The 40,398-nt window shown below is 36.3% G+C and carries 43 protein-coding genes, 1 tRNA gene and 1 pseudogene; 24 read left to right on the plus strand and 21 right to left on the minus strand.

The genetic code is table 11. The features are described from left to right. Window position 1: 1 nt before the first annotated feature. Window positions 2-253, minus strand: a complete 252-nt coding sequence (locus ACQKN4_RS17845) for a hypothetical protein (RefSeq protein ID WP_427484380.1) — start codon at window positions 251-253, stop codon at window positions 2-4. A gap of 248 nt (window positions 254-501) precedes the next feature. Between ACQKN4_RS17845 and ACQKN4_RS17850 the strand changes: the two genes are divergently transcribed. Beyond that, complete coding sequence (locus tag ACQKN4_RS17850) at window positions 502-765, plus strand: DUF7309 domain-containing protein (protein ID WP_427484403.1); 264 nt, start codon at window positions 502-504, stop codon at window positions 763-765. Between the two features lie 183 nt (window positions 766-948). On the opposite strand, the gene ACQKN4_RS17855 is transcribed toward ACQKN4_RS17850, so the two are convergent. The 7 genes from ACQKN4_RS17855 to ACQKN4_RS17885 all read right to left on the minus strand — a co-directional run bounded on the left by ACQKN4_RS17855 (window position 949) and on the right by ACQKN4_RS17885 (window position 6,004). Further along, the gene (locus tag ACQKN4_RS17855; RefSeq protein ID WP_427484381.1) at window positions 949-1,317 is read right to left on the minus strand and encodes a hypothetical protein; all 369 of its coding nucleotides are present in this window, start codon (window positions 1,315-1,317) and stop codon (window positions 949-951) included. Between the two features lie 8 nt (window positions 1,318-1,325). Next, complete coding sequence (locus ACQKN4_RS17860) at window positions 1,326-1,448, minus strand: hypothetical protein (RefSeq protein WP_276207753.1); 123 nt, start codon at window positions 1,446-1,448, stop codon at window positions 1,326-1,328. A gap of 474 nt (window positions 1,449-1,922) precedes the next feature. Further along, complete coding sequence (locus ACQKN4_RS17865; RefSeq protein ID WP_427484382.1) at window positions 1,923-2,861, minus strand: hypothetical protein; 939 nt, start codon at window positions 2,859-2,861, stop codon at window positions 1,923-1,925. 2 nt (window positions 2,862-2,863) lie between these two features. Beyond that, on the minus strand, window positions 2,864-3,496 hold the full coding sequence (locus ACQKN4_RS17870; RefSeq protein ID WP_427484383.1) for an ATP-binding cassette domain-containing protein: 633 nt from the start codon (window positions 3,494-3,496) through the stop codon (window positions 2,864-2,866). A 21-nt stretch (window positions 3,497-3,517) separates the two neighbouring features. Continuing rightward, window positions 3,518-4,048: a hypothetical protein gene (locus tag ACQKN4_RS17875; RefSeq protein ID WP_427484384.1), complete on the minus strand. Its 531-nt coding sequence runs from the start codon at window positions 4,046-4,048 to the stop codon at window positions 3,518-3,520. 828 nt (window positions 4,049-4,876) lie between these two features. Then, window positions 4,877-5,317 (minus strand): cell wall hydrolase, encoded by a 441-nt coding sequence (locus ACQKN4_RS17880; protein WP_079561429.1) that lies wholly within the window; start codon window positions 5,315-5,317, stop codon window positions 4,877-4,879. Window positions 5,318-5,452: 135 nt separating this feature from the next. Beyond that, a complete protein-coding gene (locus ACQKN4_RS17885; protein WP_427484385.1) occupies window positions 5,453-6,004 on the minus strand; it encodes an ECF transporter S component in 552 nt (183 codons plus the stop codon). 190 nt (window positions 6,005-6,194) lie between these two features. On the opposite strand from ACQKN4_RS17885, the gene ACQKN4_RS17890 reads away from it, so the two are divergent. Then, window positions 6,195-7,043, plus strand: coding sequence for a pyridoxamine kinase (locus tag ACQKN4_RS17890; RefSeq protein ID WP_427484404.1), 849 nt, complete (start codon window positions 6,195-6,197; stop codon window positions 7,041-7,043). A gap of 117 nt (window positions 7,044-7,160) precedes the next feature. Then, window positions 7,161-7,454 carry a hypothetical protein gene (locus ACQKN4_RS17895; RefSeq protein ID WP_427484386.1) on the plus strand — a complete coding sequence of 98 codons (294 nt, stop codon included), beginning with the start codon at window positions 7,161-7,163 and terminating at the stop codon, window positions 7,452-7,454. Between the two features lie 213 nt (window positions 7,455-7,667). On the opposite strand, the gene ACQKN4_RS17900 is transcribed toward ACQKN4_RS17895, so the two are convergent. After that, on the minus strand, window positions 7,668-8,003 hold the full coding sequence (locus ACQKN4_RS17900) for a CHY zinc finger protein (RefSeq protein WP_079561433.1): 336 nt from the start codon (window positions 8,001-8,003) through the stop codon (window positions 7,668-7,670). A gap of 41 nt (window positions 8,004-8,044) precedes the next feature. After that, entirely contained in the window at window positions 8,045-8,617 is a 573-nt protein-coding gene (locus tag ACQKN4_RS17905) for a DinB family protein (protein WP_427484387.1), read from the minus strand. A gap of 114 nt (window positions 8,618-8,731) precedes the next feature. Here ACQKN4_RS17905 and ACQKN4_RS17910 point away from each other — a divergent pair, with 114 nt between their 5' ends. Further along, window positions 8,732-9,229 (plus strand): GNAT family N-acetyltransferase, encoded by a 498-nt coding sequence (locus ACQKN4_RS17910; RefSeq protein WP_079561435.1) that lies wholly within the window; start codon window positions 8,732-8,734, stop codon window positions 9,227-9,229. Between the two features lie 43 nt (window positions 9,230-9,272). Here the strand turns inward: ACQKN4_RS17910 and ACQKN4_RS17915 are convergent, their stop codons facing one another. The 4 genes from ACQKN4_RS17915 to ACQKN4_RS17930 all read right to left on the minus strand — a co-directional run bounded on the left by ACQKN4_RS17915 (window position 9,273) and on the right by ACQKN4_RS17930 (window position 11,113). Beyond that, the gene (locus ACQKN4_RS17915; protein WP_079561436.1) at window positions 9,273-9,557 is read right to left on the minus strand and encodes a hypothetical protein; all 285 of its coding nucleotides are present in this window, start codon (window positions 9,555-9,557) and stop codon (window positions 9,273-9,275) included. 532 nt (window positions 9,558-10,089) lie between these two features. Then, the gene (locus ACQKN4_RS17920) at window positions 10,090-10,341 is read right to left on the minus strand and encodes a hypothetical protein (protein WP_079561438.1); all 252 of its coding nucleotides are present in this window, start codon (window positions 10,339-10,341) and stop codon (window positions 10,090-10,092) included. 488 nt (window positions 10,342-10,829) lie between these two features. Continuing rightward, window positions 10,830-11,003, minus strand: a complete 174-nt coding sequence (locus ACQKN4_RS17925; protein WP_016993736.1) for a YvrJ family protein — start codon at window positions 11,001-11,003, stop codon at window positions 10,830-10,832. Window positions 11,004-11,044: 41 nt separating this feature from the next. After that, window positions 11,045-11,113: transfer RNA gene (locus ACQKN4_RS17930), tRNA-Cys, on the minus strand. Window positions 11,114-11,247: 134 nt separating this feature from the next. Between ACQKN4_RS17930 and ACQKN4_RS17935 the strand changes: the two genes are divergently transcribed. The 3 genes from ACQKN4_RS17935 to ACQKN4_RS17945 all read left to right on the plus strand — a co-directional run bounded on the left by ACQKN4_RS17935 (window position 11,248) and on the right by ACQKN4_RS17945 (window position 12,422). Then, window positions 11,248-11,493: a glutaredoxin family protein gene (locus tag ACQKN4_RS17935; protein WP_079561439.1), complete on the plus strand. Its 246-nt coding sequence runs from the start codon at window positions 11,248-11,250 to the stop codon at window positions 11,491-11,493. Window positions 11,494-11,633: 140 nt separating this feature from the next. Next, window positions 11,634-12,218 carry a sigma-70 family RNA polymerase sigma factor gene (locus ACQKN4_RS17940; protein WP_079561440.1) on the plus strand — a complete coding sequence of 195 codons (585 nt, stop codon included), beginning with the start codon at window positions 11,634-11,636 and terminating at the stop codon, window positions 12,216-12,218. Window positions 12,219-12,221: 3 nt separating this feature from the next. Then, the gene (locus ACQKN4_RS17945; RefSeq protein ID WP_079561441.1) at window positions 12,222-12,422 is read left to right on the plus strand and encodes a hypothetical protein; all 201 of its coding nucleotides are present in this window, start codon (window positions 12,222-12,224) and stop codon (window positions 12,420-12,422) included. Between the two features lie 109 nt (window positions 12,423-12,531). On the opposite strand, the gene ACQKN4_RS17950 is transcribed toward ACQKN4_RS17945, so the two are convergent. The 3 genes and pseudogenes from ACQKN4_RS17950 to ACQKN4_RS17960 form a co-directional block, all read right to left on the minus strand. Next, on the minus strand, window positions 12,532-13,431 hold the full coding sequence (locus tag ACQKN4_RS17950; RefSeq protein ID WP_427484388.1) for a 3-hydroxyacyl-CoA dehydrogenase: 900 nt from the start codon (window positions 13,429-13,431) through the stop codon (window positions 12,532-12,534). Window positions 13,432-13,587: 156 nt separating this feature from the next. Beyond that, entirely contained in the window at window positions 13,588-14,073 is a 486-nt protein-coding gene (locus tag ACQKN4_RS17955) for a hypothetical protein (RefSeq protein WP_427484389.1), read from the minus strand. A gap of 323 nt (window positions 14,074-14,396) precedes the next feature. Further along, window positions 14,397-14,627: pseudogene (locus ACQKN4_RS17960) on the minus strand (LexA family protein); the annotation flags it as partial. Between ACQKN4_RS17960 and ACQKN4_RS17965 the strand changes: the two are divergent. Together ACQKN4_RS17965 and ACQKN4_RS17970 are read left to right on the plus strand one after the other, a co-directional pair. Further along, on the plus strand, window positions 14,592-15,176 hold the full coding sequence (locus tag ACQKN4_RS17965) for a M15 family metallopeptidase (RefSeq protein ID WP_427484390.1): 585 nt from the start codon (window positions 14,592-14,594) through the stop codon (window positions 15,174-15,176). The pseudogene ACQKN4_RS17960 and the gene ACQKN4_RS17965 sit on opposite strands and share 36 nt — an antisense overlap. A 496-nt stretch (window positions 15,177-15,672) precedes the next feature. Beyond that, complete coding sequence (locus tag ACQKN4_RS17970) at window positions 15,673-16,695, plus strand: S-layer homology domain-containing protein (protein ID WP_427484391.1); 1,023 nt, start codon at window positions 15,673-15,675, stop codon at window positions 16,693-16,695. Window positions 16,696-16,734: 39 nt separating this feature from the next. Here the strand turns inward: ACQKN4_RS17970 and ACQKN4_RS17975 are convergent, their stop codons facing one another. Beyond that, window positions 16,735-17,421 (minus strand): ZIP family metal transporter, encoded by a 687-nt coding sequence (locus tag ACQKN4_RS17975; RefSeq protein WP_240518274.1) that lies wholly within the window; start codon window positions 17,419-17,421, stop codon window positions 16,735-16,737. 298 nt (window positions 17,422-17,719) lie between these two features. Here ACQKN4_RS17975 and ACQKN4_RS17980 point away from each other — a divergent pair, with 298 nt between their 5' ends. Together ACQKN4_RS17980 and ACQKN4_RS17985 are read left to right on the plus strand one after the other, a co-directional pair. After that, entirely contained in the window at window positions 17,720-19,408 is a 1,689-nt protein-coding gene (locus ACQKN4_RS17980) for an FAD-binding protein (protein WP_427484392.1), read from the plus strand. Window positions 19,409-19,689: 281 nt separating this feature from the next. Continuing rightward, a complete protein-coding gene (locus tag ACQKN4_RS17985; RefSeq protein WP_427484393.1) occupies window positions 19,690-21,387 on the plus strand; it encodes a GNAT family N-acetyltransferase in 1,698 nt (565 codons plus the stop codon). A gap of 393 nt (window positions 21,388-21,780) precedes the next feature. Here ACQKN4_RS17985 and ACQKN4_RS17990 read toward each other — a convergent pair whose 3' ends face one another. Then, window positions 21,781-22,470: an NUMOD4 domain-containing protein gene (locus tag ACQKN4_RS17990; protein ID WP_427484394.1), complete on the minus strand. Its 690-nt coding sequence runs from the start codon at window positions 22,468-22,470 to the stop codon at window positions 21,781-21,783. Between the two features lie 301 nt (window positions 22,471-22,771). Between ACQKN4_RS17990 and ACQKN4_RS17995 the strand changes: the two genes are divergently transcribed. The 10 genes from ACQKN4_RS17995 (at window position 22,772) to spoIIP (ending at window position 33,422) form a co-directional block, all read left to right on the plus strand. Beyond that, entirely contained in the window at window positions 22,772-23,215 is a 444-nt protein-coding gene (locus ACQKN4_RS17995; protein ID WP_079561449.1) for an SACOL1771 family peroxiredoxin, read from the plus strand. Window positions 23,216-23,437: 222 nt separating this feature from the next. Beyond that, complete coding sequence (locus ACQKN4_RS18000) at window positions 23,438-24,073, plus strand: sugar transferase (protein ID WP_427484395.1); 636 nt, start codon at window positions 23,438-23,440, stop codon at window positions 24,071-24,073. Window positions 24,074-24,120: 47 nt separating this feature from the next. Beyond that, a complete protein-coding gene (locus ACQKN4_RS18005) occupies window positions 24,121-25,215 on the plus strand; it encodes a glycosyltransferase family 4 protein (protein ID WP_079561451.1) in 1,095 nt (364 codons plus the stop codon). Then, the gene (locus ACQKN4_RS18010; RefSeq protein WP_427484396.1) at window positions 25,208-26,890 is read left to right on the plus strand and encodes a GNAT family N-acetyltransferase; all 1,683 of its coding nucleotides are present in this window, start codon (window positions 25,208-25,210) and stop codon (window positions 26,888-26,890) included. The genes ACQKN4_RS18005 and ACQKN4_RS18010 overlap by 8 nt, the downstream gene beginning before the upstream one ends. Window positions 26,891-26,912: 22 nt before the next feature. Continuing rightward, a complete protein-coding gene (locus tag ACQKN4_RS18015; RefSeq protein WP_427484397.1) occupies window positions 26,913-27,617 on the plus strand; it encodes a hypothetical protein in 705 nt (234 codons plus the stop codon). Further along, on the plus strand, window positions 27,605-28,630 hold the full coding sequence (locus tag ACQKN4_RS18020) for a polysaccharide deacetylase family protein (protein ID WP_240518271.1): 1,026 nt from the start codon (window positions 27,605-27,607) through the stop codon (window positions 28,628-28,630). Before ACQKN4_RS18015 ends, ACQKN4_RS18020 begins: the two co-directional genes overlap by 13 nt. Before the next feature lie 401 nt (window positions 28,631-29,031). Continuing rightward, window positions 29,032-30,021 carry an agmatinase family protein gene (locus ACQKN4_RS18025; protein WP_427484398.1) on the plus strand — a complete coding sequence of 330 codons (990 nt, stop codon included), beginning with the start codon at window positions 29,032-29,034 and terminating at the stop codon, window positions 30,019-30,021. A 456-nt stretch (window positions 30,022-30,477) separates the two neighbouring features. Next, window positions 30,478-31,365: a 5'-3' exonuclease gene (locus ACQKN4_RS18030; RefSeq protein WP_427484399.1), complete on the plus strand. Its 888-nt coding sequence runs from the start codon at window positions 30,478-30,480 to the stop codon at window positions 31,363-31,365. A gap of 625 nt (window positions 31,366-31,990) precedes the next feature. Beyond that, entirely contained in the window at window positions 31,991-32,530 is a 540-nt protein-coding gene (locus tag ACQKN4_RS18035; RefSeq protein WP_427484400.1) for an RNA polymerase sigma factor, read from the plus strand. Next, on the plus strand, window positions 32,520-33,422 hold the full coding sequence (gene spoIIP / locus ACQKN4_RS18040) for a stage II sporulation protein P (protein ID WP_079561456.1): 903 nt from the start codon (window positions 32,520-32,522) through the stop codon (window positions 33,420-33,422). The genes ACQKN4_RS18035 and spoIIP overlap by 11 nt, the downstream gene beginning before the upstream one ends. Window positions 33,423-33,467: 45 nt before the next feature. Here spoIIP and ACQKN4_RS18045 read toward each other — a convergent pair whose 3' ends face one another. Beyond that, entirely contained in the window at window positions 33,468-33,971 is a 504-nt protein-coding gene (locus ACQKN4_RS18045) for a C39 family peptidase (protein WP_079561457.1), read from the minus strand. A 59-nt stretch (window positions 33,972-34,030) separates the two neighbouring features. After that, window positions 34,031-34,348 (minus strand): thioredoxin family protein, encoded by a 318-nt coding sequence (locus tag ACQKN4_RS18050; RefSeq protein WP_079561458.1) that lies wholly within the window; start codon window positions 34,346-34,348, stop codon window positions 34,031-34,033. Window positions 34,349-34,757: 409 nt separating this feature from the next. Between ACQKN4_RS18050 and ACQKN4_RS18055 the strand changes: the two genes are divergently transcribed. The 3 genes from ACQKN4_RS18055 to ACQKN4_RS18065 all read left to right on the plus strand — a co-directional run bounded on the left by ACQKN4_RS18055 (window position 34,758) and on the right by ACQKN4_RS18065 (window position 40,273). Continuing rightward, a complete protein-coding gene (locus ACQKN4_RS18055; RefSeq protein ID WP_427484401.1) occupies window positions 34,758-37,142 on the plus strand; it encodes a 3-hydroxyacyl-CoA dehydrogenase/enoyl-CoA hydratase family protein in 2,385 nt (794 codons plus the stop codon). A gap of 53 nt (window positions 37,143-37,195) precedes the next feature. Continuing rightward, window positions 37,196-38,368, plus strand: coding sequence for an acetyl-CoA C-acetyltransferase (locus tag ACQKN4_RS18060; protein WP_079561460.1), 1,173 nt, complete (start codon window positions 37,196-37,198; stop codon window positions 38,366-38,368). 120 nt (window positions 38,369-38,488) lie between these two features. Continuing rightward, a complete protein-coding gene (locus ACQKN4_RS18065; RefSeq protein ID WP_079561461.1) occupies window positions 38,489-40,273 on the plus strand; it encodes an acyl-CoA dehydrogenase family protein in 1,785 nt (594 codons plus the stop codon). The last annotated feature ends 125 nt before the right edge of the window (window positions 40,274-40,398 follow it).

Raw genomic sequence — 40,398 nt, forward strand, 5'->3', positions numbered from 1 at the left:
TTTAATCTAAATCGGTATTTTTTTCAAGTAAAGATACTAATGTTACAATTAAATATGCTGTAGCTAATGTTTTTGTCAATCCTTTATAATCGTTAGGTATATGTAGACTGGTGATAAACGCTATTACTGCCATTACTATATAAGTTAAAATGCTTTTTAATTTTGTATTTTTTATTGTAATTAAATACATTAATGATTCAGCAAATAAAATAATAAGTAATAAAATAAATATATTTATTAATACATAACCCAAAGTCTTCACCTTCTTTTAAACGATTAAAAAAGGATATCAAATATCAAACAATTAATACTCTTTATTGATACCTTTTTTTATAAAATTAAATTTTCTAATAATAGTCTCGTGCACCTAACCATTCCCTTAGTTAAAACTATGCGGGTGTATTCTTAGGGCCAAACATACAATAACCAATCTAGATTGTTTAGTTATAGAACCTGAGGATAATAAAAAATGTAGGGGTATTTGCAGGAATTGATAATGAACTGCTACAGGAGGATGAAGAGGTAGATAGTTTACTAGAAAGCCTAAAACCAGATTTACTTTCTTTATTCGAGCTTACGAATGACCTAAAAAAATTAAAGCCTTGGCAATATTTAAGAGATGATGAAGTCGTTATCATTGACTTTGAAGATGCAGATTACAAAGTACTTGTTTCTGTTATGGGAGCTGGTGGTGAAGAGTTTGGATTGATGATTTTTGACATGGAACTCCAAACTGCACCTCCAATTGTAAGATGGTATGTCTAACAATTGGAGCGCAGTTCAAATACGGATCAGCATTTTTTATATCACTATTTCAAATTAAATCATACTTTTTTAGATTGAGTTGGCACAAATATGGTACAAGTATTTCAGAGGCTAACCTTCAAAAAAGGTCAGCCACTTTTACAATTTATTTCTAAAAATGAGGTTGTTGCTCAATCAATTTCCTCAATCACTACGGTTTAGGTTTACTACTTGATTAGCAATATAAAATTTACCCTCTCGTTTATACACTACAGATTTTGGAAATTCATCTCCGTTTTTTCTTTCATATATAGGAGTACCCTTATTTAAAGAATTAGACTCAAAATTATTATCCGGAAATTGATATCTATTTATTTTTTGCTTAATCTCCCCCAATTTTCTTACTACTTGGGAATTTTCAACTGGTTCCCTGGTTACGACATAGACTGTATCTTGAATTTTTAGCATCTCTACAAGATTGTGTTTGCTCTCGTAAACCTTATCATAAGTTATAAGCAAGGCAACTATAAGTATTGTTATACTAATAATCCAAAATGTTTTTTTGTTTTTCATACGGAACACTACTCTCTATTTATTTCTACTCGTAACATATGTACTTGAGCATTGCTTACATATTTTGTCGTGGAACCATTGTATATTCCTGCTCCATTATATTTCTTCACATTGTATTTAGTCACATCCATGATATTTCCTCCTTCTTTATTTTCCCCGAGTATATTACAAGCATATCAGTAGCTTTAAATAATAAAATCAACTTTTGTTATAAATTGGACTAAAATTGATAAAAATCAGAAAGTAGCTATTGTAATGGACTTTGTAGAAAGTAAACTCCCGAGTATTTGAGGCGTGAGAGAGTTTATGAAAACTGAGCAAATGGATTTATTTAAAAGAATAGCGTACAATTATTCAACTCATTTTCGTAACTATAGCAAATTAATATAAGTTCAATACAAATCTTAAAAGTAAAAAAATTATCTAGTGATTTAAACTTTTTCGCCAACCACACAAAAACCCACGGAAAGTGTGTAGCCTTTTCCGCGGGATATCTTTTTTTAGGTAAAAAGATATTTCGTAACTTACTTTAACCAAGGTTTGTTTTAAATCAAAAATGCTTTTCAGCAATTCAAGTAATCACAGCCGGAATACCTAATTATCCATTATTTTTCAATTGGTATACTCCATTTTCTTCGAATGTATTCCATCAGCCAAATATAGACTAACAAAAGAAGAAGTGAAATAATGATTAAATGAAATCCCAACTCTATATTCTGTCCTACATTTGCACGAAATGTTGAAGCATTGGTGTTAAATAAACTTGGGTAAATGGTTAATAATATATTTTTTAAGTCATATTTACCCAACGGCGGTAGTATCAAATTGTATATGCCCAGAAGAAATAAGCTAATAAAAGTGTTTCTAGTTACTGCTGTCAGGTAGAAACAAAATATAAAATTCATAAAGGCAACAATAATGATTAATAGCAACTGTATGGGTGCTTTGTTTAAATACGAGATTTGATTGAGAAGTGTTGTATCTATGTTTAATGAAGGTTTAGGTTTAATAAAAAACATAGATAAATATTGTAGTAACAGGAAAATAATTATTGATGCAAACAGAAAGAAAAAGATACTCAAAAGACTAGCTAATATCTTATTCAAACTCAATTTCCATTGAGTATCTAAACTCAATCTAATTTTAGTAGTATGGTATTTTATATCTGAGTTAGCCACAATTATCCCGTAAATACCAGCCGTAAATGGAAAAATGATAAAATATGAGGAAGATAATAATTGATTAATTCCATTTTTAACATTCATAGCTACTAGACTTGATTGATAAGCCATATAATAATATTTTAGTGGGTTATTGATTTGTTCCACATTATTATTGAAAGTTACACTGAAATGCCCGCTTAAAAATTGATGAATATCTTCCCCATTTTTAGTAGCTTCTTCTAGGTGCATCTCGAAGTTAATCAGATTGCTTTGAATTAAATTAACTTGAGAAAAAAACATCAATGATGATAAAAGAATGGAGATTGCTAAAAAAAGATAGAATATCTTTGCACGTCTTTGATAGTAAAATTCAAATAGCATTATTATCTCCCTTCTGGACTAGTAAATAAGCTACTTAGTTCATTTTTCTCAATGGTTTCAAGTTTTTGATTCCGTACTACTAAAAATTCGTCTCCTAATTCCATATATAACTTTTCATGGCCACTCATCAATATGACTGAATCTCGACGTAAAGTATTTAAAGAATGGAATAATATCCTTCTATTATTTTGATCTAATCCATTTAGTATTTCATCTAATAGGATTATCTTAGGCTTCAATAACAGTAAAAGAATTAACGAGAGAATCTTTTTTTCTCCTAATGAATAATCTCTAACTTTAACTTTATTTAACACATCCAATGGTAAGTATTCAATTACCTTTTCTTTAAGCAGCTCTTGTACCTTTTTATTTTTTGAAAAGAGTGCAAGGTTATCAATTCCAGTCAAATTTAAATAAAATGGTGTGGAATCAAAAACACAAAACTGTTCTTTACTCTCTTTCTTTATAGCACCAATAAAGTTTTCTAAACCCAATATACAACGGAAAAGTGTGGTTTTTCCAACCCCGTTTTCTCCGTAAATATAATAGATTTTATTATCATGAAAATTGATAGAAATGTTATTAAAAAGAGCTTTGTTTCCAAAGCTCTTTGAAAAATTTATAAGTTGTAGCATTGTTATCTCCTAACTACTTTTTTAATACCAAGTATAGTTACCATTTCCATGAACACCATAGTAATCAGTATAATCATAGTTGTAGATTGTCACATCTCCCCATGGAGTAGGAGTCCCAGCACCAATAGTTTTCATACCATACCATTTGTGAGTAGCCGATGTCTGACTAGTAGGTTTGATACCTTTTTTTCTTACGATATTTGGTACAATATAACCTGCTTCTTGGAATGCTTTACTGCTTGTTACCTTTCCACCACTATAATTGAAGTCGATATTATCTCTTGACCACATAAATATAGAACCACGATAAAAACTTGCCCTTTGTGAAGCTCGAAGCATAGAATTGCTATCAATAACTTTATTGTCCGTGAAGTTATCAACTAGCTCTTGAACTTCTGTTGGGACAGTAATAGTTGGATTTTCTTGTACTATTTCTGTAGCTTCTCCAATTGGATCTTTTTGCTCGGCTGCTGCACTTGATGGAGTTGGGAATAAAATAATAGTTCCTAATACAGTTGCTAATCCTAATAATGTAATTTTGCTCGTTTTCATATTTTAATAAACTCCTCTCTTTTTCTTTTTTTGTCTTCTTTATTAATTTGTAATATTTGTGTCATTTGGAAATTTAGTCACGTAGTAATAGCTTTCACGATGTTTACTATAATCTACAAATTTATGGTATATCGATATATTTTAATTTCATTAACTTAATCCACATTTTTTGTTTTTATCTACAAGGAGATTAATCTTAATCGAAAACACAGATAAAAAATTTTAGCATGGTATTTCCTCCTTCATTACTTTTCCCGGGTATATTATTAGCATATCAGTAGCCATAAATATTATAAAATCAATTTTTGTTGTAAATTGAACAAAAATTGATAAAAGTCAGATAATTAAGTGTTGCTTGGAGTTTGAAATCGTAGCTAATACTTATAAGAAAGAAAAGAAGCCTAGTAAAAACTAGACTTTTACATTTAATTAGAGGCAATGGAGCACTCATAAAGTCCTATAGAAGAGCCTATGCCACCAGTCTATAAAAGTTTCAAAATCAACTTTTGTTATAAATTAAACAAAAATTGATAAAAATCAGAAAAAATGTTAAGGATGGACTTTATAAAAAGTAAACTCTCTAGCATTTGGGAAGTGAAAAAGTTTATGAAAACTGAGCAATTGGATTTATTTAAAAGAATAGTGTACAATTATTCAACTCATTTTCGTGACTATAGCAAATTAATATACGTTCAATACAAATCTTAAGGGTAATAAAAATTATCTAGTGATTTAAACTATTTCGCCAACCACACAAAATCCCACGGAAAGGTTGTAGACTTTTCCGTGGGATTTCTGTTTTGATGAAAAAAATATTAAAGTAGCTATCTATCCCCGATAAACACTTTCACATGTATCAGGTGCTGGTTCATAGAAGCAATGATTTTTAAATTGACCAGTAAAAGGTTGACCGTACCATGTTGGTGGGCATGGTGCGTATGGATTGAAGTACCAAAGTGCGAATTTCGCTGGATGTTCTCTCCAGTAATCCAACGTCAGTTTGGCTAATCTTTTTTCATTAGGTCGCGCTCTTTGGTAAAATAAATTCCCTTTTTGAACCGCTTCAAAAGAAAAATTTCCTCCTTGTACCTGATAAATAACATCATTAATGGTTCTTAAATCTTTGAAGTCTGGACATTCTGCTACAAGACGATTCACAATGACATTGCCAACATATAGCATTCCTTGATTTCCTTCACCTTCCGCTTCCGCTCTCATCATCCTTGCCACTAAGCCAATGTCAGAATCTATATATTTTACTCTTGGCATTTTTTCACCTCCACCATATAGTATGAAAAAGAGCCTTCATTATTGTCATTTGAAAATTTAAACGGTACGACAACCAAAAAACACACCATCTATGCTGTCGGGAAAACGGCTAGATAGCGTGTTTATTTTGTAGTATTAAAAATTCTTTTTGAAGTACGGTGTTTTTTTCATCACGATACATACTGGAATTGCGATGATTAATCCGACAACGTTTTGGATTAAGTCTCCAGGAATGGATGCCATCGGGGCAACCCAGCTTTTGAACATAATCGCTTGCCCGATATAGTAAACCCCCATCATTACGGGCATAGCTACAACTGCTGCTAAAATGTTTAATCGGATGTCGTCGCCTCTACGTCCTTTAGACCAAGCGATTTTCCCAACGATGGCGCCTTGTAATGCGCGGGAGATAATTGTAGTTGGCGCCCAAATTAACCAACCACCTACAATATCGAATAAGCCCATTCCGATTGCTCCGGCAAGTGCTCCCTTTTTAGGTCCGAATAAAATCGACGTGATTAATAGCATAGATGTCCCTAAGTGAATAAGGCCACCTTGCCCAAATGGTAGCCTAATATTAATAAACATTGTGGCGACGAAAACAAGTGCTGCTAAAATGGACGTAATCACCAAATCAAATGTTTTCGTGCGTGGTTTTGTATAGGATCGACTTTGTATTGTTTGCATTTGCATGTCCTCACTATGATGAATTTTTTGATAATTTTAATTTAGCAAAGGGCTGACTATCGTAAAAGTGCCAATTTGATAAAAATATTAAAGGTCAGTTTAATTTTTTATAAATATGCACATTTTCGCATCTTTCTAATTGTGATACGATGAAGAGAGTACAAGCAGGATTAGTTAGGTGGGGAGTATGATGAAAAAAGTTGCTGTAATTCAAGATATGTCATCCTTTGGGAAGTGCTCGTTAACTGCCGCGATGCCTGTGCTGTCAGTGATGGGAGTTCAGGCGGTGCCACTACCAACAGCGATTTTAACGGCACAAACAGGGTATCCGAGTTTTTATTGTGAGGATTTAACGTCAAAGATGGATTACTTTGTGGATGAGTGGAGCAAGCTTGGCGCGACCTTTGATGGCATACACACAGGCTTTGTGACAGGGAAGGAGCAAATCGATAATATTTTTCGATTTTTAAATGTGTTCCACTCAAGTGAAACGAAGCTGCTTGTCGATCCTGTAATGGGCGATTTGGGCGAGGTGTATAAAATGTATACAGGCGAGTTGCTTGATCGTATGAAAGCGCTAGCGAAGTGTGCAGACATTATTACGCCAAATGTTACGGAATGTTGTTTGCTTACAGGATTGTCATACGAGAAGTTACAAAGCTATCAAGATGATTCAGATTATCTTCAGACGTTAGAGGAAGCGGGTCAGCAGCTACAGCAGACGACAGGGGCGAACGTCATTATTACCGGTTTGAATCCGCCGCCAGCAGAGGCGAACAAGCGCTATGTAGGCAATATGTATGTCGATGCAGAACGTTCATTTTCTAGCATCCGAGAATATAACGGCGAGAGTTATTCAGGCACAGGTGATTTGTTTGCATCCGTCATAATGGGTGGCATGATGCGCGGGCAGGATTTAGTTGAATCGATGAAGCTTGCTGAGACGTTTTTAGCCGCTTCAATTGAAGCTACGTCAAAAGAGCATATTCCGCGCGAAGCAGGCGTGAATTTTGAAAAGTTTTTACGAATGCTCCTTTAGATATCTTTTTAATACGTTAATTGGTGGTACCGGCTATACTTCACGTCTTCTATTTAACGGGGGATGGATTTTTTGTAAAAAGGACATAATGAACTTCATGAATTGGGGAGGTGTATAATGGATTCAATTAGATATTACGTAGTGCAAGTAAATGATCTCTATTACCAGGGCGAAATAGACCTTCAATCATGCACAGATGATGAAGAACAGGCCTTTGCGTTTACGGATATTGTGGCAGCAAACGAATTGGCTCATGAGATTAATGGAATCGTCCTGACAAGAGACGTCAGTTATAAGGAGCTAGAAGATCTTTCAGCACAATATCTGATTGAGTACGAAGCATTGCCAAAAGAAGAGCGTGACACTATAGAATCATTTTGTAGGGAGCTCAGTTTAGGAATGTTTGAATAAAAGTCGAATCGAATCTTTTCGGTTCTTTTTTTATGTAGTTTTTGATTGAACTTCAACCTATCTCTCTAAATCCAGAAAATTGTAAACAGCCCGTAGCCACGATTGATGGTACGGGCATTCTTCCTCAAAGATAAAAGAAAAAGCTTCGAAGAAACTAACTCTTCAAATGGCTTTGCTAAACGCTTTATTTAGACATGTTGAACACACAACTATTTAAAAACTACATGTAGAATTATGATCCGTCCCAAAGTATATATGAAAATGCTTGCTGCAATTTGGATTAAAAAGAGTATGACAATGCTTACAGTTTGTGCTATTCATATATTCATGAATCGTTAATTCCTTTTTGCAGACACCACAAAATATTGCCTTTTCATCAAAATCCTCTTTATCCCATGGCTGGATTGTATGATTTGAATTTTCCTCATGGCATTTATAGCAAGGATAATATTCGCCACAACATTTGAATTTAATCGAAATAGTATCTTGCTTATTAGAATAGTGTGTACATCTTCCTTGATCATCAATAACATTTCCTAGAATAATCATAGTTCTAACCTCTTTTCTTAAATGAACTGGACATAATTTTCTTAATTTAATATTTCGCTGGACGCAATCAATCTATTATATTGCTCCCGCATCATTCTAAAATGATGCTTTTCGTGGATGGCAAGTAGCTGGATCGATTGAATAAGATTAGGGTAGTGGGCGATGGGGTCAGGAAAGACAATATGCCCGGCAATATCCTCCTCAATATTTTTTACTAATTTTTGCATTGCGCTCGTTTCATTTATTAGTAATTGTTCTATCTCATCACTGTTCAGCGTAAAACGTATTTTAGAGGGAGGCACTAATATTCCTGGAGCTCTCATGCCTCGTCCTTTTTTGCTTTTATATTCGTCGTAAATATCATGTATTTCAGTGGCGAATGGCTTGTTTCTCCGCATTTTCGCGTAAGGGGTAAGTAGTAGTGAAAATTTTGTTGCTGTTTTCAACATTTTTAGGATGAGATAAAGGTGATAGAAATGTTCGCCAATCGACCATTTATCTTCTTTCTCGCGATGCCATAGTTGCTCCTGCGAGAGTGAGTGAATGCAAGGTAGGTAGTGAGTTCGCTGCTCTTGTAATGTATGAAAATGATGCGCCATATTGTTCGATTTCATAGTTGGAATCTCCTTTATGCTGTTATTCCTATTTTAGGAAACTTTGTGGTGAAAGTACATGAAACATTATTTATAATTGTCATAAAAATAAAAAATATCGGAGGAGGGGAACGAATGAATAGTAGACGTTTAGCAGCTACAGATGCTAAAGCCTATCAGAAATTACGATTAGAGGGATTACAACATAATCCAGAGGCATTTGGTTCTAGCTTTGAGGAGGAAAAGGATTCTCCGATCGAGCTGATTGCCAGCAGATTAAAATCACAGAGTTCTTATACGATAGGGGTATTTGATCAAGAAGAATTAGTGGGCGTAGCGACGTTAGTTCAGGAAAGTATGCTTAAGCTAAACCATAAAGCAGGTATCTATGCCGTTTATGTTTCTCCCGAAAAGCGTGGACTTGGCATTGGCAAGCATTTAATGGTTGAAGCAATTAATAAGGCAAAAGAGTTAGAGGGAGTTGAGCAGCTTAATTTAACAGTTGTGTCAACGAATGCTTCAGCGAAGAGACTGTATTCCTCTTTAGGGTTTGAGGTTTTTGGGACGGAGAAGAAGGCATTAAAAATAGATCAGCAATATTTTGATGAGGATTATATGGTTTTGTTTCTTTAATGAAAAAACTCCAATAGCTTTTTAGCCATTGGAGCTTTAATTTTTATGGAGATCCCCAAAGAAAAAATGAAAGCAAAGCAGTAATTAAAATAATCACAGTAATCATAAAAGCGACGTAGCTGCTAGCGTTGCTCGTTTTATTTTTCAATAGCTTTAGACTTAGTACTATATTAATTATTGATAAAGGGAATGCTAGCCAAAACCCTAAATGACCTAATCGTTCAATTTGTATGGGTGATTGATTGTAAAAATAATAATAGGTGATACCTAGAACAAGTAAAATTGACAGCACGATATTGGTCGATGCAATTTTATTGTTGCTAATCATAATTGCCTCCAATCGATCCTCTTCTTGATGTATAGTATGCATGAAATAAAAATCTGATAAAGAATTTATTTATAAGTGTCCTTGTAGATCCCGGGATTACCTTTATCATCATTTGTTAAATGATAGCCATTTCTATATTTTCAGCTAGCAAAAAAATACCCTGAAAATGTTAGTAAATGTCTAACATTTTCGGGGCAGAACAGGATACGTATCGTTAGTCGTAATATTCAGTAAACTCAATAGATACATCTCTTTAGCTTTTAGGACCTACTCTTTCACCTCTTGTTAACCAACTCCAACATATCTCGAAAAACTTCACTTTTTCTTGTAATAAATATGGAAGGCCAATAAAAAACCAATACATAAAAGCAAGAATGAACACACCAGTTAATATACTGTCCATCTGTGTAGCGATAAAAATGCTAAGGAACATAATAAGAAGATATAGTATAGCTATTCTTTTGTAGGCTATCATAAAATTCCCCTCACTAATATTAATAGTTATGATTTCTAAAAATAAATTTTGGTTCTTTTAAGGTTCATTAAATCCATAAAAAGCCATTAGATAAATCCAAATAAATACTACTAATATAAACGAATTTAGGACGACTAAAATCATACGAGTGGGCCCTTTTATCCCTAAAATAGCGAATATTAATCCTGAAATTCCTGAAATAAATGGAATTGTTAAGCTAATTTCCAGAATGTATTGTGGAGCTAATCCAATAAGAAATGTTAAAAACAAGAAAGTTATTGATAAATACGTAAAAATTTTTCTTTGCAAATAGCACCGCCCCTTGTATGTAAAGAATATAAAAGTTGACTACACATTTACATGAATTTAGCTTATACAAAATCAAACCTTAACATAATTAATGTTAAGGTTTGACTCTATTACAACTATACCACATATGTTATTTATTTACAGTTTTTATCGTATCAAATAAACCTTTCTTTACCTGTTTTGCTATCGTAGTCAAATTCGGCACTTATATCACTTATTTAAAATTAAAATCCACCAAATAAAATTAGGTATTTCTTAACCTAGAATACTTGGTGGGTTTATTTTGTTAATAGATCATATTTCATTAGCATGAATCTGACAATATTCCCTCAATAAATTAGAAGAAATACTGGAATTTTGTATAAGATTTATTAGTAAGTCGCTTTCTTTTAGAGACAGACTGTCATTCGTTAAACAATTTGTATAAAATGATTGAACTTCTCTTGCTTTACAGTAACAGGCCATTAATTTTTCAATTTCTATGTGGATTACCCTCCTTTTTTGTAATTAAGAGATTTAATAACTTCAGATAACTCCATGATGACCGCTTCTAATTTATCTATTTTCCTTTCAAAGCGAATGAATAGATAGACTGTAATAGCAATAGGGAATCCAAAATTTCCTATTAGGCTAATCCAAATTGGAACATTTTCTGGTGTCATAATGTAAATCACCCTCCCTCTTACTCCAAATTAGTAATATAAGGTGATACTCGGATTCGAACCGAGAATCCAGGTTTTGCAGACCCTTGCCTTACCGCTTGGCTATATCAGCAAAATTGTAACTGTACTATGTAAAGAGGATCTTTCTATATTAAAAACAACCTTTCAGTAAAAACATATTATTTTGTCTTGGTTTCATTTCTTATGTTTTTGTCCTCTTTATAGTAAAAAGGAGGTCTCTAAGATGAAGTATGATATAACGGTATATTCAAGCGATGGATGTCAATATTGTGTTAGGTTGAAGGAATGGTTAGAGGGAAATAATATTACTTATATTAATAAAGATATTAATGAAGAGCACGTATTAAAGGAGTTTAAGCAATTTAATAGTAGCGCTATCCCATTTACTTTATTAGTCGCTGATCATAAAGAAGAGAGAATTATTGGTTATCAGCCAGAAAAAATAAAAGCTATATTAGTAGTTGAATGAGTTGGATTAAATCACCTTTTTTTGTATAAAAGGTGATTTTTTTACTCCTTTTAAGAACATTTGTTCTCGTTTTGGTTTATAATATAGATACGACATTCACTTTAAATAGAAAGAAGGCGGATATATTGGAGGGATAATAAATGGAGAATCAAAAAGTAGAGGAATTCTTCTATAGAAATAATGAGCAGGTTAACAATCCAATCATAAAAAGCTTTTTGTCGGATTCCAATAATCTTTATTTGGTGCAACAGGCGATTTTATATCCAACCGAACATAATAAGAAACTTGTCGATGAATCTTTCCAATTGCACTATATAAATGTTAGGAAAATCAAATATGTCAGTAATTTAATTTATTTCTTTAGCTTAGATTTTGATAAAAAAAGGAGAAGGCTGCAAAATCGTGCTTTATTAATATTAGATAAGGGCTTATCAGAAGAAGGTGGCACGACCGCGAAAGAGCTAATGGAAGATGCAAGCGTTGGAACGGGACTGGATTATTTAGTTGGTGGAGGATTATTGGACAATATTGAAGATGAACTGCTTTTAAAGTCTTTGCAAAAACTAACGGTTAAACAGCTTCAAATATTAGAGATGATTTATGTAAAAGAGCTTTCTATAAAAGATATAGCTCACACATTACAAACTACACCACAGAATATATCAAACCTTCATCGGAAGGCTTTAAATAAACTCAAAACTACACTCAGGGAAAAGGAGGAATAGTTTATGGCGATTTTAGAAAATCGATACAATGAAGAGACGCTAACGATTATAGAGAATTTCATACCGAAAATAAAACAATGTTTGCACAATACCGACTTTCAGGAAAGAGAAGACTTGGAACAAGAAATTAAATTGAAAATTATAGAAAAGCTTGCAACAGTAGATTTTCAGGATGCCCCTAGTTTTTGGGATATTCTCTCGTGAACTTTATACTCGGTTGTCTCGAGTGGCCACCCGGCAACCTAAATTCCAACACCTTAAAATAAAACGATGTACATAGTAAAGATATTATGTACATCGTTTTATTAATGGATTAGCCTTTTAGGAAATCAGGCTTTTCGAAGCTTGGGTTTGGATATTTATAGAAGCCTTCGCCTGATGCTCGACCTAGTTTGCCTTTTTCGATATACTTTGTTCTTAAAAGGTTAGCTAATTTATTCAAGCTTTCATCATTTGTAGCAGCAGCTTTCGCTTCTACAATGTTGAGGGAAGTATTAATACCGATAATGTCAAGGATTGCGAATGGACCTAGTGGTGCTCCTGTTGCGATCATCCATGTTTTGTCGATTGTTTCTGGGTCTGCTATTTCTTTTACTAGTAGTGATTCAGCAGCATCTAAAAAGGGAACTAGTAATGAATTCAAAATATAGCCTGGTTGTTCTTTATATAACGGTAGTGGAACCATGCCGATTGCAAGTGCAAATTTTACGACTTCATCGAATACGTTCATATCAGTGCCAGGGTGTTTCATAATCTCGGCTGTGTTGTTTTTCCAAATCGTATTTGCAAAGTGAAGCGCCAAAAATTTCTCTGGGCGACCAGTTGCTTCTGCAAATTGGCTTGGTAATAAAGTTGAAGAGTTTGTTGCGAAAATTGTTTTAGCAGGGGCAACTTTACCAAGATTTGTGTAAAATTCTGTTTTAATTGTAACAACTTCTGGGATCGCCTCAATGACAAGATCAGCATTTGCAACGGCTTCCGATAAATCACTTTTAAATGATAAGCGTGCATAAGCAGCATTTACTTCTTCTTGAGTTGCACCTAGATCTTTTTGGTATAACGGTTTTAATTTTGTAATACGATCTTGTGCATTTTTTAATGTTTCATCATTAATATCGTATACTGTTACATTAAATCCTTTAAAAGCTGATTGATAAGCAATTTGACTACCTAGAACACCGCTACCTGCAACGGTAATATTTTGATAATCCATCCTAAATTCCTCCTTTGTTATTTTTTTCCTTATTACAATCCCATACTACTCCTTTCAATTTTGAAAAATCAAATGATAGCCAATGATAAAAAAAATTCAAAGCTGCATTAATTTTTCCGGGAGCATAACAATAAAAAAAACGCCATAGAGTGACGTTTAATTTTCAATAGCTACTAAAGCATTATCCATTTGGCGTTCATTATATTTTATTGCATTACTATTAGTCGATTCGAGTCCCTTAAAAGTATAATTAGAATTTTGATAAAACCCAAAGACAAAATCGTTGATAGGTGTTTCTTCCTCTCCATAATATCTATTCACTACAGTTGACTTAAAAATATTTCCTAGCATATATTCATCATTTTGTACGTCTGCCAAATATTTTTTGTTTTTATATTCGGCAATAATGTAATCCTCGAATTCTTTGATTTCAGCCTTTGTAGCTGGATACTTTTTAGCGTAGGCTACAATTGTATCGAACTTTTCAGTAGGAGGACTATTAAGAGACGCAATTTCCTTTACGTTATCCTGCCAAGTTACATCTTCTGTTTCTACTTTAGCTACAGGCTCTTTTTCAGACGTATTAGCTACATTTGCTTTATTTACTTCATATTCAGGGGAAATATCCCAATAGGCTAACATACATAAAATCATAAAGATTATGGGAATCGCAGTAAATTTCAGCATTTTCAGAGCTTTAATTCTGTCCAATTTGATGAAATGGAAAACGGCAAGAAGAAGAAATACAACTATCATAATGATACTAATAAGAGTAATAAGGACTAATATATTTACAAGGGTATTTACCAATTATAAAAAACTCCTTTCTTTAGATCGAACTCTTCTGTTTATCAAATATTTTAATATATAGAATAAAATAGAACTACAATCTAGCTGAAATTTTATGCTATAAAAAAGAACAGCTCTCGAGCTGCCCTTGCACTAAACAAAATTTCACATGCTACTTATAGTGTAACTTTAAAACTGATCGCTTTTCCAATAATCTTTGCCGGATTATTTTGGTCTACTATATAAGGTTCATGTTTTGGGTTATCTGGCATAAGTAAAATGGTATTACCTTGTTTTTTTACACGCTTAAGAGTTGCTTCTGTATCTCCGTTTACAAGTACAGCTGCTATCTCCCCGTATTCAACTTCACTTTGCTCTCTAATCAAAACCTTAGAGCCATTTGGTATTCCGAAACATATCGCTCACAAGAAAGACAAAATTATTTATATGCCCAAGGACGTACTCGACCAGGGCAGGTCGTTACTTGGACGCTTAAAAGCAACCATAGCAGTCGTTTAGCTTGGGATATTGCCGTTGGTCCTCCAAAAACACTTTATGATGTAGCTACACTTAATAAAGTAGGTACCATCGCTCGCAAGCTTGGCATTACATGGGGCGGGGATTGGATCGGTAGCATTGACCGACCACATTTTGAAGTTAAATCAACTTGGAAAATGCCAACAGGTTATAAGTTAGAAGGTCAAGTAATCGTTCCTAGCAGTAGCAAAACAACAGTGCAATTACTTGTAGAAGACAAGAAGGAGGACAACAAAGTGACACAAGTATGGAATCCTGCATCACCAACAATGCGCACAGAAACAGAAAATTATATAGCGCAAGCAATTAAAGAAGGTATTATTCAAGATTCGCATTTAAAAGATTTAAAAAATGGTGTAATGACAACTGATCGGTTATTAGGTCTGTATATTACAATTCAGCAACGTCGAGCTAATTAGTTTTAAAGACACCGCCAAAATAATGGCGATGTTCATTAGCTTGGCGTAGGTTTATTTTTTAGCAAAGAGATTTTATATCAAATGATTCTCCATTATTTAGCCCCACAATCTACATAGTTTTACCCTCTGCTATTTCTTTAGAGTCTTTTTGACTGGGAATATATTCATATTTACTATTCTTTATACCTAATAAAGATTGAACAAGTTTACTATTTTTTCTACATAATTTAATAAGAGGGATAAAGCATATTTATAATAGGGTGTTAATTCAAAATAAGAAATAATGATACAATACGTTGGATTTACTGAAAAAACTCCATAATGCATAGTAGAAATATGCAATATGTTCTCTGGGTTTACATGGGGATTTAGTAATTTTTTACGTTATGAAAAATAGGACTTTCTTATAATTTTGAATAACTTACATAATTTTATAGATTTACTAACAGTTGTTTTAGTACACTAAATTTATGAATTGAAAGGGGCAAGATTAATAATGAAAAAGACACTTATAGCTGGTGCACTTAGTATTGCATGTTTTACAGGAGGTTTTGGATTACAAGCAAATGCACAAGAACAAGTACGAGAAAATTTAAATGTTGCTAGCATTATCCATCCAAAACAAGAAGTTGCTGTAGTTATTCCGTGGCAATCATTGACTTACCAGGACCTTTATAAACAACTGTTAATTTCCGAATTAGCTATTGATCATCGTGGTATTGTAACAACAAAAAATAGTATTACAGCAAAGTGGGCAATAGATCCTACAATGACTCCACAGGAACAAAAAGAATTTAAAGAGTTGTACGGTAACGCTATGCAAGTAAAATTTACTCCATCTGGGAATTCATTTAAAGGAGAAGTTTTGATTAAAGGAAAATGGATACCTTTAGATAAGGAAGAATTAAATGAGTTTATTAAAGAGATATTCCGAGATGAAACTATTGATTTAAAACCAGGCGGTTACTTCACAGATTCTATAGGTCACTGGGCTGAGAGCTATATCCAAGTACTTTATCAATTTGACATTATTAATGGTACATCTGCTACAACATTTAATCCAAACGGAAAAGTAACACGCGGACAATTAGCTTCTATGATTTTCCGTGCTTCTGGATTAGATGTGAAGGAAGATTATGAAGGTCCTGCTTCATATAAGGATTTGGGGAATTTTGCAGGTGCAAAAGAAGTAGCGGTTTTAGAGGCATATGGCTTACTTGATATTTTTGATGGTGCTAATTTTGAGCCAAATAAACCTGCTACACGTGAGGAAATGGCATTTGTAACAGCAAGATATATAGAAGGAACGGACTATGATGTAAGTAAGGTTAGTAAAAATAACCCATTTACAGACAAAAGTAAAATGCGTCAAGAAACTGTTGAATCTATCGGATTATTAAAGCAATTAGGTATAATTGATGGAGTGAACGGTCAATTTAATCCAAAAGGTAATCTTACACGTGCCGAGTTCTCTAAAATTTTTACACTAACATTAGCGTTATTTGATGATGCTGAGTAATTAATATAAAGCAATCCACATATTTGGTGGATTGCTTTTTTATTCGACTAGCATATGAAATACGTGACTTAATAAATAACCTAATAAAATATATGCTATAAAGGATGTTCGTGATACTGATCGAATATGATGCAAAATAAATTCTGAAATACTGGCGGTTGCGATTAACCCAATCGATACACCCATTAGTACGCCTTGTGCATTATCGGATAACTGCCAATATTGACCGATCTGTATAAAAATACTGAAGAAAATCGAAAATGCTACAAAATAAATAAAAAGTCTCCATAGCTTTTCTCCCTGTGATAGTAATGCTGTTGAAAGTGCAAAGCCTTCTGGTAGATGATGTAGAATAATGGAAGCTGTTATTGCAATACTTAATGCGGATTTCCCTAGTAACTGTCCGACAGTAAGGCTCATCGGAATCGTATGGATAATGATAGCGATGGCAAGTAGTGATACAGAGGGATTTTGTGTATGTGAAGTGTGAAATACACTATTCAGTATTTCAAATATTAAATAGCCCATCAAAATTCCGAGTATAAGGCCTAGTGAATTATATAATTGAAAAGAAGAAGGAATGACGTCTACTACAAGTAAGCCCACTAAAAATCCGCCACATAATAATGATAATCCATGCGTTGTATGTTGAAATAGCCTTGAGAATACCCAAGCTAGGGCTCCTCCAATGCTAGCACTAAAAAATAGAAAACCACCAAGTATCATTGCACTCAACTGCAAAATTCCTCCACCCTATATATACTTTAAGCTGTTTTAAAATATATGCTAAATAGAAACGAATATGATAATAGTCAGTTTTTAGAAAAAGATTCATTGTATTCATTACTAAAATTAAAAGATCATTTTTCGATGAATCTCTTTTTGTCGTTTTATTATCGAATTTTGCGTCATTGACATGTTGGTGATATCGAATTGACTGAATATTGTTTAAATTTTATACTTTTTAGTAGTAATACCAGATTCATTGATTTAGTAACTACTAATGAAGGTGAGGAATGGAAGTATGAAATGGGATGCGAGTTATGATGTGGTAGTAGTAGGTTCAGGCGCAGCAGGGCTAACGGCAGGTCTGACAGCAAAGCTACATGGGATGAAATCATTAGTTATTGAAAAGACAGAGCGTTATGGAGGGGCATCTGCCTTGTCTGGTGGAGCACTATGGATTCCAAATAATCATGTGATTAAGAGTGAAGGTGTTCCTGATACACATAAACTAGCGCGTTTATACTTAGATTCAACTATAGGTGATCGTGTACCAGAGGCTTTAAAGGAAGCTTATATTAAACGAGGACCAGAAATGTTAAGGTATTTCAATAATCATACTCGGCATATGCGTTTCCAATATGCGAAAGGTTATTCGGATTATTATCCTGAAAAACCAGGTGGCTTCCCTCAAGGACGGTCGATTGAGCCACTTATTTTTGATTTGAAGAAAATGGGGGCATTAGTAGATACGATGCGTCGTTCTTCATTATCCACTAAAGGTTTTACGATGAATAGCTCTGAGTTTCATAAGGTAAATATGATTAGACGTACGACAAAAGGGAAAACAACTGCATTAAAACTAGGCTTACGATTAGTGAAATCGAAATTAACAGGAAGTCTGCCTGTTGCATTAGGGGAAGCGCTCATTGCTCGTTTACGAATGTCACTTGCAGAAGCGAATGGAGAACTGTGGATCTCGACTGCATTTAAAGATTTTATAGTTGAAAATAATCGAGTGACCGGTATTGTAGTTGTACGAGATGGGCAGGAGATGCGGATTGAGGCGAAACGTGGGGTAGTCCTTTCTTCAGGTGGATTTTCTCATAATCAAGCATATCGCGAAAAATATTTGCCGGCACCAACAAACTCAAAATGGACTTCTACGCCAGAGGGACAAACGGGAGATATTATCGAACCAAGTGTGAAAATAGGGGCGACGCTAGATTTAATGGATAAAGTATGGGGAGCTCCTTCCGTTATTGATCCACAAGGGCAACCTTTCTTCCTTGTTGCAGACCGCGGAGTGCCTAATATGATAGTTGTGGATGGTGTTGGGAAACGATATTTGAATGAAGCGGCACCTTATCATGAATTTGTAGATAATATGTATATTCATCATCAAGAAACAAATCAGGCTATACCTTCTTGGATCGTCATCGATGCAACAGCAAAGAGCCGTTATATTTTCACAGGATTATTTCCAGGCCAAGCTTTCCCAAAAAGTTGGTTTGATAACGGCGTAGTGAAAAGTGCACAAACAATCGAAGAGCTTGCAGAGCAAATGAATGTTCCGGTGGAGAATTTAGTGGAAACTGTAGAGCGTTTCAATACCTTTGCTCGTAATGGCCGAGATGAAGATTTCCTTCGAGGAGATAGTGCTTATGATAAGTATTATGGAGATCCTACTTTGAAGAATCCGAACCTAGCAGAGCTTACAAATGCTCCATTTTATGCACTCGCTTTATATCCAGGAGATATTGGGACTAAGGGGGGCTTAGTGGTGGATGAGCATGCGCGCGTTTTAAAGGCAGACGGTACGGCAATTGAAGGGTTATATGCATCAGGCAATTGCTCAGCCTCTATAATGGGAGAGACTTATCCGGGACCAGGTGCAACATTGGGCCCTGGTATGACATTAAGCTATATTGCAACAACGCATATGGCGAAAGAAGGTAATAAGGAACAATTGCCTTTATTAAAAGTTTAACATTGTAATAATGCCTAAGTTCAGTATTTTACTGGATTTAGGTTTTTTGTTTGATCTTCATTCAATTGATTATTGAATAAAGGGTTCTATAAGTTAATAGATACGAATATAGATTCAATTAAGTGTAAAATTGGTTCATACCCAAAAATAGGGATAATATTTATCGAAATGCATGTTAACTATAAGTTTTGGTGCAGAGCCTGAGCGACACTACGTAGGAATGGAGATCCCCGCTTTATGGAGATGAGCTGTAAAAAACTTAGAAGGGAGAGATTATGCACGTGCTATCTTATAGACTCGTAACAACGATAGAAGAGTTAGAGATCTATAAAAGTACTTGGTCACAAATACTTGAACGTGAAAAAAATAATAATCCATTCATTGAATTTGAATGGGTTTCGACATGGTGGACGACGTTAGGTGTTCATGACAACGTAGAGATTTACATAGTCGAACATAAAGGTATGGCGATAGCCTTTTTCCCGTTTGTTCGTTGTCAACGATTAGGTGGTACACAGTATTATGTTTTTTTAGGACAAGGGTTTGCGACTTATATGGACGTCATTGCAGAGAAGCAATGGAAGGAACCTGCAATAAAATACTTACTAAAGGAGCTTTCTCAGAAAGATGGTCGGTTTATTATAGCGTTAAATGGCTTGTTAGAGAGTGAACAAACATCTCAACTATTAGAAAAATATGCAATAGAGCATCAGATCCCTCATTCTATTTTTCGTACGGTCACGTCTTATATTGATTTTCAATCTATAAAGCTTGAGGACTTTCTTCATAAGCATAGAAAAAATTTTAAATCGATTCAACGTCGTGAAAAAAAGTTAAAGGTGCTTGGTCAAGTATCTTTTCAAGAGGTACATCCTGAAGGCCTAGCTGGCATGTTTGATTTGTTTGCGAGAAGATGGCGGAAGAAACTCGATACGAGTGGGTTTACAGAAGCTAAAACACGACTCTTTTTTGAGCGATTGGCAAAGGAGAAAAGTAACGCGTTCCGAGTAGAAATCGATAGTCTCCAGTTTGGAGGATATTGGATTGGCTTTACTATCGATATTTGCTGTAGAGATCGAAATTTTTGCCAAGCTATGGGACATGAACCTGATTTTAATATGTTCGGACCTGGTCGTATAATCGAGAGAGAAAATATGCTCAAAGCACACGCCAAAAACTATCGTTTTTATGATTTAGGCAGTGGTTATGAGCCCTACAAGTTTGAGTGGTATACAGATGTTGATTTTTCAAGAAAATTTGTAATGAGTACAAACGGCAAAAGAGAGCGTATTTTACGATTCATGATGGTCTTACGAGACAGATTGAAAGGTCAATTAAAGAATAATCACCAGCTCGTGAAATTGAAGCGAAATCGATTAGGGGAGCTGTGCTATTTTTTAAAAAATGCCCGACTAAAGGATTGGTTCCATTGTTTCAAAAAGGGAATTAATTGCATGATAGCTGTTCATATGTTTGATATTTATGTTGCTAACAATGGACAATGTAAAACTACATCCAATTTTAATGAAGTGTTTATTCAGGATGTGATGGCATGGGAGGGTCGTGCTAATTACGTCTCAAACTATCATAAAGGCTATCGGATCTTTAGAAATAGCGCGGATGAAATAGCTTATGTAAGACATGATCAACTATTTCGTGAAGAAGCGACAGGATTTACACTCAAGCTTCCATCAAATGTTTCCTACATTAAAGAAAAAAATCAACAGCTGTCCGATGTTGTTGCCAATGTGCAGAAGGAAGGAATAGCCGTCTGTACATCCGTTTATTGGTATGAAAGAAAAAGACGTAGAGAGCTAGCGCAATTAGGTTTTCAAAGGATAGAGAGGATAAAAATAATTCAATTATTTAAAAAGAAAAAGATATACCGCCAAGAAAACAATTGGTTAAAATATCTTCAATCACAAGGGCAAAATATTGACCATCTATGGCAATTAGCACTATTACCTTTATTAATCTAACTTCTTTCAGCAAATGTCTTTTGTACCGAATGCGTAGTTACAGATACAGGTGTCCAAACACCGGCTGAAATAGAGGAACTCAGTCAAAGAACGCCACGTCCTGTGGCAATGACTGAGTGACCAACATCTCGTTGGCCTAAAGCCTCCGGCGGATGTCACGGAATCGGAAAGGAGTTCTTAGGGGATGCTAGCCTAAAAACATCGCATCCATGCGATAACGGCTAACTGACCTGCATCGGTAAAAACGCCACGTCCTGTGGTATTACCGAAATGACCGACATCGTGTCGGCCCTCGTGCAGGCCAAAGCACAAAGCCGATTCCAGACGCAATTATGCCGAGGCATAATTGATAAAAAAATCCCTAGCGTCAATGACGCTAGGGATTTTTTATGATTAAAAGTGTATACCTGGTTTATCAGAAAGCTTGCAGCCTGTACCATATTTCGCTTTTAGAGCACCTTTAAAATTAGTTTGCTCAAGTTCAGGGAATGCTTGTTTCCAAAGTTCAAACACATTGTGACTTGAAGCAGTACCTTCTTTTGTTAGTCGAACAATATGGAAACCATATTCATCGTTGCATCGAGCTAATGGACGATTTACACGCACATTAATGATTCGACCGCTCGCTGTAACTTCATATAAGCCTTCGTAACCTGAAATGGCACGTTTTTCTTCATTAATCTCAGCTGTTTTTTCTACTTTTTCTTTCTTTTCTTTTTGTGCTTCTTTGACTTCATTTTTTTCTACAGGCTTAGTAGCTTCTTTAACTTCTTCTTTTTCTACAGGCGTAGCTACTTCTTTAACTTCCTCTGTCTCCACAGTCGTAGCCTCTTCGTTATTTTGAGGTGCAAGCTGTTCCATAATGACAAAATCCTTGTTAGAAGCTTTGTCGCTCATTGTAGCCATTATGTTCATAATAGAGCCTACATAACGCACTGGTTTATCTTTACCTTCTTCAAATACGAAAATATTATAATCGGTTTTATTCATTTTTTTCATAATAATATTTCCTGTTTTAGTAGTAAAACCGATAAATTTGTTCTTTTTAAGTGCTTGTATTGCTTGTTGCTTTGTTAAAATCATTTTTTAAATCTCCTAAAGAATCGTTTTTTCTATTCTACCATAAAATCAGCTTCTCTGTTTTTCTTAAATATTTGCTGTTCTATTATTGCATTAATAATTCAAAGAAAATTGATTATCGACATAGTGTGGGGGTGATTTCCGTTCCGGCTGGGCGCTTTCGATGAGTCGCTTGGGGTAACCTTGCAAACTGTTTCGGTAGGTAATAGAATTGTCGGGTAATCAAGAAAACTGTTCCGAGCGTGTGGAACTGCTCGGGTAACCGCTCTAATCATACCCACATAACCAAAAGGAGGATTTTATTATGGTTCAACATTTATTTAATATGAATTTAAAATGGTCGGAGGGGAGAAATGGGACTGGTACGATTGTTGCGGACAATCTTCATACGAAAATTTCTATTCCTCGAGAAATGAATGGACCAGGGGTTGGGACAAATCCTGATGAAATGCTGCTCGGAGCGGCAGCGACGTGCTATTTAATTACACTTGCTGCATTACTTGAAAATGCGAAGGTTGCTCTGTTGGATTTGACTATGCAAGCTGAAGGTTATGTAGATGTCACGAATGGTGTTTTTACTTATGAGCGAATCGTCCATAAGCCGAAAATTGTTGTACAAAATTTAACGGAGCGAGAACAAAAGAGAATTAATCGATTAGCGGAGAAGGCTGAACAAACATGTATGATTAGTAAGGCATTAAAAGGCAATGTTCACATTGCATGTGATGTACAAATAATACAAGGGTAACATTTGAACATATCCATTTATGGCAGGAGTTTTTCAAACTAGTTTTGAAAAAACTCCTTTTTTGAGGCATCCACAAAAGTTAGGAACGGAAATCAACCCATGTCATGGTGATGAACCCCTTTTTACCATTTTATTATGAAAATGCTTTATCAAAAGTAGTTCTATAAATGTCCCAAATGAATATATAAAGTTAAGTGCTAAAAAAATGCAAAGGATGATGTATTGCACGGGCAGTTAGCTCAGACTAAAACATTTTATAGTAAAATCGGAAAAAGAATTTTTGATATTGTGGGGGCACTCCTATTACTTTTCATAACCATTCCTCTTATGTTAGTAGTTTTCCTCATTCTACTCATTAGTACAGGTCGCCCTGTTTTTTTTAAACAAATCCGTACTGGACAGGAACATCAGCGCTTTATTATTTGGAAGCTGCGGACAATGACCATACAGGCAGTTCCGGTAAAAATGCCAAGATTGTGTGCTGACGGAATTCCAGATGATTTTTATTTTAAAACCGAACAGGATGCACGCATTACAAGGGTTGGGGCTGTTCTTCGGAAGTTAAGTATTGATGAAATTCCTCAGCTCATTAATGTCTTAAAAGGGGATATGAGTATTGTTGGACCACGGCCAGAAGTTCCAACCATTACAAATGCTTATAACACTTTACAGGCACGACGTTTAGAAGTGAAGCCTGGTTTAACAGGGCTTGCTCAAATTAACGGCCGCTCTAATATTTCTCACGGACAAAAAATTTCATATGACCTAGAATACGTTGTTAAATATTCATTTTGGATGGATATAAAAATTATCATCAAAACACTTTTCGTAGTTTTAGCGAGAACAGGTGCTTATTAAATATTAAGGAGTGTTAGGTACTGAAAATCGTTCAGCTTATTACACGGATGGATAAGATTGGCGGAGCGCAAAAGCATGTGGAGGCTCTTGCCATAAAATTGAAGCAAGATGCTCACGAGGTAACAATTGTAACGGGCCATTATGATCCATCATTGTGGCGTTTTCAAGAAGAAAAAATTGATGTTATTAGTATCCCGGCGATGCAGCGGGAGATTCACTTAAAAAAGGATTTACAAACCTTTTGGCAATTAAGAACCGCATTTAAAAAAATAAAACCAGATATTATTGCAGCCCATTCATCAAAGGCAGGAGCAATTGGACGTGTAGTAGGTAGGCTTTTACATATTCCTACTGTTTTTACAGCCCATAGCTGGAGTTTTACCGAAGGCGTACCACATAAAAAAAAGATGGTGTATCGTCGAATGGAAAAATCAGTTCAGCCGTTAACAGCTAAAATTATTACGGTATCTGAATATGACCGCAAGTTAGCATTAACGAAAAAAATTGCTCCTGCTCATAAAATGCTGACGATTCATAATGGCATTGACCAAATAGAGAAGCAAGTAGCACCTAATAGAGAGAAGCAGGAGCATCCATTAATTGTGATGGTTGCTCGTTTTGAAGTGCCAAAAAGACAGGATTTATTGCTAGAGGCTTTAGCAGAGCTTTCTGATATACCTTGGCGCCTTCAATTAATAGGTGATGGCTCATTACGTCCTAATTTAGAACAATTTATTGCTACTAAAGGTTTAACGGATCGTGTCTCATTTTTGGGCAATCAATTAGATGTCACCTCTTTGCTTGAGGAAAGTCATTTATTTATTTTGCTATCAGATTGGGAGGGCTTACCGATCTCAATTATTGAAGCGATGCGAGCAGGGCTTCCGATTATTGCCACGAATGTAGGTGGCGTCAATGAGTTAGTTACTGATAATGAGAATGGATTTTTAATTAACCGAGATGATAAAGACCTATTAAAGAACAGGCTTAAACAACTGTTGATGGATAAGAACAGTCGTCAAAAAATGGGGGACGCAAGTGAACGTAGATTTTTAAGGGATTATACGTTTCTACCAATGTATCAGAAAACTCTATTTGTCTACGAACAAGCTGTATCAGAGTCCGTTAAGAAAGGTGATTAATTTGCAATTAATTCGCATTCGAACAGATGATGAGCTTATGTGGTACAAGGATATTTGGGATGGAATTTTAGAAGCGGAGGGCAATGATAATCCATTTATAGAATTTGCTTGGTTTTATAACTGGTGGCAAATTGTTGGGCGTAGAGAGCGCATTGAACTCTATGCTGTTGAAGAAAATGGTACAATCATTGCCTTTTTCCCCTTTACGGTTCGACTTCGATGGGGAGTACGAATTTATGCCTTTGCTGGAGAAAATATTGCAAATTATTCCGGTGTTGTAGCGGAAAAAGAATGGTTGTTTTCTGCTACCACCTTTGTATTTGATCAGCTCATTGAAAAGTATAAACATCTACTATTTTCCTTTCATGGATTATTGGAAAGTAAAGACTCTACAAAGGTTATCGAGCAATATTTTGTTGAAAGGCAGTTACGCCCGAGTATTTTTCGTGTAGTAACACCGTATCTCGCCTTTCGCGATATAGATTTTCATACTTATTTCAATCAACGTAGAAAAATGCATGGTGTGGATAGAAGAGAACGGAAGCTACGGAAATTAGGCATATTAACGAGGAAAATACCTTCACAGGACGAGCTTTGGCAAATGTTTAAATTATTTAATCGACGATGGGCAAAAAAAATAGACACAAGTGATTTTACGAAAGGCAAGAAAAAGGATTTCTTCGAACAGTTAACGCTTCTTAAAGGGGAGGCGTTGCAAGCCAAGGTAGACGCACTTGTTTTTGAAGACCAATGGATTGCCTTTACCTATGGAATTTGCTGTCGAGGACGTTATGTCACTTATGCACTTGCGCATGAGCCGACATTTAATATATTTGGGCCGGGTAGATTAGTGAATCAGGAAACGATCAAGCGGATCTATTCTGAAGACTATCGCTTGTTCGATATGAGTATTGGCTATGAGTCGTATAAGTTCGATTGGCGCTCTAATATTGATTTTACAAGGCGTATGCTCGTAAGTAGTGGTACGAAACGGGCAAAGCTATTGGCGGGTCGTTTTACGCTGAAGGAACGACTAAAGGAATTATTAAAAGGCAATCACCGTATTGTTGAATGGAAACGCAACACTCTAGGTCAATTACGTTACTTAGTAAAGTATGGAAAAGTGAAAGATTGGCTAGAATATGGACAACTATTCGTAGAAAGATTTATTCGTTTTAAGCAAGTGGATTTGTATGAATTATCCCCATCAAATAGTGTGACACCGCATCGGCCTGTAGGTGATTTGTTTGAGGAGTTGTCGATTCAGGAGGCGATGCAACTCGATGATGAGGAGATTATTTCTTTATTTTATAAGGGATACACTATTTATAAAGATTCTTTTGCAGCAACGAATAAGCCTGCGTTTGCGTTACATGCGGTGAACTGGCGTGTAGATGAATTGCAAATTGTTGAAGCATTGCCGAAGCAGACATGTTTTTTAACCTATGATGTTTATAAAAATATCGATATTATCACAGCCTTTTTCCAAAAAATGAAACCTGCACAAACACTTTGGGTTACTGCAAGCTTTTGGCACTGGCGAAAGCGTAAACGATTATTGCAGCTAGGCTATAAACGTATTTCTCGAATGAAACATTTTAAATGTGCTCGTTTTGAGCGAAATCATGTAGAAAAATACACAGAGAGTGGGGGCGATGTTCATTCTGTCCATTAAAAGTAAGCGATGGAATATCGCAATGCAGCATTTTTATTTTGTAGAAAAGCCAGCCAATATTAGAAAATCAATGAAGGTCGTTGGCTATACAAATTCACTTGTACCGAGCCGTAAGCTTGTTAAAAGTGAAACGGTTCATATTCACCTGACAGATAGTGAGTTATCATTGTATCTTGCTCTTTCCGAAAGTAATCGAAAAATACTTCGTCGTGCACAAAAAGAGTCCTATCAAGTTTTTATTTATAAAGAACCATCAGATGAAAATTTACGAGCCTTTCAACAGTTTTATAATAATTTTGCGAAAAGGAAAAAACTCGAGCTCATAAGTAAGTCTCAAATGGAAGCTATTACGCTCTTAAAAGATAAAGGAGCGTTATGGTTGTCTGAGATTCGAAGTATTTGTGGACAAACACTTTGCTATAGACTCGATATTGTATACGGTAAAAAAGCAATGTCCTATTATGTAGCGACTTGTCATTCGCAATCGGTGCCAGATCATTTAAAAAGACCAGTTCGTTATGCAAATCGTTTTTTACTATGGCACAATTTATTGCATTTAAAGGAACAGGGCTTTAGCTTATATGATATGGGGAAGCTAACGGATGACCAAAATGTTCGTGCATTTAAGCAAGGCTTCGGTGGACAAGTCGTCGATGTATACTCTGGCTACATTACTCAATCAAAAATACGTGCAATGTTATTGGGCGTGCAAAAATGGAGGAAGTAGTAATTGAAGTGAATCGTGGAGGACTTGTTATATCATTGGATTTTGAGCTAAATTGGGGTGTCCACGATGTATTTAAGTACGGGCAATACAATAAAAATTTATATGGTGTGCGTGAGGCACTGCCTAAAATACTAGAGTTGTTTGAACAATATGGCATTCATGCGACTTGGGCCACGGTTGGTCTATTGTTTGCAGAAACGAAAGCAGAAATGGCTCACTACTTAAGAGGGATCCCTGTAAAATATACAAACAGGCATTATGCAGCACATACACAATTTGCAAAAGTAGGAGAAGATGAGCAGGATGACCTCTTACATTTCGGCAAATCCTTAATTGATAAAATTAAACATACACCACATCAAGAAATAGGAAGTCATACATTTTCACATTTTTACTGTTTAGAAAGTGGACAAACTGAAGCAGATTTTCGTGCAGATTTACACGCAACTGCAATGATTTCTGAAGAATATACCGCACCGGCGAAATCGATTGTTTTTCCGCGAAATCAAGTGAATGAAGCATATTTCCCAGCATGTCAGGAAGTAGGGTTTATATGCTATCGTGGAAATGAAAAACATCCGTTATACGACCCTCAAAAATTCACAAAAAAAGGTCGACTATTAGGGGCGAAAAAATGGCTGGATAGCTATGTGAATGTAACAGGAAATCATCTAGTAACACTAGAAGAAATGCAAAAGGATCCCTTTATTAACATTCGTTCAAGTGCATTTTTAAGACCTTATTGTAGCCCATTACGGTTTTTTGAAGGCTTCAAGATTAAACGTATAAAAGAGGGGATGCATGCAGCTGCAATGTCTCAAGCTTTTTATCATTTATGGTGGCACCCTCATAATTTTGGCAAGAACATAGAAAAAAATTTAGCAATGCTTGAGGAACTTTTACAGTACTATCAGGAATTACGTCATCAATATAACTTTCAAAGCTATACGATGCACGAGGTCGCAGAGCTTTGCCAATCTATATCCCGTAAAAGCCCGATCGGTGAAGACTAATAATCAGTGAGGTGAAAAACCCCCACTGTATAGAAGAAGGAGCAAACTAGAAAATGGCCTAGTTTGCTCTTTTTTATGTTCTAAGGGTAAATGGAGTGAGGAGAATTTTTCAAAATTAAGAGGAAAAATCCTGAACTTTGACGAAAATGTGTGTACTAATGGTACTATTAATGTTAAAGGTAATTCTCTAGGTATTTTTAAGGGGACGATAAATTAATGCAGGGCAATTGACTTTAATTTTGCTCATCACCTAAAAGATGGGGATGACATTTTGTTAGAACATATGTCATGTGGATAAGTTGATTTCAGTTCCGACTCGACGCCCCTAGGAAAGCGCCCTGTCGGAACTGAAATCAACCCCACGCTAAGATATAGAAAAATAGTATGAAGGGGTCGAAAACATGTTTATTCAACCAGAATGGCAGTATAAGCAAGAAAATGGTTCAGCTATGCATCAATGGATTAAACAAAAAGAAAATCCAGTTCCAAGTGATGTAGATATTATTTTGTACGGAGCTTTATTATCGTATAGTAGTAAACCATCCGAAAAAGCACTATATCCAACAGCATTTCGAAAGGCTTGGCCAAGCTTTCAATCTTATAATTTAGATGAGCAAGTAGATTTACGTTCGTTGGCAGTCGTTGATGTAGGCGATGTGGCTATCCATGAGACGGATAGAATGCTTTCAGAGTCAGCTCTTGAAGCTGCTGCAGAAAGCTTAAGTACTGCATATTCTAAAAGTTTCACCTGTCTTATAGGGGGAGATCATGCGATTACAGCTTGTTCCTTAAGAGGAATAAAGAATGCTTTTCCAAATGATCGCATAGGGATTATTCAAATTGATACGCATTTGGATGCCCGGAATCAGGAGGAAATTGGTTTAGCTATGGATTCTCCAATGCAGAAGCTTATTGCAGCAGGGATTGTAGAGGGAAAACATATTTATAATGTCGGGCTACACGGCTTTTTTAATTCCCCAGAAATGATTCACTATGCGAAAGAACAAGGAATTCATATGATTACGTTAAAGCAAATGCGTCGTGACGGCATTCAATTAACCATTCGCGAAATGCTCCGTCAGCTTATGTATGAGGTAGATCGCATTTATGTATCTGTCGATTTGGATGTGCTCGATATTACATTCGCCCCAGATGTACCTGCAGCAACACCAGGTGGATTAACGGCCTATGAATTATTCGATATTCTAAAGCTCATTGGAGAAAATGAAGGAGTCCGCCATATTGACTTTGTTTATGCGAATCCAAAAGAGGGGGACCTACGCCCAGAAACCGTAAAGATGGGCGTAACAGCATTTTTACAATGGTTAACAGGTATTCGACTGGATTACCGCAATCGAATTTCTAAAAGAGGCAACGCCCTAATTAGATAGTTGGAAAATGAGACGTAGAATGATGGCTTGTATATATTTACAATGAAGTTTGATGATAGTTTGCTATAATAGAACAATGCTTAATATTAATATACTATGGCAGGCCTGTTGATTAGGGAATTATAGGTTTATTATTGATCGACAAAAGAATTTTTTTGTAGATACTTTGTTTATGATGCTCATTTTTTAACTGATTGTAGCGGAGGGCTACTCGACTCCCGCGGGAAAAGCGGGACAGACGAGACCCTGCACGGAGCGGATGTTTCCTGTGCGAAAGCGAAGCGACAGCAACAAAAGCGGAGGAAGCGGCTCGACGCTCGCCCGCAGGAAAGCGAGTAGCCCGTAGCGGAAATCAGGTTTTCTAATTAAGAGCGTGGATGCAAATGGTTAATCAACACACCTGAAATATTATAGATGAATACAATCATTGTATTGTTATAGAGAGGATTATTTATCATGACAACAAAACCAAAACTACTAATTGTTGATGGCATGGCGCTATTATTCCGTTCATTTTTTGCGTCTGCAGCGATGGGGCATTATATTCGCCTTGCGGATGGGACACCTTCGAATGGCGCTCAAGGATTTGTACGTCATGTTTTAACGGCACAATCTATTATGAAGCCGACCCATCTAGCTGTTTGTTGGGATATGGGGGCACATACATTCCGCAATGAATTATTTGATGGCTATAAGGCTAATCGACCATCACCACCAGAGGAAATGCTACCGCAATTTGATATGGCGAAAAATTTATCTCAACAAATCGGCTGGCAAAACTTCGGTGTGAAAGGGATGGAGGCAGATGATTTAATTGGCTCAATGATTACAAAATTTCAGGATGAGGCTGACATTACGGTAATTAGTGGAGACAAGGATTTACTGCAGCTTTTAAGACCATCAACGGAAATTGCTTTTACGAAAAAAGGCTACACAGAGTATGACGTTTATACGGATTCACGCTTTAAAGAGGAGTATGGCATCGAACCTATTCAATTTGCACAGGTCAAAGCTTTTATGGGAGATTCGAGTGACGGTTATCCTGGCGTAAAGGGAATTGGACCAAAGCAGGCACTTACGTTAATTCAAACGTATGGTTCTATCGAAAATGTTCTTACATCGATTGACGAATTAAAGCCTGGCCAACGTACGAAAATTAAAGAGAATGTAGATATGCTTAATTTGTCACATGAGCTTGCAACAATTCAAACAAACGTATCAATCGAGGCAGATTTAGCAAGCTTAGTATTACCTAATTACGAGCCGCAAATGTTCAAAGAAATAGAACAACGTGGCTACACATTAATCGCAAAGCAGGCGCGCTCGTTGTATTCACTTATTTAACTTATTTCAGCGGGTGTTCAAACATCCGCTGAAATAAAGGAACTCAGTCTAAGAACGCCACGTCCTGTGGCAACGACTGAGTGATCAACATCACGTTGGCCCAAAGCCTCCGGCGGATGTCACGGAAATCGAAAAGGAGTTCACATAGGATGTTAGCCTAAAATCATCGCATCCATGCGATAACGGCTAACTGACCTGCATCGTGCAGGCCTAAGCACAAAGCCGATTCCGGACGCAATTATGCCAAGGCATAATTGATTAACAAACATCAAGGTCATCAAAGCAGAGTATAGAAATATGCTCTGCTTTTTTATTGCTCTTCATCATAAGTTGGGGATGACATTTTGCTAATTCGTATATCATGTATAAGTTGATCTTCGTTACGACTGGGCGACTACTTGGGGATTAGCGATATAGAGGAACGAAGGCTAAAAGCATCACATCCTGTGATAACGCCTTCGTGACAAACAACAAATGTTTTATCTGTGCGAAAGCGTAGCGTCAGCAACAAAGCGCCCAGTCGGAGGAAATCAACCACACGTTATGGTGAAGAAACTATAATTTTTTGTAACCTTTTCCTAGCCTCAAACGAATTATAAGCAAATAAGTAAAAGGAGGGGAAAGATTGATTGATTCAAATAACTTCGAATCAAGAATCGTTGAAATCTACAATTTGTATTACTTAGACGTTTATAGATTTCTTGTTTGTTTTACAGGAAATCAAAATGATGCTGAGGATTTGACCCAGGAAGTATTCATTCGGGTATTAAAAGGTTTATCGAATTTTAACGGAAACTATCAGTTAAAAACATGGATTTTTTCAATCGCAAAACATGTGGCGATCGATCACTACAGAAAGAAACGATTTTCCTCACTATTTAAGGACGGTTTTTTTAATCAATTATCATCGAATGAAAAGAGGCCTGATGAGGAATTTGAGGTAACAGAATTAAAACGATTTATTCATGAAGCTATTGCTAAATTAAAACCAAAATACAGAGCTGTAGTCATACTTCGAGGTATTAATGAATTTTCCATTAACGAGACTTCGGAAATTCTTCAATGTAGTGCATCGAAAGTTAAAGTTGATTATCACAGAGCCCTAAAAGAGCTCGAAAGAAAACTGAATATTGAAATAGAGGGGGTATTGACAAATGCAAAATGAAAAAGACTTTTTTGATATGCTAAAAGAAATGTACCCTCAACATCCTAGAAAGGAGTTTGTTTCTGCAACTGAGAATACGCTTAGACAACGAGCACGTAGCATGGGTAAAAAAAGAATTTTAACAAAATTCTCCGTGATTACAGGTGGTGTTTTAGTTTGTGCATTTATTTTTTCATGGTTACTCTTCTTTAATGAAAATGGCAAAATTTCAGAGGTAATCCAAAGTGTTGGTGGGACTTCATCGTCTTCTGCAATGGACGAAAAAGAACCTGTAGTCTATATTTATCATTCACATAATATAGAATCATATATTCCAGAGATTCCTGCACAGCAGATGTATAGAGAGCAGGCGTACAGTGATACTAAAAATGTAACATTGGTAGGTAAAGAGTTAAGTAGAGCATTGAAGGGATTGCAGGTTCCATCAATTCATGATGAGACTGATATAGCTGGAATCTTAAAACAAAGAGGTTTACATTTTCCGGATTCATATAAAGTGTCACGGGAAAATTTACAAAAAGTCTTAGCTGAAAATGACAGTATTCGCATGGTTTTTGATATACATCGAGATTCTACAAAAAGACGGGACTCCACAATTGAAATTAAAGGCAAAGATTACGCAAGAATTAAATTGGAAGTATCAAAAACGAGTGGGAACTATGAAACGAATAAAAAATTTGCAACTCAGCTTCATGAACAACTAGAAAAATTATATCCGGGACTATCAATAGGTGTAGTAGAAAAAGGGGTCAATCCCCAAAACACCTATAATCAAGATCTTCACGATAATTCCGTATTATTAGAAGTTGGAAGTATAGAAAATACGCTGGAAGAAACGTATAGAACAATGGATGTTTTCGCACAAGTTCTAAAAGCTATTCTTGAAGAGTAAATAAGTGAAAAAACAGCGTGTCTAACATTGTAAGCACGCTGTCAGTTAGCTCGGTGTGATTTTGACAAAGCTCAATACTTTCTCATTATCTTTAAAAAGGGCCGTTCGAATTTTACTTTCACGATTAGCACCACCATTATCATGGAACATTAATAACAGCTCATCATTTCGTATTTCATAGCCAATCAGAGGTACCCAATGATACGCGAAGGCAGCCTTTTTATCTCCCCAATTCAGGCTAAAATAGCGGTCAAAGCGTATGGCGACAGGTCTCCCTGCATCAATTTCCTGCATAGCCTCCTTTAAAGTACAATCACGAATATCCCATGTCGGCCGGAGCCGCCGAAGATTGCGAATTAGACGCCACTTAAATAACCCAATTTTGGTGCCACCAAGAAGTTTATAAAGATCATTTACCGAAGGAGCTTGATCTTCCAAGTAGTTTAAAATTACATGTACAGTTGTAGGTCCACAAGCGGAATTACGATAGTTTGGTGAAATAGATGCATCATATTGTGATCTTCCGAGTAGCGACAATTGCTGGCGCATCATATTCTCCTTTCTAAAAAGAGCCGCATTTCAAAAAGAAATGCAGCTCCGTTTTTCAATTATTTTTGTTCAGATAAGAAATCTGTAACTTGCTGAGGTGTTTTAGCATTAGCACTATGTAAGTGTGCTAATTTTTCACCGTTTTGGAAAATTAGTAGGCTTGGAATACCCATTACATCATATTTGTCCGCAATTTCTGGAAGTTCATCACGGTTAAGTTCATACCAGTCAAATTGGTTGTACTCTTCGATAATTGGATCGATGAACATATTCATGCGTGTGCAATCTGGGCACCATCCAGCGTAAAATTTTACTAGCACTTTTTGGTCACTAGAGATTAGTTCATTAAATTGGTCAGCAGTTGTAATTGTTTTCATTTGTTATTTCACTCTCCTCGCTTTCCATTCTACACATTTTTAACGTATCCTGAAAGTTTTCTGTTTGGAATAATCGCTATCTGCTTATTGTCTTGTTTTCGCTCGTAAAAAACGAAAAAAGTTGTATATCGCAAAAATAATTGGAGAAAAAAGATTGCTAAATGAAACAAAATATTCTACACTGAAAACAGAAAAAGTAGTTTTATCTTCATTCGACGGAAAAATTTACCTCAAAAACTAAAATGGTAGTTGAACGAAGATAAGCCTTAGTTGTACGTCACAGATTAAATTTGAATAGAGCTAAACTAATTCAAATACTGGACAAAAATACACGAGGCAAACTTTGATATTTTTTTGGTCAAAAAATGAATGACTATTCATTCAATGGGAGAATAAGGGGGAATTGCTTGTGACTTACAACATTAAAAAAGCAGCTGTTCTAGGTTCTGGGGTAATGGGCTCTGGAATTGCAGCACATTTAGCAAACATCGGTATTCCAACATTATTATTAGACATTGCGCCGAAGGAACTAACAAAAGAGGAAGAAGCGAAGGGTCTTTCCTTAGAGCATCCTGCTGTGAGAAATCGTATCGTTAACGGAGCTCTGCAAAAGTTATTAAAGCAAAAACCAGCACCACTTACTTCTAAGAAAAATTTATCACTACTAACGGTTGGAAACTTTGAGGACGATTTAGAGAAATTAAAAGATGTAGATTGGGTTATTGAAGTTGTCGTTGAAAATTTAGCGATTAAACAAAGCCTATATGAAAAAATTGATGCTGTACGTAAGCCAGGCACAATTATTAGTTCAAACACATCGGGCATTAGTATCGATGCAATGGCAGAAGGGCGCTCAGAAGATTTTAAAAAGCATTTCTTAGGAACTCACTTCTTCAATCCGCCGCGTTATTTAAAATTACTTGAAGTCATTCCAGCAAACACAACAGCGTCAGAGGTTGTAAGCTTTATGAAAACATTTGGCGAAGATGTGCTTGGGAAAGGTGTCGTACTTGCTAAGGATACACCGAACTTCATTGCCAATCGTATCGGAACGTACGGTTTACTAATTACTTTACAAGAAATGATGAAGGGTAGCTATTCAGTTGGCGAGGTGGATTCTGTAACAGGTCCATTAATTGGTCGTCCAAAATCTGCAACCTTCCGAACGTTGGATGTTGTTGGTTTAGATACATTTATTCATGTAGCGAAAAACGTCTATGATCAAACAACAGGTGAAGAGCAGCAAGTATTTGCAGTACCAGACTTCCTACAGAAAATGGTCACAAACGGCTGGCTCGGAGCAAAATCAGGTCAAGGGTTCTTCTTAAAGCAAGGCAAAGAAATACTTGAAATTGATCCAAACACTTTAGAGTATAGCCCAGTTAAAAAGTTAAAAACTCCTTCTATTGAAATGGCAAAACAAACTCGTGGACTAGCAAATAAAGTGAAAGCATTAACTTATGCTAAGGATCGTACAGGAGAGTTATTATGGGGTATCTTCGCTCCGACGCTCATTTACTCTGCACAGTTACACGGTGAAATTGCTGATGATATTGTTGCCATTGATAATGCTATGAAATGGGGCTTCGGCTGGCAGCAAGGGCCATTTGAAATATGGGATGCAATCGGCGTCAAAGAGTCCGTAGCTAAAATGGAGGAAGAAGGTCGTGAGGTACCGGCATTCGTCAAAGATATGCTAGCAAGCGGCTTTGAAACTTTCTATTCCGACATGGACGGTGACCTAGCCTATTATAATGGCTCTGAATACGTAAAAGTGCCAGTGAATGAAAAGGAAATTAACTTAAAACGCTATAAGAAAAAGCACGGCGTTATTAAATCAAATACAGGTGCTAGTTTAATAGATATAGGTGATGGAATTGCATTACTTGAATTCCATTCCCAATCAAATGCAATTGGCTTAGATATTATCCAAATGATTAACTTTGCAATCGATGAAGTAGAAGCGAACTATAAAGGCTTAGTCATCGGTAACCAAGGGAAAAACTTCTGTGTTGGTGCAAATCTAGGAATGATTTTAGTAGAAGCACAGGATGATAATATTTTTGAACTAGATTTCGTTATTAAAGCATTCCAAGATGCGATGCAAAAGATTAAATACTCTCGCAAGCCTGTTGTAGCAGCGCCTTTTGCTATGACACTAGGTGGCGGAGCAGAGGTTTGCTTACCAGCTGCGCATATTCAAGCAACAATGGAAACGTATATGGGCCTAGTTGAAGTTGGCGTAGGATTAATCCCTGGTGGAGGCGGTAATAAAGCACTTTACCAAAAATTCCTTAAAGGGTTACCAAATGGCGTGGAAGTAGACTATCAACATATTGCTAATAAAGTATTTGAATCGATTGCGATGGCAAAAGTTTCGACATCTGGTGAGGAAGCACGTGAAAATAATTTCTTAAACTTTGCTGATGGGATTTCTGTTAACCCAGATCACCAACTATATGATGCAAAACAAGCTGCACTAGCGCTTTATGAGGCAGGTTATTTACCACCTATTCCTACGAAAGTTCCTGTAGTCGGCGCATCAGGATACGGTACGCTACTAATCGGTGCGCAAGGGATGCTTGAATCAGGCTATATTAGTGAACACGATTTAAAAATCGCTAAAAAATTAGCGTATGTCATTGCTGGTGGTAAAGTTCCATATGGCACATTAGTAGATGAACAATACCTATTAAACCTTGAGCGTGAGGCGTTCCTAAGCTTAGTGGCAGATCCGTTATCTCAACAAAGAATGCAGCACATGCTTTTAAAGGGAAAACCATTGCGTAACTAACTTTAAGACTGAATTCACTATACTTGCACATGAAACAAAGGGGGATTAATACGATGCGTGAAGCCGTTATTGTAGCAGGAGCACGAACTCCGATTGGAAAAGCGAAGAAGGGTTCTTTATCAACAGTTAGACCAGATGATTTTGGAGCGGTTGTTGTCAAAGAAACATTAAAAAGAGCGGGCTATGAAGGTCCGATTGACGATTTAATTTTAGGATGTGCAATGCCGGAAGCTGAGCAGGGCATGAACGTAGCACGTAGTATTGGAGCGCTTGCTGGATTACCAGATACAACGCCAGCACTAACAATTAATAGATTTTGTTCGTCAGGTTTACAAGCAATTGCTTTTGCAGCAGAGCGTATTATGCTAGGACATTCTAAGGCAATTCTTGCTGGTGGCGTCGAGTCTATGAGTATGGTGCCAATGGTAGGTAATACACCTCGCTTAAATCCAACATTAGCTGAAACTGCTCCACAATATTATATGGGGATGGGGCATACAGCTGAGGAAGTGGCACGTCAATACAATGTTAGTAGAGAAGATCAGGATGCATTTGCTGTTCGTTCACACGAGCTTGCGGAAAAAGCGATTAAAGAAGGTAAGTTCAATGATGAAATCGTACCAATCGAAGTGGAGCAACATTATGTAGATGACAACAACAAACTACAGGTGAAAAAATTCACGTTTAGCATGGATGAAGGTGTACGTCCAGGTACATCTGTAGAAGGTTTAGCGAAGCTTCGTCCGGCCTTCCATGTTAAAGGTAGTGTTACAGCTGGTAATGCTTCTCAAACTTCGGATGGTGCAGCAGCGGTACTAGTGATGGATCGCGAGGAAGCAGAAAAACAAGGTCTTACTCCGATGGCGAAGTTTTTAGGCTTTGCAGTTGGTGGCGTACCTCCTGAGGTGATGGGTATTGGACCAATCGTGGCAGTACCTAAAGCACTTGAAATTGCAGGCTTATCAATAGATGACATTGATTTATGGGAAATTAACGAAGCATTTGCGTCACAATCCTTACAAGTCGTCCGTCATTTAGGCATTGACCAAAACAAAGTAAACGTTAATGGTGGAGCAATTGCCCTAGGTCACCCACTTGGTGCAACGGGAGCTATTTTAACATTAAAGCTCATTCATGAATTAAAGCGTCAAGGTAAGAAATATGGTGTCGTAACAATGTGTATCGGCGGCGGTATGGGTGCTGCGGGAGTATTTGAACTTCTATAATTTTTGCTAGATCAGCTTGGAGTGCACCGTTTTCGGTTGCCTCCGAACGTAGTACTTCAAGCTTTTCTATATATTGGGGATAAAAACTATTAAAAATAGATATATAGGGAGGAATTTAGAATGACAGAAAAAACAACGGATTTCATTAAAGGCGGCGGATTTATTATTGAAGATGTGGAATTAGATCGTGTGTTTACACCAGAAGATTTCACAGATGAGCATAAAATGATTGCTAAAACTACAGAAGAGTATGTAGCAAATGAAGTGTTACCAGTCGTTGAAAATTTAGAAAACCATGAATTTGAGCATTCGGTTCGTCTACTAAAAAGCGCAGGTGAACTCGGCTTACTAAGCGCGGATGTACCTGAAGAATATGAAGGGCTAGGATTAGACAAAGTTTCTTCTGCATTAATCGCAGAAAAAATGTCTGTAGCTGGCGGTTTCTCTATTACACATGGAGCACACGTAGGCATTGGTTCTTTACCAATTGTCCTATTCGGAAATGAAGATCAAAAGAAGACGTATTTACCAAAGCTTGCTTCAGGTGAATTAATCGCTGCTTACGCATTAACAGAGCCAGGTTCAGGTTCTGATGCATTAGGTGCAAAAACGACTGCGAAGTTAAACGATGCAGGAACACATTATATTTTAAATGGTGAAAAGCAATGGATTACAAATGCAGGCTTTGCAGATGTATTTGTTGTCTATGCAAAAATCGATGGCGATAAATTCTCGGCATTTATCGTAGAACGTGCCTTCAATGGCGTTTCAGTTGGCGCAGAAGAGAAAAAAATGGGAATCAAATCTTCATCAACACGTACTTTAATCCTTGAAGATGCAGAAGTACCTGTAGAAAACCTATTAGGTGAAGTAGGTCGCGGACACGTTATTGCCTTTAATATTTTAAATATCGGTCGCTATAAATTAGGGGTTGGAACAATCGGTGGCTCGAAACGTGCATTAGAGCTTGCTATTCAATATACAAACCAACGTCAGCAGTTTAAAACGAAGCTGTCTGATTTCAATCTAACAAAAGAAAAATTATCGACAATGGCATCACAATTGTATGCGTCTGAGTCATTAAACTATCGTACAGTAGGTTTATTTGAGGACCGCTTAAGTCAGCTAAGCCCAGATGAGCAAAAACAAGGGAAAGTGATTGCTAGTGCAATTGCTGAGTATGCTATTGAATGTTCTATTGCTAAAGTATTTGGTTCTGAGACTTTAGATTACATTGCGGATGAAGCGGTTCAATTACACGGTGGTTACGGCTTTATGGCTGAATACGAAGTAGAGCGCATTTATCGTGATTCTCGTATTAATCGTATTTTTGAAGGTACAAATGAAATTAACCGCATGATTGTACCAGGTACATTTATGAAAAAGGCAATAAAAGGTGAATTGCCGTTGCTACAAGTTGCTCAAAATTTACAACAAGAGCTTCTTATGCTAATGCCTGAAGATGTAGGTACAGAGCCATTAGCACAGGAAAAATACCTTGTGAAAAATGCGAAGAAAATTGCTGTATTAGCATCAGGTTTAGCAGCACAACGCTTCGGCGCGAAGCTTGATCAAGAGCAAGAAGTATTAGTGAAGATTGCAAATATCGCAAACCAACTATTCGCTATGGAATCTGCTGTATTGCGTACAGAAAAGGCGATTGCTCGTGACGGTGCTGAAAAAGCTCATCAAAAATTACTGTATACTCAAATCTTCTGCCAAGAAGCATTTGCAGAAATTGAAAAAGAAGCAAAAGATACGATTCTTGCTTCAGCAGACGGCGACGCTGCACGCATGACATTGTCTGCACTGCGTAAATTAACTCGCAACAACCCATACAACTTAATCGCGAAGAAACGCGAAGCTTCTGTTAAATTAATTGAAGCAGAAAAATTTGTAGTTTAATATGCAAAAAAACCCTAGCTATCCACAGAGTGAACTGAACCCTATAAAGTAGACAGTTTAATAAAAGACCATTTGCTACATTAAACAGCGATTAAATGACTTCGGTATGCTGCCGGAGTCATTTT

It is taken from the genome of Lysinibacillus sp. NPDC093692, assembly GCF_050280125.1.
GTDB lineage: Bacteria > Bacillota > Bacilli > Bacillales_A > Planococcaceae > Lysinibacillus.

Excerpts from the sequence above, each read along its gene's own strand:
- ACQKN4_RS17855 (WP_427484381.1), bottom strand. The coding sequence starts at position 1,317 with ATGAAAAACAAAAAAACATTTTGGATTATTAGTATAACAATACTTATA.
- ACQKN4_RS17860 (WP_276207753.1), bottom strand. The coding sequence starts at position 1,448 with ATGGATGTGACTAAATACAATGTGAAGAAATATAATGGAGCAGGAATA.
- ACQKN4_RS17865 (WP_427484382.1), bottom strand. The coding sequence starts at position 2,861 with ATGCTATTTGAATTTTACTATCAAAGACGTGCAAAGATATTCTATCTT.
- ACQKN4_RS17870 (WP_427484383.1), bottom strand. The coding sequence starts at position 3,496 with ATGCTACAACTTATAAATTTTTCAAAGAGCTTTGGAAACAAAGCTCTT.
- ACQKN4_RS17875 (WP_427484384.1), bottom strand. The coding sequence starts at position 4,048 with ATGAAAACGAGCAAAATTACATTATTAGGATTAGCAACTGTATTAGGA.
- ACQKN4_RS17880 (WP_079561429.1), bottom strand. The coding sequence starts at position 5,317 with ATGCCAAGAGTAAAATATATAGATTCTGACATTGGCTTAGTGGCAAGG.
- ACQKN4_RS17885 (WP_427484385.1), bottom strand. The coding sequence starts at position 6,004 with ATGCAAACAATACAAAGTCGATCCTATACAAAACCACGCACGAAAACA.
- ACQKN4_RS17890 (WP_427484404.1), top strand. The coding sequence starts at position 6,195 with ATGAAAAAAGTTGCTGTAATTCAAGATATGTCATCCTTTGGGAAGTGC.
- ACQKN4_RS17895 (WP_427484386.1), top strand. The coding sequence starts at position 7,161 with ATGGATTCAATTAGATATTACGTAGTGCAAGTAAATGATCTCTATTAC.
- ACQKN4_RS17900 (WP_079561433.1), bottom strand. The coding sequence starts at position 8,003 with ATGATTATTCTAGGAAATGTTATTGATGATCAAGGAAGATGTACACAC.
- ACQKN4_RS17905 (WP_427484387.1), bottom strand. The coding sequence starts at position 8,617 with ATGAAATCGAACAATATGGCGCATCATTTTCATACATTACAAGAGCAG.
- ACQKN4_RS17910 (WP_079561435.1), top strand. The coding sequence starts at position 8,732 with ATGAATAGTAGACGTTTAGCAGCTACAGATGCTAAAGCCTATCAGAAA.
- ACQKN4_RS17915 (WP_079561436.1), bottom strand. The coding sequence starts at position 9,557 with ATGATTAGCAACAATAAAATTGCATCGACCAATATCGTGCTGTCAATT.
- ACQKN4_RS17925 (WP_016993736.1), bottom strand. The coding sequence starts at position 11,003 with ATGACACCAGAAAATGTTCCAATTTGGATTAGCCTAATAGGAAATTTT.
- ACQKN4_RS17935 (WP_079561439.1), top strand. The coding sequence starts at position 11,248 with ATGAAGTATGATATAACGGTATATTCAAGCGATGGATGTCAATATTGT.
- ACQKN4_RS17940 (WP_079561440.1), top strand. The coding sequence starts at position 11,634 with ATGGAGAATCAAAAAGTAGAGGAATTCTTCTATAGAAATAATGAGCAG.
- ACQKN4_RS17945 (WP_079561441.1), top strand. The coding sequence starts at position 12,222 with ATGGCGATTTTAGAAAATCGATACAATGAAGAGACGCTAACGATTATA.
- ACQKN4_RS17950 (WP_427484388.1), bottom strand. The coding sequence starts at position 13,431 with ATGGATTATCAAAATATTACCGTTGCAGGTAGCGGTGTTCTAGGTAGT.
- ACQKN4_RS17955 (WP_427484389.1), bottom strand. The coding sequence starts at position 14,073 with ATGTTAGCCTATTGGGATATTTCCCCTGAATATGAAGTAAATAAAGCA.
- ACQKN4_RS17970 (WP_427484391.1), top strand. The coding sequence starts at position 15,673 with ATGAAAAAGACACTTATAGCTGGTGCACTTAGTATTGCATGTTTTACA.
- ACQKN4_RS17975 (WP_240518274.1), bottom strand. The coding sequence starts at position 17,421 with ATGATACTTGGTGGTTTTCTATTTTTTAGTGCTAGCATTGGAGGAGCC.
- ACQKN4_RS17980 (WP_427484392.1), top strand. The coding sequence starts at position 17,720 with ATGAAATGGGATGCGAGTTATGATGTGGTAGTAGTAGGTTCAGGCGCA.
- ACQKN4_RS17990 (WP_427484394.1), bottom strand. The coding sequence starts at position 22,470 with ATGATTTTAACAAAGCAACAAGCAATACAAGCACTTAAAAAGAACAAA.
- ACQKN4_RS17995 (WP_079561449.1), top strand. The coding sequence starts at position 22,772 with ATGGTTCAACATTTATTTAATATGAATTTAAAATGGTCGGAGGGGAGA.
- ACQKN4_RS18005 (WP_079561451.1), top strand. The coding sequence starts at position 24,121 with ATGGATAAGATTGGCGGAGCGCAAAAGCATGTGGAGGCTCTTGCCATA.
- ACQKN4_RS18015 (WP_427484397.1), top strand. The coding sequence starts at position 26,913 with ATGCAGCATTTTTATTTTGTAGAAAAGCCAGCCAATATTAGAAAATCA.
- ACQKN4_RS18020 (WP_240518271.1), top strand. The coding sequence starts at position 27,605 with ATGGAGGAAGTAGTAATTGAAGTGAATCGTGGAGGACTTGTTATATCA.
- ACQKN4_RS18025 (WP_427484398.1), top strand. The coding sequence starts at position 29,032 with ATGTTTATTCAACCAGAATGGCAGTATAAGCAAGAAAATGGTTCAGCT.
- ACQKN4_RS18030 (WP_427484399.1), top strand. The coding sequence starts at position 30,478 with ATGACAACAAAACCAAAACTACTAATTGTTGATGGCATGGCGCTATTA.
- spoIIP (WP_079561456.1), top strand. The coding sequence starts at position 32,520 with ATGCAAAATGAAAAAGACTTTTTTGATATGCTAAAAGAAATGTACCCT.
- ACQKN4_RS18045 (WP_079561457.1), bottom strand. The coding sequence starts at position 33,971 with ATGCGCCAGCAATTGTCGCTACTCGGAAGATCACAATATGATGCATCT.
- ACQKN4_RS18050 (WP_079561458.1), bottom strand. The coding sequence starts at position 34,348 with ATGAAAACAATTACAACTGCTGACCAATTTAATGAACTAATCTCTAGT.
- ACQKN4_RS18060 (WP_079561460.1), top strand. The coding sequence starts at position 37,196 with ATGCGTGAAGCCGTTATTGTAGCAGGAGCACGAACTCCGATTGGAAAA.
- ACQKN4_RS18065 (WP_079561461.1), top strand. The coding sequence starts at position 38,489 with ATGACAGAAAAAACAACGGATTTCATTAAAGGCGGCGGATTTATTATT.